This window comes from Pseudomonas sp. GM79, from assembly GCF_000282495.1.
Classification (GTDB): Bacteria; Pseudomonadota; Gammaproteobacteria; order Pseudomonadales; family Pseudomonadaceae; genus Aquipseudomonas.
In genome coordinates this window covers 57,180-114,850 of the sequence record NZ_AKJE01000029.1, presented here as the reverse complement: position 1 = coordinate 114,850, position 57,671 = coordinate 57,180, and the positions used below count along the sequence as shown (strand labels likewise).

General features: G+C 60.1%; 42 protein-coding genes (2 of these 42 cut by a window edge). 18 read left to right on the top strand and 24 right to left on the bottom strand.

Annotation, left to right across the window (positions count from 1 at the left end; all coding sequences use genetic code 11):
• The 4 genes from PMI36_RS21375 to PMI36_RS21390 all read right to left on the bottom strand — a co-directional run.
• Positions 1-1,069, bottom strand: the 5' portion of a protein-coding gene (locus PMI36_RS21375; protein WP_157214939.1) for a hypothetical protein. 3,248 nt of this gene lie to the left of the window's left edge; 1,069 of the gene's 4,317 nt are visible here — the first part of the coding sequence; its start codon is at positions 1,067-1,069; its stop codon lies beyond the left edge, outside the window.
• A gap of 4 nt (positions 1,070-1,073) precedes the next feature.
• Positions 1,074-5,231 (bottom strand): neuraminidase-like domain-containing protein, encoded by a 4,158-nt coding sequence (locus PMI36_RS21380; RefSeq protein WP_008069634.1) that lies wholly within the window; start codon positions 5,229-5,231, stop codon positions 1,074-1,076.
• Positions 5,232-5,299: 68 nt separating this feature from the next.
• The gene (locus PMI36_RS21385; protein ID WP_008069632.1) at positions 5,300-8,929 is read right to left on the bottom strand and encodes a Tc toxin subunit A; all 3,630 of its coding nucleotides are present in this window, start codon (positions 8,927-8,929) and stop codon (positions 5,300-5,302) included.
• A 151-nt stretch (positions 8,930-9,080) separates the two neighbouring features.
• Positions 9,081-11,453 carry a hypothetical protein gene (locus PMI36_RS21390; RefSeq protein WP_008069629.1) on the bottom strand — a complete coding sequence of 791 codons (2,373 nt, stop codon included), beginning with the start codon at positions 11,451-11,453 and terminating at the stop codon, positions 9,081-9,083.
• A gap of 1,215 nt (positions 11,454-12,668) precedes the next feature.
• Here PMI36_RS21390 and PMI36_RS21395 point away from each other — a divergent pair.
• Positions 12,669-13,040, top strand: coding sequence for a DUF6124 family protein (locus PMI36_RS21395; RefSeq protein WP_008069626.1), 372 nt, complete (start codon positions 12,669-12,671; stop codon positions 13,038-13,040).
• Positions 13,041-13,183: 143 nt separating this feature from the next.
• Here the strand turns inward: PMI36_RS21395 and PMI36_RS21400 are convergent, their stop codons facing one another.
• Positions 13,184-13,543 (bottom strand): PilZ domain-containing protein, encoded by a 360-nt coding sequence (locus PMI36_RS21400; RefSeq protein WP_032830192.1) that lies wholly within the window; start codon positions 13,541-13,543, stop codon positions 13,184-13,186.
• Between the two features lie 222 nt (positions 13,544-13,765).
• Positions 13,766-14,149, bottom strand: coding sequence for a tetratricopeptide repeat protein (locus PMI36_RS21405; protein ID WP_008069622.1), 384 nt, complete (start codon positions 14,147-14,149; stop codon positions 13,766-13,768).
• Between the two features lie 172 nt (positions 14,150-14,321).
• On the opposite strand from PMI36_RS21405, the gene pyk reads away from it, so the two are divergent.
• On the top strand, positions 14,322-15,773 hold the full coding sequence (gene pyk / locus PMI36_RS21410; protein WP_008069620.1) for a pyruvate kinase: 1,452 nt from the start codon (positions 14,322-14,324) through the stop codon (positions 15,771-15,773).
• A 206-nt stretch (positions 15,774-15,979) separates the two neighbouring features.
• Here the strand turns inward: pyk and PMI36_RS21415 are convergent, their stop codons facing one another.
• The 3 genes from PMI36_RS21415 to PMI36_RS21425 form a co-directional block, all read right to left on the bottom strand.
• Positions 15,980-16,729 (bottom strand): enoyl-CoA hydratase-related protein, encoded by a 750-nt coding sequence (locus PMI36_RS21415; protein ID WP_008069617.1) that lies wholly within the window; start codon positions 16,727-16,729, stop codon positions 15,980-15,982.
• A gap of 132 nt (positions 16,730-16,861) precedes the next feature.
• Complete coding sequence (locus PMI36_RS21420; RefSeq protein ID WP_008069610.1) at positions 16,862-17,797, bottom strand: iron-sulfur-binding ferredoxin reductase; 936 nt, start codon at positions 17,795-17,797, stop codon at positions 16,862-16,864.
• The gene (locus PMI36_RS21425; protein WP_032830190.1) at positions 17,790-18,896 is read right to left on the bottom strand and encodes a GGDEF domain-containing protein; all 1,107 of its coding nucleotides are present in this window, start codon (positions 18,894-18,896) and stop codon (positions 17,790-17,792) included. The genes PMI36_RS21420 and PMI36_RS21425 overlap by 8 nt, the downstream gene beginning before the upstream one ends.
• A gap of 611 nt (positions 18,897-19,507) precedes the next feature.
• Between PMI36_RS21425 and PMI36_RS21430 the strand changes: the two genes are divergently transcribed.
• From PMI36_RS21430 to PMI36_RS21460, 8 genes are all read left to right on the top strand, one after another.
• A complete protein-coding gene (locus tag PMI36_RS21430) occupies positions 19,508-21,031 on the top strand; it encodes a fumarate hydratase (protein ID WP_008069606.1) in 1,524 nt (507 codons plus the stop codon).
• Positions 21,032-21,372: 341 nt separating this feature from the next.
• Positions 21,373-25,899 (top strand): SpvB/TcaC N-terminal domain-containing protein, encoded by a 4,527-nt coding sequence (locus PMI36_RS21435; protein ID WP_008069605.1) that lies wholly within the window; start codon positions 21,373-21,375, stop codon positions 25,897-25,899.
• A gap of 2 nt (positions 25,900-25,901) precedes the next feature.
• Positions 25,902-28,682 (top strand): RHS repeat-associated core domain-containing protein, encoded by a 2,781-nt coding sequence (locus PMI36_RS21440; RefSeq protein WP_008069603.1) that lies wholly within the window; start codon positions 25,902-25,904, stop codon positions 28,680-28,682.
• A 164-nt stretch (positions 28,683-28,846) separates the two neighbouring features.
• On the top strand, positions 28,847-29,113 hold the full coding sequence (locus PMI36_RS31405; RefSeq protein WP_157214938.1) for a hypothetical protein: 267 nt from the start codon (positions 28,847-28,849) through the stop codon (positions 29,111-29,113).
• A 142-nt stretch (positions 29,114-29,255) separates the two neighbouring features.
• On the top strand, positions 29,256-31,016 hold the full coding sequence (locus tag PMI36_RS21445) for a sensor histidine kinase (protein ID WP_032830196.1): 1,761 nt from the start codon (positions 29,256-29,258) through the stop codon (positions 31,014-31,016).
• Positions 31,016-32,350, top strand: a complete 1,335-nt coding sequence (locus tag PMI36_RS21450) for a sigma-54-dependent transcriptional regulator (RefSeq protein ID WP_008069597.1) — start codon at positions 31,016-31,018, stop codon at positions 32,348-32,350. The genes PMI36_RS21445 and PMI36_RS21450 overlap by 1 nt, the downstream gene beginning before the upstream one ends.
• A 320-nt stretch (positions 32,351-32,670) precedes the next feature.
• A complete protein-coding gene (locus PMI36_RS21455; protein ID WP_008069594.1) occupies positions 32,671-33,990 on the top strand; it encodes an MFS transporter in 1,320 nt (439 codons plus the stop codon).
• 259 nt (positions 33,991-34,249) lie between these two features.
• Positions 34,250-34,879, top strand: a complete 630-nt coding sequence (locus tag PMI36_RS21460) for a flavin reductase family protein (RefSeq protein WP_008069593.1) — start codon at positions 34,250-34,252, stop codon at positions 34,877-34,879.
• Here PMI36_RS21460 and PMI36_RS21465 read toward each other — a convergent pair whose 3' ends face one another.
• Together PMI36_RS21465 and PMI36_RS21470 are read right to left on the bottom strand one after the other, a co-directional pair.
• Positions 34,880-35,110: a hypothetical protein gene (locus PMI36_RS21465; RefSeq protein WP_008010028.1), complete on the bottom strand. Its 231-nt coding sequence runs from the start codon at positions 35,108-35,110 to the stop codon at positions 34,880-34,882. It lies immediately after the preceding gene.
• 41 nt (positions 35,111-35,151) lie between these two features.
• Entirely contained in the window at positions 35,152-35,505 is a 354-nt protein-coding gene (locus PMI36_RS21470) for a putative quinol monooxygenase (RefSeq protein ID WP_008069590.1), read from the bottom strand.
• 427 nt (positions 35,506-35,932) lie between these two features.
• Here PMI36_RS21470 and PMI36_RS21475 point away from each other — a divergent pair, with 427 nt between their 5' ends.
• Positions 35,933-36,862, top strand: a complete 930-nt coding sequence (locus tag PMI36_RS21475; RefSeq protein WP_008069589.1) for an AraC family transcriptional regulator — start codon at positions 35,933-35,935, stop codon at positions 36,860-36,862.
• A 153-nt stretch (positions 36,863-37,015) separates the two neighbouring features.
• Here PMI36_RS21475 and PMI36_RS21480 read toward each other — a convergent pair whose 3' ends face one another.
• The 6 genes from PMI36_RS21480 to PMI36_RS21505 all read right to left on the bottom strand — a co-directional run bounded on the left by PMI36_RS21480 (position 37,016) and on the right by PMI36_RS21505 (position 44,580).
• Positions 37,016-38,071: an ABC transporter ATP-binding protein gene (locus tag PMI36_RS21480; RefSeq protein ID WP_008069588.1), complete on the bottom strand. Its 1,056-nt coding sequence runs from the start codon at positions 38,069-38,071 to the stop codon at positions 37,016-37,018.
• Between the two features lie 155 nt (positions 38,072-38,226).
• Positions 38,227-39,075, bottom strand: coding sequence for an ABC transporter permease (locus PMI36_RS21485; RefSeq protein WP_008069587.1), 849 nt, complete (start codon positions 39,073-39,075; stop codon positions 38,227-38,229).
• Positions 39,072-39,980: an ABC transporter permease gene (locus PMI36_RS21490; RefSeq protein ID WP_008069586.1), complete on the bottom strand. Its 909-nt coding sequence runs from the start codon at positions 39,978-39,980 to the stop codon at positions 39,072-39,074. Before PMI36_RS21490 ends, PMI36_RS21485 begins: the two co-directional genes overlap by 4 nt.
• Before the next feature lie 195 nt (positions 39,981-40,175).
• Positions 40,176-41,279, bottom strand: coding sequence for an ABC transporter substrate-binding protein (locus PMI36_RS21495; protein WP_008069577.1), 1,104 nt, complete (start codon positions 41,277-41,279; stop codon positions 40,176-40,178).
• A 218-nt stretch (positions 41,280-41,497) separates the two neighbouring features.
• Positions 41,498-42,946: an aldehyde dehydrogenase family protein gene (locus PMI36_RS21500; protein ID WP_008069575.1), complete on the bottom strand. Its 1,449-nt coding sequence runs from the start codon at positions 42,944-42,946 to the stop codon at positions 41,498-41,500.
• Positions 42,943-44,580, bottom strand: coding sequence for a 5-guanidino-2-oxopentanoate decarboxylase (locus PMI36_RS21505; protein ID WP_008069573.1), 1,638 nt, complete (start codon positions 44,578-44,580; stop codon positions 42,943-42,945). The genes PMI36_RS21500 and PMI36_RS21505 overlap by 4 nt, the downstream gene beginning before the upstream one ends.
• A 159-nt stretch (positions 44,581-44,739) precedes the next feature.
• Between PMI36_RS21505 and PMI36_RS21510 the strand changes: the two genes are divergently transcribed.
• Positions 44,740-45,621, top strand: coding sequence for a LysR substrate-binding domain-containing protein (locus PMI36_RS21510; protein ID WP_008069571.1), 882 nt, complete (start codon positions 44,740-44,742; stop codon positions 45,619-45,621).
• Between the two features lie 114 nt (positions 45,622-45,735).
• On the opposite strand, the gene PMI36_RS21515 is transcribed toward PMI36_RS21510, so the two are convergent.
• Both PMI36_RS21515 and PMI36_RS21520 read right to left on the bottom strand, forming a co-directional pair.
• A complete protein-coding gene (locus tag PMI36_RS21515; protein WP_008069570.1) occupies positions 45,736-46,350 on the bottom strand; it encodes an NAD(P)-dependent oxidoreductase in 615 nt (204 codons plus the stop codon).
• Positions 46,351-46,552: 202 nt separating this feature from the next.
• Positions 46,553-47,434, bottom strand: a complete 882-nt coding sequence (locus PMI36_RS21520) for an MBL fold metallo-hydrolase (protein WP_008069569.1) — start codon at positions 47,432-47,434, stop codon at positions 46,553-46,555.
• Positions 47,435-47,548: 114 nt separating this feature from the next.
• On the opposite strand from PMI36_RS21520, the gene PMI36_RS21525 reads away from it, so the two are divergent.
• Positions 47,549-48,454: a LysR family transcriptional regulator gene (locus tag PMI36_RS21525; protein WP_202949515.1), complete on the top strand. Its 906-nt coding sequence runs from the start codon at positions 47,549-47,551 to the stop codon at positions 48,452-48,454.
• Positions 48,455-48,708: 254 nt separating this feature from the next.
• Positions 48,709-48,885, top strand: a complete 177-nt coding sequence (locus tag PMI36_RS31675) for a hypothetical protein (protein WP_008069567.1) — start codon at positions 48,709-48,711, stop codon at positions 48,883-48,885.
• A gap of 9 nt (positions 48,886-48,894) precedes the next feature.
• Here the strand turns inward: PMI36_RS31675 and PMI36_RS21530 are convergent, their stop codons facing one another.
• Complete coding sequence (locus tag PMI36_RS21530) at positions 48,895-49,806, bottom strand: helix-turn-helix domain-containing protein (RefSeq protein WP_008069566.1); 912 nt, start codon at positions 49,804-49,806, stop codon at positions 48,895-48,897.
• Between the two features lie 188 nt (positions 49,807-49,994).
• Between PMI36_RS21530 and pobA the strand changes: the two genes are divergently transcribed.
• Both pobA and PMI36_RS21540 read left to right on the top strand, forming a co-directional pair.
• Positions 49,995-51,179 carry a 4-hydroxybenzoate 3-monooxygenase gene (gene pobA / locus PMI36_RS21535; RefSeq protein WP_443216685.1) on the top strand — a complete coding sequence of 395 codons (1,185 nt, stop codon included), beginning with the start codon at positions 49,995-49,997 and terminating at the stop codon, positions 51,177-51,179.
• Positions 51,180-51,257: 78 nt separating this feature from the next.
• Positions 51,258-52,775: an MDR family MFS transporter gene (locus PMI36_RS21540; RefSeq protein ID WP_008069564.1), complete on the top strand. Its 1,518-nt coding sequence runs from the start codon at positions 51,258-51,260 to the stop codon at positions 52,773-52,775.
• 128 nt (positions 52,776-52,903) lie between these two features.
• Here the strand turns inward: PMI36_RS21540 and PMI36_RS21545 are convergent, their stop codons facing one another.
• The 4 genes from PMI36_RS21545 to PMI36_RS21560 form a co-directional block, all read right to left on the bottom strand.
• Entirely contained in the window at positions 52,904-53,752 is an 849-nt protein-coding gene (locus tag PMI36_RS21545) for a cache domain-containing protein (protein ID WP_007898407.1), read from the bottom strand.
• Positions 53,753-54,000: 248 nt separating this feature from the next.
• Complete coding sequence (locus PMI36_RS21550; RefSeq protein ID WP_008069561.1) at positions 54,001-54,864, bottom strand: hypothetical protein; 864 nt, start codon at positions 54,862-54,864, stop codon at positions 54,001-54,003.
• Positions 54,865-54,980: 116 nt separating this feature from the next.
• Positions 54,981-55,973: an NAD-dependent epimerase/dehydratase family protein gene (locus PMI36_RS21555; RefSeq protein WP_007898415.1), complete on the bottom strand. Its 993-nt coding sequence runs from the start codon at positions 55,971-55,973 to the stop codon at positions 54,981-54,983.
• Between the two features lie 96 nt (positions 55,974-56,069).
• A complete protein-coding gene (locus PMI36_RS21560) occupies positions 56,070-56,969 on the bottom strand; it encodes a LysR family transcriptional regulator ArgP (protein WP_008069557.1) in 900 nt (299 codons plus the stop codon).
• Between the two features lie 95 nt (positions 56,970-57,064).
• Here PMI36_RS21560 and PMI36_RS21565 point away from each other — a divergent pair, with 95 nt between their 5' ends.
• Together PMI36_RS21565 and PMI36_RS21570 are read left to right on the top strand one after the other, a co-directional pair.
• A complete protein-coding gene (locus PMI36_RS21565; protein ID WP_008069555.1) occupies positions 57,065-57,466 on the top strand; it encodes an ACT domain-containing protein in 402 nt (133 codons plus the stop codon).
• A gap of 6 nt (positions 57,467-57,472) precedes the next feature.
• Positions 57,473-57,671: the 5' end (the start) of a LysE/ArgO family amino acid transporter gene (locus PMI36_RS21570; protein WP_008069553.1), read on the top strand. 404 nt of this gene lie beyond the right edge of the window; only the first 199 of its 603 coding nucleotides appear in the window; the start codon lies at positions 57,473-57,475; its stop codon lies beyond the right edge, outside the window.

Sequence of the window (57,671 nt, the reverse complement as noted above, 5' to 3'; positions counted from 1 at the left end):
CAAGGACAAACACACCTGCACCGACCAAGGTCGATTGAACCTCGAAATACGCCCACCCCTCGTCATCCGTGACCACAGCCGTGGTTCGTGACTGGCCACTTAATCCCCAGTTGACCGTCCTTCCACCAAGCGCCTGGCCGGTGTAATACGACGCCACCTGCACGCCCACGCGCACGCTTTGCCCGTACTCGAGCACCGGAAAATACGCCGGTTCCAGACGCTCACGAAACACCAGACGGTGATGCCCCAATGACGCCTGGATCGGATAGGTGTCGGCGGTGTAGCGGTTAATCAGGTTCAAGGTGAACAGATGGGGTTCATCACCTTCGATCAACGGGCAATCCAAGATCCATTGATCATCCAGGGGATGATTAACCCCCATTGCGGGCTGCGCGATAATCGCCCCTTGCGGGTTATCGTCACTGACCAGCGCCGCCTTGGTGTCCAGCCAGGGATTATCAGCCACTGGCGTGCAACTGAACCTGTGCGCCAGACTGGCCGAAGCCCCCAGGCACAGGTACAGCGGACGCGCGGCGGGCAGTTGTTGCTCATCCAGCATCAGACCTTGCAGCTCTAGCGGCCCCAGATGCAGGTCGATCCGGATGCGGGTGATCTTGATCCCCGACACTTCGTCGTTTGGAGGGTTTTCCGGACTGAAGATAGCGAGGCGAATCCGGTCAGCTTGCTCCAAAGGCAGTGTCAACCGGACATCATAGGATTCCGGAATGAAATCCAGCGGACTGTTCCGCTGTGCGGTCGGGGTCAATTCGATGGTTTGTTCCCGTCCGGTATCGCCTTCAACACTGACGCTCAAGGTGCCAACCAAGGCAGCGGTGTTTTCGCAAAGAAAACTCAAGGTGTAGTAAACATCCTCGCGCTGACTTTTCGCAACGTCGATAATCTGGCTGGCCGAGCCTTGGTGGACGGCCATCAAGTAACGGATCTGTTCACCTTCATAAGTATCCAGCTTGACACTCACCCCTCTTGGATTCTCCGCCCCCCTCGTCCATCCCCTCAGCGACTCACCAAAGTCGCCGTTGTACACCAGACTTTCGTTGGCCTGAATCACCGGCTTACTCATGATTGTCGGCTCCCTGTTCTGACCGAATGGCTTTCGGCGATACAGGCGCGGTCTGGCGCCCCGCGTCATCCGGATCGCCCCCCCGAACCAGTTCTTCAACTTTGCGGGCGAACGTCGGATCACCGACCCTGGCCGTGTAGCGCACGCGCAGCACGATGTCGGTCAACGATCGCAGCATCGATTCCTGCGGATCCCTGTCCGCCCACGGAAACGTCAGGCGCCAACTGGAGATCGCGCCCGTGCACTCAAACGGGAAGAGCAAACCTTCGTCCGGTTTAGCGCTGGTCATACCGGTGTCATTCACCCCCATCGACAGCGCCATCATCTGCCCGCTCAATAAGTTGAATCGCACATCTGGCGGCGGTACCGCGTTACTGGCGGTGCTGTGCAGATACTCCACCGACAGCGTCGTGGCCTTGGTGGCGGTCATGCTGCTGACTTGTGTCAACGTGGCCTTGACGTTTTCGTACGGCCCGACCAATACCGGCAGATCCACTTCGATGGAACTGATCTGTCGGCAGTAGTGGCCGGGGTGATCGCGGTCGAACAGTAACTGCGTGAGTCTGAATTCGAGACTGCCGGTGGTTTTCAGCTCACCCAGCGCCGCCTCCCAATCGGGCTGCCCAGGCTGCTCGCCCTTGTCAAACAACTGCCGCAACGAAACCGTTTTCACCAGCTCCAGACGCCGGGTATGGCGATGCAGGTATTCACGCTCCATGCGCAGCAGGTAGACCCGCAAGTGTTCACCGGCCGTCAGGCCGTGGCGCTCCTCTTGCCAAACCTGCGGCAGCGCAATCTGCGCATCGTAGTCACCGGTTTCAGCGCTCATGGACGCCTGTGTGCTCAGGCACAGCCCCACTACCGCATCGTAGGCCTGATAGTGCAAGGCTTTGAGCTGACCGAGCAGCCAATTGAACAGCTCGGCCCGGGTCGAGCGTTTTTTAAGGAAGTTGTACAGTTTCAACGCTTGGGCATTGGCGTGCAGGGTCTGGCTGAGGGTGGTGCGGGCCGCATCCACGGCGTGTCCCTGGGCGGTAATTTGCTCATCGAGCACCCGCACCTCGGCCAGCGCCTGATCACGTTGCAACGCCCATTCATTGCGTCGACGGCGATAGCCTTCGGTGGTGGCGTTTTTATCAGCGTCGATTTGCAGGGCCATGGAGGCAAGTTCAAGCCCATACACAATGGCGTCGGCCAACTTGTCCCCACGATGGCCGCCATTGGATAAGCCGAAGATGTTTGGCAACGAGGCAATAACAGCACCGCCGCCCTTGATCGCCTTGGAAGCCAAACCCATTTGTTTGGACGACAGCAGCTGATCCATCACATCGTATTCAACTGCCGACACGTTCTCATCAAAGCGCAGTGCGTAAGCGTTGGCCCGTTCCTGCGCCAGCGCCCGGCTCTGTGTCAGCGCCACCGCGCTGGCCTCCAATTGGGCGATCGTTTGCTCCTGTGTGCTCTTGGCGTAGTCTCCCGCCTCGACCAGATAACGTTGCTGGTCTTCTTCCATTTCCGCCCGGTCGCGTTGCTCCAGCAGGCGCAATACCTGGCCACCATATTCCTGCAGGGTCTGCACCGCACGCAGCGCGGCCTCGTACATCACGCGCCAGCGGAAGGCCACCACCTGCTGTTGTCCGCCCATCGGGCGTTGCGTGCCACTGCCACCGGCCGCCAAGTCACGCAGCAGTTGATTAGGGTCGGTCATCGGGCTGAAGAACGGCACCTCCATAGGCCGCCCATCGAGCGTCAGGTTGTGGCGCAAATTGAACAGGCGCTGGGCGGGCAGATCGTACATTTTCAGCAATTGGTCATTGATCGGTTGCGCAAAACCATCAACCGCCAACAAGCCGAGGGGCGGGATCGACTCGGCAGCCGCCGGCACCTCCCCCAAAGGCAGATCAAGCTCACGCTCGAAACGCTCCAGCGCTGGTCGGGACAGTGTCCTGTCCATGAGGTCGGCCACGCTGGCCGGCGCCCAGCGCGAGACGGTCCGGGCGCTGGGTGGCTTGCCCATCAGGAACTCGGCCTGGACGTAACACAACTTGGCAGCCACCAGACTGTCACGGGTGAGCTGGCGGTAATACCAGTCGCCCCAGGCCACGAGGTTTTTCACATAATCGATAAAAGCCACGATCCGAAAATGCCGGGGAGCGCCGTAACCAATCGCATCCGGATCGGTGGGATAGAGCACTTCATGGCCAGGGTTGCCCGCTGACATCAGGGGCCGGCATCGCCAGTACAGAGGTCGGTCCGGAACGTAATCCGGGTCTTCCGGCAAGCGCTTGGCCGGTGCCTGCGGATCGAACAGGTAGTGCAGCCATTGTTGCGCCTCCTGAAAACGGTTTTCCTCGCTCAGACGGGCGGCCACCAGGTGCGGCACATGGAAGAACAGCTCCCAGAAGAACAAACCATTGGCGCCGTCGAATGCGCCATTGGGCTCCTGGACGCCGATCAATACGGGTTCCGGCAGATGTTGGGTAGACCAATCCATGACGGCGTCGACGGAAACGTTGGCACGCTGTACCAGTTCGGGGCCAAACAATGAGTTCAGCCGTACAGAGATAAATCCCTTGTTGATTCCCGGCAGAGAGAGAAACTTGAGAAACTGCGCCCCCGCCGGGTCGGTCTTGTCGAGGGCCGGCGGGAGAAAGTCTTTGACCTCACCCACCGTTACCTCGAACTTTTTGCGGCCGTAGCTCATTTCCGTATTGTTTTCGCCGAACGTAAAGGTGAGGCGGCCAGTGAACCCACCCCTGTCCCGTTTAACCGCTATCCACGCGGTTGCCCACTGGCCCGCGCCGGGAAAATTATCTTCGACTGGGGCAGGATCATCTCCGGTGCCATCCAGAAGTTTCAAGTCAAAGGTGGATTCGCCACCATCTGTGACGGTTGTCTTTGCACAAACACCCCGCACAAACAGTACATCCTGCGTGCCCACAGTCAGCGCCAGTGCCTGCAACGAGTAGAACTCCGTCAGGCTGCCCGCGACCTCCACCGACTCGTTAATCGTCAGGCTCTCCAACTGCACGGGGTGCTGCACCACTTCAGAGCTGACAAAACGATTGTCGGCCAGGATATCCAGCCATCTCCCATCGTCATTCGCCACCGGACGCAACAGCACATCGTGCACCATGTACGCGCTGTACTCGTTGTCCTCGTTTTCCTCAGGTAAACGATTGGTCAACAAAACCCCCAGCCGGCCTTTGGTGTATTGCTGATCCACCCATACCGTCGCAATCAGCCGACAGCCGTCGGACACATCGTCGTATGGTTCATCGTGGAACAATGACAGCGGTGCCGACCACTGATCGTTTTGACCTTTGAACGCCAGGAAAACATCAAGCTTGTACGGCAGAAACGCCCCCTCGGTGCCCTCGACCTTGTCCTGCCACTCTGCCCAGACCAGGCACAAACGGCCATTCCAGAACACTGAACGCATGTCCAGAACTCTGGCGCCGACGGGGATGTCCACTGGTTGCCACTCGCTCCATGCGGCGGGGTTTATCGTCCTGCTCTGGCTGGTCAGCTCCACCTCAGCCTTGCGCCAGTAGTACTGAAAAGGCGCCACGAGCTGGCGCCCGACAAAGTAATAATCGGCATTGGCAGGCGTTGGGCCGTCCATAAAGCAACTGATAACATCCAGGCAACAGATCTGCTCGAACTCGTGCAGATAATCGCGTAATGCCGACAGCACCGAGTCCATGCTCAGCCGCGTTTGGTTCAGGTTGTTTTCCAGGGTCTTGAACAGGCTGGTCTTGCGTTGGCGCACAAAGGGGGTGATGAAATTTTCCGGGTAGGCGCCAATGATCTGCAGCGCCTGCCAGTCACCATAGTTGCCGTAGAGTTCCCACAGTTTCAGATGCTGTTTGTCGAACTCATGCGTTGCGTAGCCCGGCTCCAGCTTGCGGTAAGCGGCATGGATAAAGTTCTGCGCGCAGCTGATGGCCTCGGCCACACGGGTGTTTTGCACCTGATACCGATCCAGCGGATCCAGGCGCAACAGTTCAAACAAATCGCCGGGGGTCCTGACGAAGTTGAATCTGTCATCTGCATCCCCAGGCAAATTTTTTCGGACCTGCCCGATGGCAAAGCTGACCAAGGCATTACGGCGCTGTTCGAACAGTTCAGCCAGTTTGTTGTTATCCATGTTTCCCGCTCCCGGAATAAGTTTCCTCATTGACCACCGGACAGGTGCACCCCGGCCGGCTGCACGCCCTAACGGAGTAGAGGAGGGCCAGCGAAGGTGATGTATTCAAACAACGCGACTGTATTGTTGCCCGGCAGCTCAATATCGATCTTGACCTCGAAGGTGCCGCCCGTGGCAGAAGACACATCTACCTGCGTCAGCCCCTTATCATTGGTCAATGCATCGTCCGGGCGGATCGTCAGTTGCGGGTTGTCCCTGGCAATGCCCGACTCGTCGGGAATCGCTTCCCAGCCCCAGCGAACCGGAATGCCGATACCGAGATTGGTAAAACGATCCTTCATCACGGCGAACAACTCGATGCTCTGACCGAACGGCACCTCGCGATCGGGCACCTCGGACATGAGCATCGACGGGAACTCCAACGTTGCCGGATCAGGGCCGATGATGAGGGTCGCGGCCTGCAGTTTCTCCAGCAGATCCAGCCAGCAATACAGCGTGGCGGTGCCCATGATGTTGCCCGGTACGAACTCGGCGGTCGCGACACCACTGGGGTCGGTATCGGATTTGCTGATCACGCCAAGGCTGCTTTGCCAGTAAACGGTCACACCGCTCAGGGGGCTGAGGTTGGCGTCGGTGACGGTAACGGTGAAGACCGCCTTCTCTCCCGGCTTGTTGGCAATCAGTGTGGTTTTATCGACGATCCAGGTCATCCTGGCTACCTGCCCCAACGCCTCTTCCAGATCGGGTATCAGCTCCTCAGGGGTCTCGTTCAGGCTTTGCAATGCATGCTCGGCAGCGGTGGCGTAGGCTTCTCTGCCCAACGCCTGCGGAAGCAGCCCCATCAGGAAAATCGTCTCCGCGTCCATGTTGTTGGCGCTCGCCAACACCCGCACCCGGATCAGCAGATCCAGTTCCGTGAGGGTGCGGATCACCCCGATGGAGTTGCCGACCTGGCTGGCGCACTCGCGCACGTCCTGGACACTCCAGCCGAAAAACGCGGCCAGGCGGATCGCGGCGGCTTCTCGGGCAAGGCTCAACGCATCGCCAGTCAGCGGGTCTGGCAGGGCGTCGACCGCGCGCAAATACTCAAGCAATCTGCCGGGTGGCTGTTGGCTCAAGCCGAAGGCACGTACCAGAACCGTCAAGTAGTACAGGGTTCGCACGGTGAGTTCATGTTTATCGCTTGACCCCAGCCAGGCGTCGTAGCCATAGCTCAAATAGTCTTCAAGCAGCTCGACGCTCAGCTCCAGCCTGACCACCACCGCACTGCGGCGCCGAACCTCGGCCAGTCGGCCAAGGAACGGATCGATGACCGGTTCCAGTCTCCAGGACACGTCGGCACCAGCCTCTTCAACGTCAGCCAGCTCCTGTACGTAAAAAAGCAGCTGGTAAACCGTCATGTCAGCCCAGTCCAGTACGGCAGGCACCAATTCCGAATTCAGGCCGGCATACACCGCCACACATTCCTTGACCACCGATACCTGGCCGGCCCGCGCCTGCAGCAACACCGCCAGCATGGTGTCGACAATTGCCAGCCGAACCGACGGTTCCATCTCGCCCAAGCCGTCGCGCACTGCCAAGTCGAGTTCCGCACGGGCAAACGCCGGATAATCCAGCTCAATGGCCGGTGACTGGGCCAATACCAGGCCGCTGCGGCTCACCAGCGACGTCAACAAATCCAGCCAGTCGGCGCCACCGGTCAGCGGCGGAACACCGGCCATCAACAGCGCAGCATTGGACAGTAGCGCCGAGGGATAAAGGCTGCGCACTTGTGCGAACAACCGCAGCTCATTGGCCGAGGCCACCGGTGCGACAACCGGTGTGACCTGTTGCAGCATCCACAGTACCGGTAGTTCCCGTTCGCGGCACCAGCCGACACAGGATTCCAGCGCATGGATGACGTTCAATGTGTCGGGGAGGACGCCTTCCGGATCGACATACAGGCGAGGGACACCGGCCAACGCATTGACCCAGCTCACCCCTCCCAGCGTCGCCAGCATCAGCAAGCCTTCCACTGGGGTGATGCCCAACAACCGTGCAATTTTCACCAACCGGTAAAAACTGGAAAGAACAGGTGCGGTGCGTACCAAGGTTCCAAGGGTATGGGCACGAGCGATGGCCTGGGCCAGATGCCGATAGGTGTACAGATCAATACCCAGGCCACTGCAGATCTGTTTGACTGTCAACGTCTCCACCCCCGGTTCGGGGAACACCGGAAATTCACCGCCATCCAGTTGCAGTGGGGTGGAAAACAAGGCTTGAGCATTGAACGCCCGGTCGAACGATGACAGCGTCTCGCCACGGCCATAGACCGACAACTCACCGATGAACACGGCGAAGTCTTCCGCCAGACACCCGTAGCGTTCACGCAAGTCCTGAAACAGGCCAAGGGCTTGAAGGGTTTTGTCGGTGATCAGGTAAGGCGCACCAGGGTCTTCAGCTTTAATGGCTGCCACCAGCAGTGCATCGACGTGTTCGGTGGGCAGATTCAGCCATTGATCCAGGCGGATCTTGCGATTCATGCGGTCGTAACGGGCGGAGCTGGTGTGAGGATCCTGAGTGAATCGATGAAGGGAGATGGATCCTCTGAAATCAATTCCCAGGCTTGGCGGTAGCCCTCCATTGATATACACCGAGCCTGACTGGTAAGCCTCTGCTGCCAAAGGTACGTCAGGGGCATTGGGAGATCGCAACGGGACAAAACTGCGAATCGACAGTAACTGCTCGATATCCAGGGCCAGCCGATTGGTCCGTTCGCAAAAGTATTTGACCTGATTCAGGTTTTGCCAATGATCAAATCCGTGACTACCGAAATTCAGCCTGTAGAACGGCGCCAGCTCTTCGGTGTCAAGACTGTCCAACAACGGCTCAGTCAGCATTTCTCGCTGATAAGGCCCCAAGCGCGATCCATGCAGCAAAGCCCGCCCGCTCTCCTCGCTTTTAGCGTTGTGCTGAAGAAAATAGGGAAAGCTCAAATCGACCGTGCGCGCCATATTTCCCACGGACATCCCGTGGAGTCGGGCGACATGGTTGATGGTTGTCCAGTCCCGGTAGTACGGCAAGGTATTGGGATAGTGCGCAGTACTCATCGCCTCATCCACATCCGCCACGCTCGGCTTGTGTTCCTTGATGAAGGCCTCCAGCACCGACACGATGATGTCCACTGCGGATGCCGGCTGATACACCGCATTGGCGTCGACCATCAGGGATTTCAAATCATGCCGCCGCTCGTGCAGAGGGATCTCGTTTCCGTCTGCCTCGGTTTCGATTCTGTCCCTGATCCAGCGCAGCAGATCAATCAGGTACGCGGCCGGCGAAGTCCAGGACTCAAGAGCGTTCGGCGGGCACATCAGATCGAAATTCGGACGGAACAGCTCCTCGTAGCTGGGTCCCGCGACAATCGACAGCAACCCGCTGGAAGGCTGATAAGGGGTGGCCTCATCGAGACATGATGTGCGTTCGATGAACTGCCGACGCACCACAATCGCCAGTGCATTGGCCGCGCGGATGAACCGCTGCGCGTCTTGCGCGGACACATTGAAATCACGCTCCAGGCCCCGTGCGCCCTTCTCCACCAGCGAGAAAAATGCGCCGCCGTCGTCCAGATACTCCTTGAGTGCTGAATATTCCTTGCTGCGCTGCACATCGAACAGTTGATTGAACAGTTGCAACGAAGGGCGATTGGGGGAAGTCGTCATACGCAAGCTCCTTGCGACAGTGACACAACATCGAACCGTGAGGGACGAAGCGGATGCGGCTCAAACCGATGGCTGGATTTGATACTCGCCAGCGGAGGGCGTCTACTGTCATAAATGACAGTATTACCAACCGCCGGTCGGAAGTGGATCGTCAGTCGAGCGGGTCGTCCGCCCCTTCGATCTCGATGCGTCGGGTTTCAGCCCAGCAGGCGCGTACGTCGGCTCCGCCGGGGTCATTGGCAATGCTTTGCCAAAAGCGGAACCAGTGCCCGCCCGGGAGCAGTGCCCGGCCCGAGATGGCGCCCCAGTTGTCACTGGTGATGGGAAAGTCGGTTGCCTGGCGGGATTCTGGATTGAACCAGTCGACCACCTCACCGCGACCGATCTTTCCGGCGCCCTCCAGTTCGACTGGATGGCTGTGCCAGGTGCCTTCGGCGGGCGCAGTGATCTGTGGTTGATACGCAGCCAGCAGCACCGAGCGCTGCGTGGTGGCCGAATTGAAACGGTCTTGCCATTGCACGGCGATCAACGGTTGACGGCCGCCCGCTCGCTCAAGGGTGATCGCCATCGACCAGCTGCGATCCGACCGCACCACGGTTTGCCCCAAGGGAATCTGCGGCGCATCGGCGGCGGCCAGTATGACGGTGTGACCCGGATCGGCGAAGCCGGACACCACCATGTCCATGTCGACCCGCTCACCATCCGCCGGGCTTTCAATAAAAGGCGCCAATGGCACCACCCGAAACGCCTGGCGCGGGGTTTCGCGGGAAGCGTGTCCATCGAAGCGTTGAAGCGCCCATAGCTCGTGGTCGCCAACTTCCAGCTCAACCCGCGCTTGCCAGTCGCCATGCTCGTCAACCTCAAGATTTTCAATCAAGGGTTGCTCTTGTCCCGCCAGTCGCACCGTTACGTAGGCACCGGGCATACCAGTGCCGGAAACACTGCCGATACGCGGCAGATCGGCGCCCGGCGCTGGCACATCCACTTGGGGCGGCAGCACCACCACGGTGAATTCGCGTACTTCACTGGGCTCGGAATCGCGCCCAGCCAGTGTCTGGCGGGCATCAATGAAATACGGGCGAATGTCGAGCCTATCAATATCGATCGACCAGCCGCCATCGGCCGTCAGGGTCTTGGAATTCAACTCTCTGTCGTACTGCGCATCCCGAATTTTCAGGGTAGCGCCGTTCATCCCGTTGTCGCCCCTCACGGTCAGATCACGGCCAACTTCGGCGTCGGTAGCCGGCTCGTTGATCGTCGGTCGGGGCAGCGCGACAGTGAACGTTCTGGAGGCCGGCACAGACGTCTGCTGAGCGAATGCCTGGGTCACCGTAACGGTGTGCTCTGTGCCTGAGGCAAAGTCAGTCGTCCGCCGGAAGCTCCAGTTGCCACCGTTCACGGTCGCCGGATGCGTGGTCACGCTGTCGCTGAACGTGAGGGTGACAACGGCGTTGGGCCAACAGGTGCCGGTGATATCCGGCGAAAGTCCATTGTCGGTGATTTGCGTGATCTCGGGCGCTTGGGGGGGAATGGTGACCTTCAGGGAAAAGGGCTCGGACGTCTGCCCATCCCGCTCCTGCGTGATCAGCAGCTCGCGATCTTTCACCGGCCCCCACTGCTGCAGAACCGTGCTGGACCATTGCCCGTTCACCACCGTGGGAGGCGATGCAGCGTCCTGTCCGCCGGAAAACCTGATGATGACCTTGGCCCCATTAATCCCGTTCCCGGAAATCACCGGCGTATAAGCCGTCGTGAAGCGAACATCGGTCGGCGCCGGGATGCCGATGGTCACGTTGAATTCGTAGGCGATGGAAGGAATCCTGCCACCGGCATTGTCGGGAACGTCCTGAATGGCGGAGAAGCGGTAGGTACCGAACGGCCAGTCTGTAGCGATGATTTCCCAACGCGAGTTAATCACGAGGGCTGTCGGCAATACGAGCTCACCCGGCCCGGTGAGCTTGCTGATTCTTACGGTGGCCCCGGTGTGCGCGGTGGTACCGGAGAACGTCACAGTGTTGTTGGTTTGAGCCACGGTGGGTGCCGCTAACACAGGCGGACGGATTTTGAAGAGGCGAGCACCGCTGCGCTGCGATTCTTTGCCGCCCAATACCTGGCGTACGGTCAGCGACACGGGTCCCACAGAGACGATGACGGAACAGGTCCAGCCAGACCCAGTCAACACGCTGCTTTCACCGACCTTGTCGGTCCCCAGGTCCTTGAAGACTTCGACTTTGGAACCAGCCAGACCATTGTTGCCGGATAAGGTGAACTGCTGGTCTTGTACAGTATTAGCCGAGGGAGAAATGATCGCCGGGATGCCTAATACGCGAAAGGTGAGAGGGGGCGAATAACCGGATGGGATTTCCGGATATGTATATTGAGCCGCAACGGTCAGTGGACCACTCGACAATACGACGCTTGTTTTTAATGGGGCTTCCCAAGTGTTTGTTGTCAATTCAACTGGAGCCGTCAGACCAACCGAATAATTGTCTGCTCTTACTACGTGGAGGGAGGAGCCGGGCATACCATCCCCCTTAAAGACTACCTCATGGCTCGGCACTACAGCGTTCGCGACCGGCGAAGTGATAACGGTCGTATGCACTCGAAAATGACGATTCTCGGCACGAGCCCATCCTCCCCGCCCCGTTACCGTCTCCCAAACCGAGATAGTATGTTCTGTTCCCTCCAATGGACGAGTAAACCTTAGCGCCCATTCACCAGATGCAAGCACAGTGCCTTCCGCACTTAGCGCAACATTGTCACTGGCACGAATGAGTTTTACCTTGGCACCAGGCTCTCCCCTGCCCTTAATCAAGGGATCAGGAGAAGGCACCGCATTATAAGTTGCTGAGGGATAAGTAATAACCGGCGGTTGTATTACATAAAACCATCCCGTGTCGTACCACTCGGTCCACCAAGTATTGACCCGGAACCTGTAATGGATGGCGTTCCTGCCTAACCGCAGAGGTGGATCAAAGTTCGGCATGAATCGGAGAGGATTGTCAGGTGTTGAAGTTGTTAGTCGTAGATACATATAACTGTTCGCATCGTAGAAATGCACCTCTGCGAGATTAGCTCTTTGGGCAAATGTTCGCGCCACAAACTCCCTTCCAGTACGAGCAACAACATGCCCCTCACCAGGTGTAACAAAAGGCAAGTACTCAAGCCTCGGCTGATCTGGTTGCTCCATTTGATACAGTTGGTCTGCCTGGTCTTGGTCTTGGTCCTGGTCCTGGTCCTGGTCCTGGTCTTGGTCTTGGTCTGCCATGATTGAGCACTCCAGTGCGACTGTATTAGTTGCAAATCAATGGAGTTAATTAACGTCTGAAAAAAGATCGCCGGATACCTGTAAAAACTGACAGTTCAGACGAACGGTAACGCCCCACTCCGGCGTCTTCGCGCGCTTCCTACAAAGTTTGGCAAGTGACTACACGACCTTGCGCCGCTGCCTACAGATCCGCCAGAATCCGCCGGCTTGTGCACCTTGGTCATGCCCCGTAACTTGATCCGCGTCGCTGCTCATCAGCGATCGGGTTTAGTCGCCCGGGATCATGTGCATTGTGTATAAGCGTCATCCTGTCGGGTATTCCCTATCCCCGCACTCGATGGTGGCTGTTCGCAGGGCGCCCTAGGGCGCGCCGGTTCGTGCACTCCCGGTCGACTAACCTGCTTACAGCCGCCACCCTAATTTCGTTTAGTCGCGAACAGGTGAAGGCCCCAACTACGAGTGTGCAAAAACATGTTCAAACCAACACCAAATCCACCCGAAACCGACCCGGTTTCCCCCTACGCCTCCCTCGATTCAAAAAAACTCCACGCCGCCGCCGAAAAGGCCCTCGACCACTACCTCAAACCCGCCATCGAATCGCTGCGCCCATCCCAGGACCGTGCCATGAAAATGTTCACCGTCGTACCTGATGCAAACCCCGAAGCCCTCATCATCCAGACCTATGAAACCTTTTCTTCGGTGAGCCTTCTGCTGCTGGACCTGGCGGACAGCCTGGAAGACAAACAGCGGCATCTGGCGATGGCGATTTATCAGATGAGCGAGATGGGGTTGATGCTGGCGGAACGGTCGCTGGATATCGAGCGGGCGGTGGGCGCGACGTAGTGTTTATCTGCCAAATCTTTGTTGCCTGAGCGGGCGCTTTCGCGAGCAAGCCCGCTCCCACGGGGGATCTGCGTTGAACACAAAATCTGTGGCCTGCGCAGATCAAATGTGGGAGCGGGCTTGCTCGCGAAGCTTTTATCGGCTCAAGCAGAAGCCGGCAACGGCTGAAAACTGAAGTACTGCTTCAACGCCTCCACCAATTGCCCATATTCCGGCGGTGCCCGTTGCAGGCTGAAGCCAGCGTCATAGTGGTGGGGGGTGGCGTCTTCGTGGCACCACAGGCAGCAGGCATTGAGGTCGATCACCTGCTGACAATGGCCATCCATGGGGATTTTCAGGCGCAGATTAAAATCGGCGCCCACCATCATCGGCAACTGGCTGATCAACATCAGCCCGTCCTCGGACAGATTACCCAGAAAGCCGATGGGCTTGTCGGTGACGCAGTTGAACACTTTCAGAAAATACGGCAGTTGATGCCGCTCGATCCGGCGGTCAGTGAACATGCTGATTTCGCTACGCAAGGCCCTTAAGCAGGGCCGCACCAATACTTCGGAACGGGCCTGCTCTATTGTTTTATAGGCATCAGCCGCGCTCTCCCCGATCCTGGTGCGACAGTCCTTCCAACCGCTGTCGCTTACTGCTGCCGATCACAGGTGTTACCTCGAATTAGAGGCAAGGCTCTAAATCGATCCATTGGACTATAGCTCACCGCTGTCGCATGACAATCAGAACCGGGTTGGACGCACCGCCGCCGCGCTGCGGGTCGGGTAATGGCCCAGGCTCTGCAAGGTTTCCAGGCGGGCACGGGCGCGGTAGGCGTATTCGCTTTGCGGGTAAGAGGCAATGATGAACTGGTAAGTCTGCGCCGCATCGATAAACAGCTTTTGCCGTTCCAGGCACTGGCCGCGCATCATCGACACTTCCGGCCACACATAAGGCCGCGCATGGCTGGCACGCTCGACCTTGGACAGTTCGAGCATCACTTGCTCGCAGTTGCCGCGCTCATAGGCGCTGTAGGCATTATTCAAATGATGGTTCATCGACCAACGGGTGCAGCCCGTGACACTGAGGGCACTGATGGCAAGGGCGGCAATGAGCACGAATCGCATGGGGGATCTCCTGTCTTGAGCTCTGTATCGACCCTTGGGCGGAAATCTTCAGGACGGTTTGCTGCAAAGTTGTCGCGTTCAATAAAGAAACTAATAAGTAGTGCAAACGAACAATGACTACACCCAAAGACCATAGTAGCCTCTGCTAGCGCTTGAACTCAGGAGTCTTTGCATGTCCGTCCGTCGTACCAAAATCGTCGCTACCCTTGGCCCGGCCAGTAACTCGCCGGAAGTTCTCGAACAGCTGATTCTGGCTGGCCTGGACGTCGCCCGTCTGAACTTCTCCCACGGCACCCCCGACGAGCACAAGGCTCGCGCGAAGCTGGTGCGTGACCTCGCTGCCAAGCACGGCCGCTTCGTCGCCCTGCTGGGTGACCTGCAAGGCCCGAAAATTCGTATCGCCAAATTCGCCAACAAGAAGATCGAGCTGAAGATCGGTGATCAATTCACCTTCTCTACCAGCCATCCGTTGACCGAAGGCAACCAGCAAGTGGTCGGCATCGACTACCCGGACCTGGTAAAAGACTGCGGCGTGGGCGACGAGCTGCTGCTCGACGACGGCCGCGTGGTGATGCGCGTCGACACCGCCACCGCCACCGAGCTGCATTGCACCGTGACCATCGGCGGCCCGCTGTCGGACCACAAAGGCATCAACCGTCGCGGCGGCGGCCTGACTGCACCGGCCCTGACCGAAAAAGACAAGGCCGACATCAAGCTCGCAGCCGAAATGCAAGTCGACTACCTCGCGGTGTCCTTCCCGCGTGACGCCGCCGACATGGAATACGCCCGTCAACTGCGCGACGAAGCCGGCGGTACTGCCTGGCTGGTGGCGAAGATCGAACGCGCCGAAGCCGTGGCCGACGACGAAACCCTCGACGGCCTGATCAAAGCCTCCGACGCGGTGATGGTTGCCCGTGGTGACCTGGGTGTGGAAATCGGCGACGCCGAGCTGGTGGGCATTCAGAAGAAAATCATTCTGCATGCACGCCGCCACAACAAAGCGGTGATCGTTGCGACCCAGATGATGGAGTCGATGATCCAGAACCCGATGCCGACCCGTGCCGAAGTCTCCGACGTAGCCAACGCCGTGCTCGACTACACCGACGCCGTAATGCTCTCGGCCGAAAGTGCTGCCGGTTTGTACCCGCTGGAAGCCGTGCAAGCCATGGCGCGCATCTGCATCGGCGCTGAAAAGCACCCGACCAGCAAGACCTCCAGCCACCGTATTGGCAAGGTCTTCGAAAGCTGCGACCAGAGCATCGCGCTGGCGGCCATGTACACCGCCAACCACTTCCCGGGCGTGAAGGCGATTATCGCGTTGACCGAAAGTGGCTACACGCCGTTGATCATGTCGCGCATCCGTTCCTCGGTGCCGATCTACGCGTTCTCCCCGCACCGCGAAACCCAGGCCCGCGCGGCCATGTTCCGTGGCGTCTACACCGTACCGTTCGACCCGGCGTCCTTGCCGCCTGAGCAAGTCAGCCAGGCTGCGATCGACGAGTTGCTCAAGTTGGGTGTGGTCGAGAAAGGCGACTGGGTCATCCTGACCAAGGGCGACAGCTACCACACCACCGGCGGCACCAACGGGATGAAAATCCTGCACGTTGGCGACCCGATGGTCTGAGTGATCAGCTGAAAAACAAAAGCCCCGCCATGTGAATGGCGGGGCTTTTTGCATTCTGATCCAACAGGTGTTTTGTCTGGTCTGGCCTCTTCGCGAGCAAGCCCGCTCCCACAGGGGATTTGTGGGTGACACAAAACCTGTAAACACTGCAGATCCAATGTGGGAGCGGGCTTGCTCGCGAAGAGGCCCGCCCGGCCACCGCGGGTTTAATGCCTGTTGATAAACCCGGTCAACGCCGCCATCGCTTCCGGCGAACGCAGCCGCTGGGTGAACAACGCGCCCTCTTCTTCTATCACTTTGCGTATCTGTTGCCGATCCGGCGCTTTCATCAATTGCTTGCTGATGCGCACCGCCTCCGCCGGCAACGACTCAAATCGCAACGCCATCTCCCGCGCCTTGGCCAACACCGCTTCGCCACTGCCCAAGGCTTCAGTCGCTATCCCCCACGCCGCAGCCTGTTCACCACTGAAACCCTCGCCCAGCAACAACAGCTCCGCCGCTTTGGCATGCCCGAGCATTCGCGGCAGGATCAGGCTGGAGCCGAACTCCGGGCATAACCCGAGGTTGACGAACGGCATGCGCAGCCGCGCGTCGGTGCTGACGTAAACCAGATCGCAATGCAGCAGCATCGTCGTACCGATCCCCACCGCCGCGCCGGCCACGGCGGCGATGACCGGTTTGCGGCACTCGAGCAAATTGAGCATGAAGTGATACACCGGGCTGTCGAGGATGCTCGGGGGTTGCTGGAGGAAATCAAGGATGTCGTTGCCGGCGGTGAAGCACTCAGCGCTACCGGTGATCAGCACCGCATTGATTTCGGGGTCGCTGTCGGCAAGACGCAAACCCTCCGCCAGTTGGCTGTACATGGCGCGAGTCAGGGCGTTTTTCTTCTCGGGGCGATTGATGCGCAGGGTCAGCAGGCCGCGCTCGCGTTCAAACTGGATGGTATCGGGCATGGTGAGTCCTGATCTGAGAGGATCAACTGTGGCGAGCGAGCTTGCTCGCGCTTGAGTGCGCAGCGCTCACAAACTTTTGGGGCCGCTGCGCAGCCCAGCGCGAGCAAGCTCGCTCGCCACAAAAATCAGCGCTCAACCACGGGGTAGAAAGACATCCGCCAGCAGTTGATTGCGCGGCAAACCCGCCAGGTACAGGCGCCGGGCAAAGGCGTCGACGCTGTCGGGGGCCCCGCAGACTAAGGCCAGGGTTTGCCGCGAAACAAGGCGCAGTTGTGCCAAAGCCGCGGGCAACTCGGCCGCCGTCCACAGCTCGACGCTAAGGTTTTCACGGCTGGCGGCCATGGCTTGCAGGGGTTTGGCCAGATAATGTTCACCCGCATCATGGGCCAGGTGAATGACACGGATGGCGCCCTGGTGATCCTGACGCAATGCTTCGCGCAAGATACCGAACAACGGCCCCAGACCGGTGCCGGCCGCCAATAGCCACAGAGGTCGGGTGTGCCAGTCCGGGTCGTAATGCAACGCCCCGCCGCGCAACTCGCCGAGGCGGACCGGATCGCCGATTTTCAAGCGACGCGCCGCATCACTGAATGCCCCCGGTTGGCGGCAATCGAGGTGGAACTCCAGAAAGCGGTCTTCTTGCGGCAGACTGGCCAGGGAATACGGCCGCGCAATCTGGCCCGCCCACAACACCAGATGCTGCCCCGCCTGATAGCGCAACGGTCGCTCACTCGTCAGGCGTAAACGCAAAACGCTGGGGCTCAGCCAATCGCTGGCGGCCACTTGAGCGGCAAGCCCATCACGCAGCGGGTCAAAGGTTTCGATTTGCAGATCGTCGACCACCTGGCATTGACAGGCCAGCCGCCAACCCTGCTGACGCTGCTCATGGCTCAAGGCATCGGGACGGCTGTCGCTGGGCAAGCCCTCGACACATTTAACCAGGCACGCATGGCAACTGCCGGCGCGGCAGCTATAGGGCACCGACACGCCATTCTGATTCAAGGCATCGAGCAGGTTGCTGCCCGCCGCCACCGTCCATTGGCGTTCGCCGACCCGCAGCTCAGGCATCGACATTCTCCCAAGCCGCCGCGCAACGGTTACGGCCATCGCGCTTGGCGCGGTACAGCGCCTGATCGGCGCGGTGCAGGGCGTCATCCAGATCGTCGCCGAGCGCCAACAAAGTCATGCCCACCGACAGGCTGAGGTTGCGCACATCCAGGCCGACCAATTCGACATCCATGAAAGCTATGCGCAACCGCTCACAACACGCCGTCAGGCGCTCGGCATCGCAATCGGGCAACAGCACCACAAACTCTTCACCGCCATAGCGGGCCAGAATGTCGCCATCGCGCAGGCAGGCGGTGGCCACTCCGGCAAACGCTTGCAGCACCTGATCGCCGGCGGCATGGCCGTGAACATCGTTGATGCGTTTGAAGTGATCGAGGTCGATCAACGCCAGGCCGTGCACCACATCGGTTTCCATGGCGTTCAACTCGCGGGAGGCCAGGCGCAGGAAATGCCGGCGGTTGAACAGCCCGGTGAGTTCATCGGTCGCCACCAAACCTTCAAGCTGGCGCATCATCCCGCGCAGGGTGTCTTGATGCGCCTGCAAGGCAAACCGCCGCTGACGCATACGCTGGCGCGACAGCTGGACGTAGCGGGCGTAAAGCACCAGCCAGCCGAGCACCACGAATAGCACGCACACCTGCAACAGGGCCAGCGTCGGGTCGGGCAGCTGAAAGTGGTAGCCCTCCCACAAGGTGATGGCGCTGAAACTGAAAAACACCAGAAACGCGCAACGGGCGAAAGCCATGCGCGAAAGATGAAACAACCCGAACAAAAGAATCAGGGGGTAAAACACCAGAAACGCGCCGCGAGCCTCGTCCAGATGAGCGATCAGCCAGGTTTGCCAACCCAGCCCCAGCAGTATTTGCACTTCGGTCAGGCTCGGGTCGGAAAAACGCAGGTTGCGACCGCTCGAGAACACCGCGAACAACACCGCCTGGCTGAGCACCACCAACGCGCTGCCGATCGCCATTCCGGCGATGGATTCATCGTAATGGCCGGTGAAAAACGCCAGCCACAGCAGCAGCAAAGCCAGGGCGTAGGTGCCAGCTGCGAGGGCAAAGCGTTTGAGCAAAAGCCGCTGGATGGCGTTATGGGTCAATCGTTGATTCACCGTGGGAAAGGAGGCTGATCGAGTGTCCTACTCTACAGGCCGGATGCCACTTTAGTGGCGAGTCTGATAAATGACCATTCAATTTTCGGGGCAGAAAACTGGCGTCAAAGCCATGACCCGCGTTCCATGTGAGCCGAGCCTTGCTGCATTCCTTATAGCAGCGACCGAAGGCTGCGTTCGCTGTAGCAGCTGTCGAGCTTGCGAGGCTGCGTTCGGCTGCGAAGCAGTCGTGAATCCGGCTGACGCAGTCTGCCTGACATACCGCAATCTCTGATTTTGCGACTGCTTCGCAGTCGAACGCTGCCTTCGGCAGCTGCTACAGGTTCTGCATTGGGGCGGGTTCATCAATATGGGCGGTATGCGACCAACGTTTGACTGTCAACGGATGTGCCCGCCATCGAGGCGCGGTATACTGCCGCGCCTTTTTAGCGTCGCGCCAGCATGCCCGGCGTGCCTTGTGACCCTGAGGGTCAGCTTCAAGCCTCAAGCTTAAAGCGACAAGTTCAGAGCAGACCGCGTACTGCTTCAGCTTGCCGCTTGCCGCTTATCGCTTGAAGCTGCCCTATAGAATGTTCCCGTCTTTTAGAGGAGCGCGACTCATGACCGTGATCAAGCAAGACGACCTGATTCAGAGCGTTGCCGACGCCCTGCAATTCATTTCCTACTACCACCCCGTGGATTTCATCCAGGCGATGCACGAGGCCTACCTGCGTGAAGAATCGCCGGCAGCCCGCGACTCCATGGCGCAGATCCTGATCAACTCGCGCATGTGCGCTACCGGCCACCGCCCGATCTGCCAGGACACCGGTATCGTTACCGTGTTCGTGCGCGTGGGCATGGACGTGCGTTGGGATGGCGCCACCATGGGCCTGGACGACATGATCAACGAAGGCGTGCGCCGGGCTTACAACCTGCCGGAAAACGTCCTGCGTGCCTCGATCCTCGCTGACCCGGCGGGCGCTCGCAAAAACACCAAGGACAACACCCCGGCCGTTATCCACTACTCCATCGTTCCGGGTAACACCGTAGAAGTGGACGTGGCGGCCAAGGGCGGCGGCTCCGAGAACAAGTCGAAAATGGCCATGCTCAACCCGTCCGACTCGATCGTTGACTGGGTACTGAAGACCGTTCCGGAAATGGGCGCCGGCTGGTGCCCACCGGGCATGCTCGGCATTGGCATCGGCGGCACCGCCGAGAAAGCCGCGGTAATGGCCAAGGAAGTGTTGATGGAATCCATCGACATTCATGAGCTGAAGAAGCGCGGCCCGTCCAACCGTATCGAAGAGATGCGTCTGGAGCTGTTCGAGAAGGTCAACCAACTGGGCATCGGCGCCCAGGGCCTGGGTGGCCTGACCACCGTGCTCGACGTGAAGATCATGGATTACCCGACCCACGCTGCGTCCCTGCCGGTGTGCATGATCCCGAACTGCGCCGCCACCCGTCACGCACACTTCGTGCTCGACGGTTCCGGCCCGGCCTCGCTGGAAGCGCCACCGCTGGACGCCTACCCGGAAATCGTCTGGGAAGCCGGCCCATCGGCCCGTCGCGTCAACCTCGATACCCTGACGCCGGAAGAAGTGCAGAGCTGGAAGCCGGGCGAAACCGTCCTGCTCAACGGCAAAATGCTCACCGGTCGCGACGCGGCGCACAAGCGCATGGTCGAGATGCTGAACAAGGGTGAAACCCTGCCGGTGGACCTGAAAGGTCGCTTCATCTACTACGTTGGCCCGGTTGATCCGGTACGCGAAGAAGTGGTTGGCCCTGCCGGCCCGACCACCGCGACGCGGATGGACAAGTTCACCCGTCAGATCCTCGAGCAAACCGGCCTGTTGGGCATGATCGGTAAATCCGAGCGCGGCCCTACCGCGATCGAAGCGATCAAGGACCACAAAGCCGTTTACCTGATGGCTGTCGGCGGTGCGGCTTACCTGGTGGCGCAAGCCATCAAGAAATCCCGCGTGGTGGCTTTCGCCGAACTGGGCATGGAAGCGATCTACGAGTTCGACGTCAAAGACATGCCTGTGACCGTTGCGGTCGACAGCAAGGGCGAGTCGGTACACATCACCGGTCCTGCCATCTGGCAGCAAAAGATCAGTGAAAGCCTGGCGGTGGAAGTGCAGTAAGCACAACCCTCTCCAACCACGGCCGGGTCGTCTCCCCAGATGACCCGGCCGTTTTTTTATCGATCGACCCAACACCAAAAAACCCATTGTGGGAGCGGGCTTGCTCGCGAAAGCGGTATACCAGCCGCAAAATATTTATCGGATGTACCGGCTTCTTCGCGAGCAAGCCCGCTCCCACAGGGATTGTGGTGTGTCCTGCAATCGCGATAAAAAGCCACGCCTTGCAAACCAATCATTCTAAAAAAACCACCTTCACCTGTCAGATCTGACAGGTTACGCCGCGCCTCTGCCTTGATAGCGTTGACTTCACCCACGCCACCGCGTGCGCACGGGATGAAACCATGGCAGATCAAGACCTCAGCATCACGACGCCGTCCATCGCAAAAAGCGCATCGATCGCCACCATCGGCAAAAGTTGGGTCGCCGTGGGCCCGACCGGGGCGGCATCCTTCGAGCTGCCGATACCGGCGTCCCCCGGGCGGGGCTGGGATCCGCAACTGTCCCTGAGTTACAGCAGCCAGGCGGGTAACGGGCCGTTCGGCATCGGCTGGAGCCTGGGGGTCGGCCAGATCAGCCGCCGCACCCACAAAGGTGTGCCGCGCTACACCGACCATGACGAGATCATTGGTGACGACGGCGAAGTCTGGATGCCCGAACTCAACGACGACAGGACACTCAAGTCCCGCCTCGAAAGTCGCTACAACGGCGTCGACGTCGGCCCGCACACCGTGGTGCGTTACTGGCCACGGGTCGAAAGCGGCTTTGCCCTCAGAGAACGCTGGCAACCAGTGACCTCGCCCTCTGAGCCGGAACAACCTTCGTTCTGGCTGATGCACGGTGCCGATGGCTCACTGCACGTGTACGGCAAAACCACGTCTTCGCGCCGGGCCGATCCCGACGATCCGCTACGCGTGGGCACCTGGCTGCTGTGCGAAAGCATGAACGCCCACGGCGAACATATTTGCTTCGATTACAAAGCCGATGATCAAGACACCGACCCCGTCCATGACTACCGCGCCCAGCGTTACCTGCATCGGGTGTTCTACGGCAACTTCACGGCCAGCAAGGATTTGTATGCCTGGACGATAGAAAACCCGGCCGATCTGGACTGGCATTTTCATCTGCTGTTCGACTACGGCGAGCGCAGCACGTCGCTGACCGAAAAACCCGTATATGACGGCGACACACTGCAACCCTGGCTGACGCGCGCGGACGCCTTCTCGACCTATGGGCAGGGCTTTGAAACGGGCACGCGCCGACTCTGCCGGCAAGTGTTGATGTTTCACTACTTCCCTGCCGAACTGGGCGTCGAGCCGGTGCTGGTGCGGCGTCTGTTGCTGGAGTACCCAAAAAACACACCGGCATGGACCTTCAGCCAGATAACCGCAGCCCACTATCAGGCCTACGACGTCAGCGGTGCCGTGGAAAACAGCCCTCCGGTGGAGTTCGACTACTCGCCATTCGAGATCAATCAAACGCCCACACGGTGGCTTGAAGCGGACAACATGCCAGGCATCGAGGATGGCCAGTACTACCAGAGTGTCGACTTGTACGGTGAAGGCGTGCCGGGCGTTCTCTGCCGCTATGACCAGAGCTGGTACTACCGAGAACCGCTGCGCGCCCCGTCGGGGCCCGATGACATCGGCTACGGACCCTGGACAGCGCTGGACAAAATCCCCGTCGCGAACCGCAACCAACCCGTGCATCAGGTACTCACCGACCTGACTGGGGATGGCCGCCTCGACTGGATCAGTGCCCAACCGGGCATGAGCGTTTTCCGCACGCTGAAGGCCGATCGCAACTGGGCAGAATCCATTGCCTTTGGTGCGTTTCCGCTGGAGTTTTTCAACACCCTTTCCCACTTGGGTGATTTTTCGGGAGACGGGCTCAATTCCCTGGGGCTGATCGGTCCACAATGCGTGCGCCTGTACGCCAATCGTCGCGAGCAAGGATTTGCACCGGCTGAAGAAACACCGCATGAGCCACTGGATGACCGGCTCCCTCTGTTCAGCAATTCCTCCAGCGAACTGGTGCTGCTGGGCAACCTGCTGGGCAGCGACATGACCGAACTGTGCCGCATTCGACATGACCAAATCGAATGTTGGCCAAATCTGGGGCACGGCAAATTCGGCCAGGGACGGGTGATCAGCGCCTTGCCGTTCGAGTACGGCGAATTCGATTCCGCACGGGTGCGAATCGCCGACCTCAATGGCTCCGGCGCACCGGCACTGATCTATCTGAAATCCGCTGCGTTCGAGATTTACCGGAACCATGGCGGCAACGGGCTGGAGCAGACGCCGATCGTTGTGCCCTGGCCGCAGGACGTGCGTTACGACCCTCTGTGCCAGGTCACCTTCGCCGACCTGCAAGGCCTGGGCTGTGCCAGCCTGATCCTGACGGTGCCGCACATGAAACCGCAGCATTGGCGCTACGACTTTGTCGCGGCCAAACCGTACCTGCTGACGGCCAGCAACAACAACATGGGCTGCAGCGCCCGTGCGGTGTATCGCAGCAGCGCGCAGGAATGGCTGGACGAAAAGCAAGAACGACTCGTGGCCAACCCGACAGAGGTCCCGGCGTGCTTTTTACCCTTCCCCGTCCAGGTCGTGCATCAACAGCGCCAGTTGGATGAAGTCACGGGGAATTGCCTGACCCAATCGTTTGCCTATCGCCAGGGTGTTTACGACGGCAAGGAGCGCGAGTTCCGCGGCTTCGGCCAACTGCGACAAACCGACAGCGAGACCGCCACGGGCGACGACGATATTGGCTTCACGGCACCGGTAAGGGTGTGCACCTGGTTCCATACCGGGCAGTCCATGGACAGGCCACGCAATGGTTATTTCGATCGCGACACCGAGGCCTTGCCCTTGGGCGACACGCTGTTCAGCCGTTATCACGCCAATGATGAGTGTGATGAACCCGTGACGCCCCCCGACGATACCACCCGCTACGAAATCGCCCGGGCGCTGGTCGGCTCGGTCGCCAGAATCGAAACCTATGCCGACCAGGATGACCCGGCCACGGCGCGACCTTATTCGGTGGAAGAACACCGCTACCTGGTTCGCGAGGTACGGCCCCGCGGTGAACTGTATACCGCGGCGGTGCTGCTGCCCCTGGCGCTGGAGACGATCCGCTACCAGTACGAACGCTGTGTCGACGACCCGCTGTGCCGCCATGATGTGACCCTGCGGTGGAATGCCTACGGCCTGCCCACGCACGCGCTGACCGTCAGCTATGCGCGGCGCCGGACCGCTGCCGATACGCCGCCCTTTACCGATCCCGATGAACAGCAGTGGTGGCGGGACGCTCATGACGACGCTCAGCAGAACTGGTACGTGGACGAAACCCGCGCCCGGTTCATCGATCTGGATGAGGACCCGCAGCACTGGCGGCTAGGGTTAGCCTGGGAGCAACGCGGCAATGCGCTGGTGTTGCCCAAAGGCCCGCTCCCCAGCGGCCTGGAACCGGCTCAAGTGTCGTATGAGGAACTGACCCGGCATCAGGCTTCGCCGCAATGGAATGCCTTGCGTGTGCTGACCCGACAGTCGGTGCAGCGGTATCTCACCACGGCCGATCAGTTGCCGCTGCCCGATGGCCGGGCGGAGTTCGAAGCCCTGGCTGGCCCTCTTGAAGTGGCGCAAATGGACAAGACCGCGCTCGACGCTTATGGCGACCTGCCGCCGCCCTTCGACATCCGCGACGAACTGGCCAACATCGGTTATACGCCTATGCCGCTTCTGTTCGAGCCGTCGCTCCCGGCAGACAACGAAGAGAATCTGTGGTCCGCCCACTACGGTTTCGCCAGCTACGACGACCTCGCCGATTTTTACAGCGTGCGCAAATACCGCGAAACCCTCAGCCACGGCGAGACGAAGGCCGAGTACGACGACTACAGCCTGACGATTAAAAGCGTCGAGCTGCCGGACGGCTGTACGACCCGGATCGAATACGACTACCACGCGTTGCAACCCCTGCGCATCATCGATGCCAACGACAATGTTCAGGAAGCCATTTACGAACCTTCCGGACAGCCGCTGGCCATCAGTTTTTACGGCACCGAGAATGGCAGTACCGCCGGCTTCGATCCGCTGAGCGATTACGATCGACCAGAGGATCATCGGCCGGACCCGGCCATCGAGAACCCGGTGGATGCCATACAAAAAGCTGCCAGTACGTTGCGTAAGGATTTGTTCAGCTGGATGGGACAGCTTCCTCCTTTCGCCAGCGAGACCGTCCAATGGCGCGACGCCTGGATCGCGGACGGTTATGTCCTGCCCAGCGGGCACATCCGCGTCAGCGCGCGCCAGCGGTTGCGGCAACACAGCCCGCTGACGACGTCGGAACAGGCGTTGAGCCGACTCATCGACACGGTTCACCGCGAGCCGGTGCACAGCGTCATCCTCAGCGCCGACCGTTATCCCAGCGACAGGGAACCTGCACAGATTCAAATCGTTAAAGCCTGCGTGGACGGTTTTGGCCGGGCGCTGCAAACCCAACAACGGGTCGAGCCCGGCCTGGCGTATGCGGTGGCTGCCGACGGTTCATTGATTGTCGACCGTGGCGAGTTGCGCGAGGAATTCGCCGACCCGCGCTGGCGCATCAGCGAACGGGTGGACTACAACAACAAAGGTCAGGCCGTCCGGAAGTATCGGCCGTTTTTTGCCAACACCCATCACTACGTCAACGACCAGTCCCTGCGCGAGCTCGGCTATTTCGATCAACTGTTCTATGACGTACAGGGCCGGCCGATCAAACTGATCAACGCCAAAGGCTATTTTTCCCGCGAGACCTATCATCCCTGGTACCACGTCAGCGAAGACTTCAACGACACCGATGAGACGCTGTCGACTCAAACGCCGGAGTCATAGTCATGACGGCCAGTGTCCATCGGCGTACGCCCGTGCTCACGGTGAGTGACGGCCGTGGCCTGCCGGTCCGCCAGGTCGCCTATCTGCGTACAGTTGCCAGTGACACGGCAACTGCCCTGGTGACCCGCCAGCATTACGATGCGGCCGGCCGCCTGGTGGCGCAATGGGATCCGCGCTTGTTCGGCGCCCCCAAACCCAACCTTGCCCGCGTCTACGGTCTTGCGGGCGAGTCGCTCAGCGTCGACAGCGTCGATGCCGGCTGGCGCCTGAGCCTGCCAGGGCTGGCAGGGGAAGCACTGCACCGTTGGGACGCGCGCGGCAATCACTGGCGCACCACTTACGATAACCAGTTGCGGGTGATGGCTGTGGAGGAAAACGCCCAGCCGGACGTCGAAACCTTCACCTATGCCACAGCCGCGGCCGACGCCGGCCACAACCTGCGCGGGCAGTTGCTCGAGCAGGTGGATCCGTCGGGCAGCGTGCGCCTCGACAGCTACGGTCTGAGCGGTGAGCCGCTGCGCGAAACCCGCACCTTCCACGACCCCCAGACGTTTGTCAGCCGCCGCACCTACAGCCCCTTGGGCACCGTGCTCGAGCTGGTTGATGCCGGCGATCATCGGCAGCAATCGCGTTACGACCTCGCCGGGCAGCTCAAACAGGTGCAGTTGCAGCTCAACGGGCAAACGGGCTGGCAACCGGTGTTGCTGGACGCGCAGTACAACGCCGCCGGACAAATCATTGAGCAACACGCGGGTAACGGGGTGATCAGCCGTTGGCGCTACGACTCGGCCGACGCGCGCCTGCTGCGACACTATTCACAGAAAAACCAGGCGCCGGCCTTTCAGGACTTCGGGTATGCCTACGACCCGGCAGGCCACCTCACGCGCCTGCTCGACCATGTTTTCACGCCCCGGCATTTCGCCAACCAGCGCATCGATGGCCACCGCGAGTTCAGCTATGACTCGTTGTATCGACTGCACAGCGCCAGCGGTTACGACGACGGCCCGCCCTCGGACATTCCGGGCCGCCCACAACCCACCGACCCGGCCAACCGGCTCAACTACACGCAGACTTACCAGTACGACGACGGCGGCAACCTGATCAAACTCAGCCATGTGCGCGAGGGTGCCAGCTATACCCGCCAGATGTTCATCGACCCCGCCAGCAACCGTGGCGTGCGCTGGGTTACGGGCGATCCCGCGCCGGTGTTCGACCGCCTGTTCGACCGCCACGGCAACCTCCAGGCCTTGCAGCCCGGGCAAAACCTGCAGTGGAACGCGCGCGATCAATTGGCATCGGTGACTCTGGTCGATCGCGACAATGGCCCCGACGACGTGGAGCTTTACCGCTACAGCCAAGGGGTGCGGGTCCACAAACGCCACGAAACCCATACTGCCACGATCAGCCATTTTCACGACGTGCGCTACCTGCCGGGACTGGAGATCCGCACCCGGGACAACGGTGAAGAACTGCACGTCATCACCCTCGCCATCGGGCTCGGCAACGTACGATGCCTGCATTGGGTGACCGGTAAACCGCCGGGTATCGACGCCGATCAACTGCGCTACACCCTGGATGACCACTTGGGTTCATGCCTGATGGAGCTGGATCAACAGGCCCGGCTGATCAGCCACGAAGGTTACTACCCATTCGGCGCCACCGCATGGATGGCGGCATCGTCGGCGGTGGAGGCCGATTACAAGACCGTGCGCTATTCGGGCAAGGAAATGGATGTCAGCGGGCTGTACTACTACGGCGCCCGGTACTACGCACCGTGGCTTCAGCGCTGGGTGAGTGCCGATCCGGCGGGGGATGTGGACGGGCTGAATCTGTATGGGTTTGTGGGAAACAACCCGCTGCGCTATGTGGATCCTGACGGGGCAAACAAAGCAGAAAGCGTGATTTTCAATTACTCGAAATTTATTTCCGTTCTCGGTGGTTATGCCGATCAGACACTCCAGCAACTGGACAACGTCATCCATCAAAAGAACAACCTGCCCGAACTGGGCAAGAACCTGCTGGGCGAGACTATCAATGGGATCATCGGCTATGAGGGCGGAGTTTTTGGTAGTTCACAAGCCAGCACATTCCTTCCGCAATTCTCTCATTACGCCGCCTTTAAACCGCAGACGGCAGTGCCTTTCCTCGAAGGATTAACCGGCGGCAACGCCGGCGGAGACATGGCCGGAGGAATGAACGCTCCCTTTACCAATAACTTGGGCCTGATCCGCCCACTGATACCGCAAACCTCGACCATTTCAGTTGCAGCAATTGATAAAAAATTAGGTCTCGCTAAAGATGAAGGCATTAACTGGCGAGAGCTTCCCGGTAAGGTGCTCAACCCTGATTTTTTAATGAACAGGGTGATCGCCACGGTCGTATCAATCACCGGTGGTGCTCTTGATATGGGCTCTCGGGTTCAGGAAGCCGAGGACATCAACAACCGGCTCGACCCGGTCAAGATCAATAAAATCGAGACGATGCTCAGCGACTGGAAAGCCGCTACCGAGCAACGTTGGGCGCACGCCGAATCCGCCTTCAATGCGTTGGGTGCCAACGTTATCGACCCGGCCAACCAGCTTTCTAACGTCAACCACATGACACCCAAAGAAATGCTCGCACCAATTCACCGCTCGGTATTGCAACAGCAAACCAGAACCACCCTTGTCTACATAGATCGCGCTCAAAAAGGAATGGCTTACTACAAAGAGATGGGCACCACAGACAATCAGTTTTCATTGCGCCAAGCGCGAACCGCCTCACGAAAGTCCTCTAGACGATGACCGACTCTCGGAGTGCCAACGCGTGAACGATCACTGCATTTGCATACGCCTACCCTGCTTGTCCAAGACCCTCGAACGCTAACGGTGAGGCAAGTGGACTATTTGCGCACGACAACCACTATTGAAGTCTTGTCACTCGCCAACACCACGACTCCGCCGGACGATTGATCGCACAATGGGATCCGCGCTTGTCCGGCACCGCGCCCAAGGCCAATCTGGCCAAGGTCTACAACCTGACCGGCGGGCCGCTGAAAGTCGACAGCGTCGATGCCGGCTGGCTTGAGCCTGCCGGGGTTGGCGGGCGAAGTGCTGCTGCGTTGAGATCAGCGCGGCCATCACTGGCAGACCCGCTACGACGACCAGTTACGGCCGGTCGCCATCGAAGAACATACGCAACCGGACGTCGAACGCTTCAGCTATGCCGACAGTAACGCGGACCCAGGCTATAACCTGCGCGGCCAACCGATAGAACAGCGCGATATCGCCGGCCCCCTGAGTTTCAGCAGCTATGAACGGGCCACGCCCGGCAACATGTTATGGTGCGCGCCCGTATTGCTGACTGTTTTCAACGCCATGCTTGCGACTTCCCGAACGTTACGCCTGACGCTGTACACCCTGCTGATCGCCGCCGGTGCGGTTCTGGCTGCCACCTTTGCCATCCGCCACGCCGAGCGCCAGGCGCTGGAAGAAGACGCCGCCCGCGCCAGTCAGCAATTGGCGTTGTACGCCAACTCCCTGCACACCCTGATTGAACGCTATCGCGCCCTGCCCGCCGTACTGGCGCTGGACCCGCAATTGCGCGCCGCGCTAAACGGTGAAGTGAGCCCCGAAGAGCAGCTTGCATTGAATCGCAAACTGGAGAAAATCAACGGCGCCGCGCAGTCCTCGACCCTGGAACTGCTCGACCGTACCGGCCTCGCCGTGGCCGCCAGCAACTGGCGCCTGCCCAGCAGTTACGTCGGCCACAATTACGGTTTTCGCCCCTACTTCAGCCAGACCCGCACTCAGGGCACCGGGCGCTTTTATGCGGTGGGCGTCACCAGTGGCATTCCCGGTTACTTCCTGTCCAGTGCAGTGACTGGTGACGACGGCGAGTTCCTCGGCGCAATGGTGGTCAAACTCGAATTCCCGGAACTGGAGCGCGAATGGCGTCAGGGCAGCGACACGTTGCTGGTGAGCGATGCGCGCGGGATCATCTTCATCGCCAATCAGCCGGGCTGGCGTTATCGCCTGCTGCGACCGCTGAGCGCCAGCGATCACACCGAACTCAAGGCCACGCGCCAATACGACAAACAACCGCTGACCCCGCTTGAGTATCGTTCGGTGCGGCGCTTCGACGACAACAGTGATTTGACCCGGGTCAATGGCCCCGAGGGGACGGCGGACTACCTCTGGGAATCCCTGCCGCTGGCCACCGAAGGCTGGACGCTGCACTTGCTGCGCCGCCCGCAGGTAGCCTTCGAAGACCTGCGCAACGCCGGGCTCGCGGCCGCCGGGGTGTGGCTGGCCGTGGTGTTTCTGTTGCTGTTCCTCAATCAGCGTTGGCGGCTGGCGAAATTGCGCCAGCGCAGCCGCGAAGAACTCGAACGACTGGTAGAAGAACGCACCCGCGATTTGCGCACAGCCCAGGACGGCTTGGTGCAATCGGCCAAACTCGCGGCACTGGGGCAAATGTCGGCGGCGCTGGCCCATGAAATCAACCAGCCGCTGACTGCCCAGCGCATGCAACTGGCGACCTTGCGCCTGCTGCTCGATCATGGTCGGGTTGAGGACGCTTACAAGGCGCTGAAACCGGTGGACGATATGCTCACCCGCATGGCCGCGCTCACCGGCCACCTGAAAACCTTCGCCCGCAAAAGCCCCAGCGGCCTGCGCGAACGGCTGGACCTGGCGACGGTGGTCGATCAATCCTTGCAGTTGCTGGATACGCGCTTGCGGGACGAAAACGTCAGTCTCGTGCTGCACCTGACGCGCCCGGCCTGGGTGCGTGGCGATGCGATTCGCCTGGAACAGGTGCTGATCAACCTGCTGCGCAATGCCCTGGATGCGATGCACGACAAACCCTGCAAGCGGCTGGAAATCCGCCTCGAAGCCGATGAGCAATTGTGGCGCCTGACCGTCGCCGATAACGGTGGCGGCATTGCCGAAGAGAATCTGGCACAAGTCTTCGATCCGTTCTTCACCACCAAAGCGGTGGGCGATGGCCTGGGTCTGGGGCTGGCCGTATCCTTCGCTATCGTTCACGAAGCGGGCGGACGTTTGAGTGCTGACAATGGCGAAAACGGCGCGGTATTCACCTTGACGTTACCTATTGATCTGGAGGTCCCTGCCTGATGCTCAATTCGGTGATGGTGGTCGATGACGAAAGCAGCATCCGCAGTGCTGTCGAGCAATGGTTGAGCCTGTCGGGGTTCGAGGTGCAGCTGTTCAGCCGCGCCGACGAATGCCTGGCGCAACTGCCCAGACATTTCCCCGGGGTGATTCTCAGCGATGTGCGCATGCCCGGCATGACGGGGCTGGAGCTGCTGGCTGAAGTCCAGCGCCGCGATGCCGATTTGCCGGTGATTCTGCTGACCGGTCACGGCGATGTGCCGATGGCCGTCGAAGCCATGCGCGATGGCGCCTACGATTTCCTTGAGAAACCCTTCAGCCCGGAAGCCCTGATGAGCAGTCTGCGTCGGGCGCTGGACAAGCGTCGACTGGTGCTGGAAAACCGAGCGCTGCATGAGCAGGCGGACAATCGCGCCAAACTCGATGCCACGCTGCTGGGGGTGTCCCGTGGCTTGCAGACCCTGCGCCGGCAAGTGCTGGACCTGGCGACGTTGCCGGTCAACGTGCTGATCCGTGGCGAAACCGGCAGCGGCAAGGAATTGGTTGCCCGTTGCCTGCACGACTTCGGTCCGCGCGCCGACAAAGCCTTCGTGGCGCTGAATTGCGCGGCGATTCCCGAGCAGTTGTTCGAGGCCGAATTGTTCGGTCATGAGAGCGGCGCGTTCACGGGCGCCCAGGGCAAACGCATCGGCAAGCTCGAATACGCCGACGGGGGCACGTTGTTTCTCGATGAAATCGAAAGCATGCCGCTGGCCCAGCAGGTGAAACTGCTGCGGGTGTTGCAGGAGCAGAAACTTGAGCGATTGGGTTCCAACCAGAGCATCCACGTGGACTTGCGGATCATCGCCGCGACCAAACCCGATTTGCTGGATGAAGCCCGGGCCGGACGTTTTCGCGAGGATCTGGCCTATCGATTGAACGTCGCCGAGTTGCGTCTGCCGCCATTGCGCGATCGGCGTGAAGACATTCCACTGTTGTTCGAGTTCTTCGCGCGAAGTGCCGCCGAACGTTTGGGGCGCACCTTTGCGCCCTTGAGCGGGCCGCAACTGAGCCATCTGCTGAGCCACGACTGGCCGGGCAATGTGCGTGAACTGGCGAACGTCGCCGAACGACAAGTGCTGGGCCTCGGCGAACCGGAACCGGCAGGGATCGACCCCGGCCAGTCACTGGCGGCGCAGCAAGAAGCCTTCGAAGCCCATTGCCTGCGCGCGGCACTGACCCGGCATAAAGGCGATGTGAAAGCGGTGCTGGAAGAGCTACAACTGCCGCGCCGTACCTTTAATGAAAAGATGCAGCGGCATGGGCTGACGCGCGAGATGTTTTTGCAGGACAGCTGAACTTTGCGGTGCCTGAACTGGCCCCTTCGCGAGCAAGCCCGCTCCCACATTGGATCTATGGCGAATACAAAATTTGCCTACACCACAAATCAACTGTGGGAGCGGGCTTGCTCGCGAAGGGGTCATCACTGACGAAGCAATACCACGCCTAAATAAGCGGTTTTCCGCTCGCGCCCGCCCCTGAATAAGCGGATTTCCGCTCAGTAAAACCCGCTACCCCCTCTAAACCGGCCCTCCTCCCCTTGGCACAGCTCCTGCTATAGCTCCAGCAGGCTGCGTTAACTCGCGCTCCACAAAAACAATTAAACGAGGATCCTTCAATGGATAACTCCAACACCCTGCCCCTTGGGTCGGCTGCCCTGCCGGTCAAAGAAAAAACCACTGCCAGCCGGATCAAATCGATCTTCAGCGGCTCTGTCGGCAACATGGTCGAGTGGTACGACTGGTACGTCTATGCCGCCTTCTCCCTGTACTTCGCCAAAACCTTCTTCCCCGCCGGTTCCTCCACCGCACAGCTGATGAACACCGCTGCGATCTTCGCCGTGGGCTTCCTGATGCGTCCGATCGGTGGCTGGCTGATGGGCCTCTACGCGGACCGCGCCGGTCGTAAACGTGCGTTGATGGCCTCGGTGTATCTGATGTGTTTCGGCTCGCTGCTGATCGCCTTGAGCCCCAATTATGAAACCATCGGTATCGGTGCGCCGATCCTGCTGGTGTTTGCTCGCCTGCTGCAGGGTTTGTCGGTTGGGGGTGAGTACGGCACCTCGGCGACGTATCTCAGCGAGATGGCGACCAAGGAGCGTCGCGGCTTCTATTCCAGCTTCCAGTACGTGACCCTGATCTCCGGCCAACTCATCGCCCTGGCGGTGCTGATTGTGCTGCAACAGACCCTGACCACCGAGCAACTCTACGCCTGGGGCTGGCGCATCCCGTTCGCCATCGGTGCGCTGTGTGCCGTGGTCGCGCTGTACCTGCGTCGTGGCATGGAAGAAACCGAGTCGTTCACCAAGAAAGAGAAGGCCAAGGAAAGCGCGATGCGCACCTTGATGCGCCACCCGAAGGAACTGATGACCGTGGTCGGCCTGACCATGGGCGGCACCCTGGCGTTCTACACCTACACCACCTACATGCAGAAATACCTGGTGAACACCGTCGGCATGAGCATCACCGACTCCACCAGCATCTCGGCAGCCACGCTGTTTCTGTTCATGTGCCTGCAACCGATCGTTGGCGGGCTGTCGGATAAAGTCGGTCGCCGGCCGATCCTGATTGCCTTCGGTATCCTCGGGACGTTGTTCACCGTGCCGATCCTGACCACCCTGCACACTGTCCAGACCTGGTGGGGCGCATTCTTCCTGATCATGGCGGCGCTAATCATCGTCAGCGGCTATACCTCGATCAACGCGGTGGTTAAAGCTGAACTGTTCCCCACCGAGATCCGTGCGCTGGGCGTCGGTTTGCCGTACGCGCTGACCGTGTCGATCTTCGGCGGTACCGCTGAATACATCGCGCTGTGGTTCAAGAGCATCGGCATGGAAACCGGTTACTACTGGTATGTCACGGCGTGCATCGCGGTGTCGTTGCTGGTGTACATCACCATGAAAGACACCCGCAAACATTCGCGGATCGAGACGGACTGACCGTTACATTGATGGAGGCTGTTATGGCCTCTTCGCGGGCAAGCCCGCTCCCACATTCGACCGCATTTTCTTCTGAAAGAACTCGGTCAACCTGTGGGAGCGGGCTTGCTCGCGAAAGCGTTTAACATTCAACAAGGATGCTGACTGATACACCGCTTTCGCGAGCAAGCCCGCTCCCACATTAGATCTCATCGCTGGAAATAACCCGCTCGTCCTTGCACTATGATCGATTCCGAATCAACGCCTCAGGGACCCGTTCATGCCCGACGACATCCACTTCTACGAACCCGCCAACGGCCACGGCCTGCCGCATGATCCGTTCAACGCCATCGTCGGCCCGCGCCCTATCGGCTGGATTTCTTCCCAGGACGCCAATGGCTGCTTGAATCTGGCGCCCTATAGCTTCTTCAACGCCTTCAACTACATCCCGCCAATCATTGGGTTTTCCAGTGTCGGGCGCAAAGACAGCCTGAACAACATCGAGCAGACCGGCGAATTCGCCTGGAACCTGGCGACTCGTCCGCTGGCCGAGCAGATGAACCAGAGCTGCGCCATGGTCGGGCCGCAGGTCAATGAATTCGAACTGTCCGGGCTGACCACCGTGGCGTCGAAAATCATTCAGGTGCCACGGGTCGCCGAAAGCCCGGTGTCCTTTGAGTGCAAGGTCACGCAGATCATTCAGTTGCAGCGCGCCAACAAGGAGGTGGTGCCGAGCTGGCTGATTCTCGGCGAAGTGGTTGCCGTGCACATCGCCAAATGGCTGTTGAAGGATGGGGTGTACGACACCGCCGCGGCAGAACCGATTCTGCGCGGCGGCGGGCCGGCGGATTACTTTCAGCTGGGGCCAGAGGCATTGTTCAAGATGTTCCGCCCCGGGGCGGTCAAGTAATTACCAGAGCAGGTCGGCGTCTTCTTTAACGTCTTTGAGGCGGGTCAGCTCTTTGGCCGCAGCCTCGTCCGCTTCATGAGCGGTCTTGAAAGTCTGGCCTTCCAGCACTTTGTGAAAAGTCGGGGCACCGGAACCGCCGAGGGCTTTGACGGCAATTGCGGCGTGGTAACCGCCCTCGCCCGGTACTACTGCTGAAACGGCTTCGAAGTGTTCAAAGGCTTTGCGTGCCATGTCGCGGATCCTGGCTAATGGAGAGTTGCGCCATTAAACCCTCAACCGGCGAGTTTGTGTACCGCTGCCTGGGACTGGCCAAGGGCCTGGACCGCCGAGACATCCTTGAAGGTATGAAAATCCAGGCTATTGACCAGCAGCTCCTGCACCAGCTCGGCAAAAATCTGCATCGCCGGGCTGCCGAAGTAAGCGGTCATGGCCTGTTGGTTGTCCCAGAAACCGGACACCAGCCACAGCTCGGGATCGCATTGCGAGTGCTGCAGGGCAAAGCTCAGGCAACCCGGCGCGTTGCGCGACGGCTCGATCAGGGCGCTCAGGCGCGCACCGAGTTCTGCCGAACGCCCGGCGCGGGCGCGGACGAAGGCCATATGACTGACGGGGATTTGCGTAGACATGTTCAACCCTCCCAGGTCATCCAGGGGCAGCCGGGGACGGGCTGCGACAGGATCCAAGATTAGGCGGCGTGTCGCAGTCGCCGTTAGTCGATTCCTGCCGACGCATTGCACAATCCTGCGAGACTTGGCTCAACACCTGTAACAACCGGTAAAACCCGTCACATCACTGTCACACGAGCTTTGTGTAGGCGCTGCCGAAGGCTGCGATCTTTTGACTTCTGTTTTCAAGATCTAGAGATCGCAGCCTTCGGCAGCTCCTACAGGGGGAGTTTGCGTCAGCCGTTACCCATCTGCGTCACGCCATGACGGGGCGGCACACGAAGCCCCGTGCAGAATCAGGCAAGCTTTTGGCAGGATGTGGCTACCGCTGTCCCTTGCACAAATTTAAGCTCAGCCCATTACCAACGCGTCACCGAGGATGCCCAGCATGTCGTCGCTCGATCATTTTCAAGCCCCGCTTGCCGCCGACATGGAAAAACAGCGCGCGGAACTGGCCACCCTCATCCGTCGTAACACGATGGAGGATGGCACTTATGCCACTGCCGTCGGTTCGCTGTTCATGTCGCGTCACAGTCAAAACCATGACTTCGCCCCAGTGCTGGCGCAACCGGCCCTGTGCATCATGGCCCAAGGGCGCAAGGAAGTGCGGCTGGCGGATGAATACTTCAATTACGACCCGCTGAATTACCTGGTGGTGTCGGTCTCGATGCCGTTGAGCGGGCGGGTGGTGAATGTCTCGCCTGAGGAACCGATCCTCGCCGTGCGGCTGGACATCGATCCCGCAGAAATCACCGCGCTGATTGCCGACGCCGGCCCCATCGGCGTACCCACACGGCCCACTGGCCGCGGCCTGTATGTGGAGCAGATCGACACGGCAATGCTCGATGCCGTGCTGCGTCTGGCGCGTTTGCTGGACACACCCAAAGACATCGCCATGCTGGCGCCGCTGATTCGTCGGGAGATTCTGTATCGGCTGTTACGCAGCCAGCAGGGGCATCGGCTGTATGAGATTGCCATCGCCAACAGCCAGAGCCATCGCATCAGCCAGGCGATCAAATGGCTCAACGGCAATTATGAGCAACCGTTGCGCATTGATGATCTGGCGCGGGAAGTGAACCTGAGCGTGTCGACATTGCATCACCGGTTCAAGGCGATGACGGCGATGAGTCCGCTGCAATATCAGAAGCAGTTGCGCCTGCAAGAGGCGCGGCGGTTGATGCTGGCCGAAGGGCTGGAAGCTTCGGCGGCGGGTTATCGGGTGGGGTATGAAAGCCCTTCGCAGTTCAGCCGGGAGTACAGCCGATTGTTCGGGGCGCCGCCGCTCCGGGATTTGGCGCGGTTGCGGTTGTCGGTTTGATCTGACGTTTTCGGTGTGGCTGATGGCCCCTTCGCGAGCAAGCCCGCTCCCACATTGGATTTGTGGTGGACACAAAATAAGTGAACACCGCAGATCCAATGTGGGAGCGGGCTTGCTCGCGAAGGGGCCGGCAAAGGCGCCCCACCTCTAAAGTCAGGCGCTGAGTACCCGGCAAGCCTCAGCCGGCAACGTCACCGACACCGGATTGCCAATGCTCAACCCAACCCCCTGACACGGCGTGCTCAACGCGGTAAACGACACCCCGGAACACTCGACGGTGGTTTCAATCGTCGCCCCGATATCGCGCACAAACGTCACCTTCCCCAGCAAGCGATTGCCCGCCGTGGCCTGGGGTTGTGACAGTTGCAGGTCTTCCGGGCGAATCAGCATCTTCACCTTCTCCCCCACCACAATACTGCTGCAGATCGGCACTTGCAGCGCATCGCCACCGGGCAAGCTGACTTTGCCGTTGCCCAGCGCCGTGGCCGGGAAAATGTTCCCCGAACCAATAAAGTCCGCGACGAATTCATTGGCCGGATGCCGGTAGATTTCAATCGGCGAGCCCACCTGCTGCACCCGATGTTCACCCAGCACCACCACGATGTCGGCCATGGTCATGGCTTCGCGCTGGTCGTGGGTGACCATGATGGTGGTGATGTTCAAGCGCTGTTGCAGCTGACGGATTTCCACCTGCATCGACTCGCGCAGCTTGGCGTCCAGCGCCGACAGCGGCTCATCGAGCAGGAGGATTTTCGGCCGCGAGGCAATCGCCCGGGCAATTGCCACGCGCTGACGTTGTCCGCCAGAGAGTTTCGCCACCGGGCGATCAATCATTTCCTGCAGCTGAATCAGCTCCAGCAACTCCACCACCCGCGCCTGTTGATCCGCCTTGCTGACGCCGCGCAGTTTCAGCGGATAGGCAATGTTCTCCCCCACCGTCATGTGCGGAAACAGCGCCAGCGATTGAAACACCATGCCGAAATTACGCTGATGCGCCGGCGTATGGCCGATGTCTTCACCGTCCAGGCGAATCTCGCCACCGGTCAGGGTTTCCAGCCCGGCGATCATCCGCAGCAAGGTGGTTTTACCGCAGCCCGAAGGGCCGAGGAAACACACCAGTTTGCCCTCGGGCAAATGCAGGTTCACATCCTTTACCGCGCAGGCCGAGCCGTAATGTTTCTCGACGTTTTCCAGAATCAGACCAGTCATGTTGCACCTCAAGAATAAGGTTCTGGCTGGAGGTCGCCGAGCGAAGATCAGGCAAGGCAAAAGTCTGCGAAGAAGCGGAGTTGACTTTAGTCAATGAGCATTCTGAGCGGACTTTTAACGCAGCATGATCGAGCGCAGGCACCTCCAGGCAGAAGCTAGAACGAAACGCCACCTTCACCGACTAGCTTCTCCAACGCCCAGATCAGGACGAAGTCGATCAGCACGATCAGCACGGCAAACGAGAAAACGGTAGGGTCGAGCGAGGACACGGTGCGGCTGTACATCCAGATCGGCACGGTCATGACGTCGATGGTGTAGAGGAAATAGGTCACGGTGAATTCGTTGAACGAGACGATGAACGCCAGCAGCATGCCCGCCAGAATCCCCGACTTCATCAGCGGCACCACCACATCGACAATCGCCCGCAGCGGCGAAGCACCGAGCATCTGCGCGGCCTCTTCAACTTCGCTGCCGATGGAGAGCATCGCCGCGGTGCAGTTTTTCACCACGAACGGCAGCGCCAGGATCACGTGGGCAATCACCAGCCGCGAGGTGGTGATGTGGAACGGCAGGCTGTCGAACACCAGCAGCAAGGCCAGGCCCAACACCACCATCGGGAACACCAGTGGCAACGACATCAATTGCAGCGCCACGGCCTTGCCGCGGAACTCACAACGGGTCAGGGCATAGGCTGCCGGCACCGCGATAATCGTGGCGAAAATCATGGTCAGGCAGGCCACCATCAGGCTGGTGGTCATGGCTTTGCCAAGGCTCAGCACATCGCTGGAATCCGGCGACACGAAGGTGTTCCAGGCGGCTTTGTACCATTGCAGGCTATAGCTGCTGGGTGGGAAGTCGAGGTTCGATGCACCGCTGAACGACATGACGATCATGGTCAGGATCGGCAGCACTGCCAGCAGCAAAATGAAGCCTGACAGGATGCCGGCGAACTTGCCGGTATCGCCTGGCAGCAGCGAATGGCGCTTCTTGATCAAGGTGCTCATTGGGAAGCCTCCAGCATGCGCCGACGACGGCCAGTGATGTATTCGGACAAGGTCATGATCGCCAGGGTGGTAACGATCAGCACCACACCGGCAGCGGACGCGGCGGGCCAGTTCATCAGCGGGGCGATCTGGTCATGCACCATCACCGCCAGCATCGGCACGCGCCGACCACCGAGCAGCAACGGCACCACGAAGCTACTGGCGTTGTAGGCAAACACCAGCGTCGCGCCGGTGATGATCCCCGGCAAACTCATCGGCAACACCACTTGACGGAACACCTGCAAGCGACTGGCGCCTAGGGTGGCGGCTGCTTCTTCGTAAGTGCGGGCGACGCCGCGCATGGCGCTGGCAATCGGCAGCACGGCCAACGGGAACGCGGTTTGCACCAGGCCCATCAACACGCCGTTCTGGTTGTACAGCAGCATGATTGGCCGCTTGATCAGGCCCAGGCCCATCAGCGCCTGATTGAGCATGCCGCCGGGGCCGAGAATCACCAGCCAGCCGTAGCTTTGCAGCAGCAGGTTGACCAGCAAGGGCAGCAGCACCGCGGCGAGGAAGATCCGCCGCACAAACGGTGAGGTCAGTCGCGACATGGTGTAGGCCACCGGGATCGCCAGCAGCACCGCAATCACCGCACTGATCAGCGCCAGGCGCAACGTCAGCAGCAACGATTTGAGGTAATAGGGTTCCAGCAATTGGGCGTAACTGGCCAGGCTGAAGCCGGACCACTCCGCGCCTTTGGTACCGACGCTCATGCGCAGTACCAAGAGGCTCGCGGCAATCAGCACGCCGAGAAACAGCATCGACGGCGAGAGGAAAAGCCAGGCGCGCGCCGTCGGTGAGACACCCCGGTTGACGCGCACGGGTGCGGCGCTTACCGGATGGGTCAGAGGTTGGTGTTCCATAGCAAGGGTCTCGTCAATGGAAAGCAGCTGAACGAACACAAGACTTGAAACCACGTTGAACCCTGTGGGAGCGGGCTTGCTCGCGAAGAGGCCGTGTCAGTCGACATCAATGTTGAATGTCACACCGCATTCGCGAGCAAGCCCGCTCCCACATTGGATTTGTGGTGTCCCAGAAGGCTTGCGTACGCCACTCGATCAGGAAGAAAAGATTTCCGTGTAACGACGAATCCATTGGTCATGCACGGTGGCCAGGAAGGCGTTGTCGTGCATGATCGCCTTCTCGGCAATCTGCTCCGGCGTGAGGATGTACGGGCTCTTGCGCGCTTCGGCGGAGATGATCGCCTTGGCGTTGACCGGGCCGTTGTAGATATCCTCGGCCATCTTGCCCTGCACCAGCGGGTCCAGAGAGTGGTTGATGAAGGCGTAGGCCAGGTCAATATCGCCCGGACGATTCTTCGGCATCACCGACAGCATCAGGTCGGTGTAGAAGCCTTCCTTCATGCCGAACGTGGCGCCCAGACCGTAGGCCGGATCGCGAATCTGTTTCGGAAAGAACGCCGGCGCATACAAGCCGCCCATGTCCAGGGAACCTGTGCGGAACAGCTCGGCGATCTGGTTCGGGTTTTCGCCCAAGGTCACGACGCGATCTTTCAGCTCGGCGAGTTTCTTGAAGCCTGGCTCGATGTTGTGTTCGTCACCGCCGGCCAGTTTGGCGGCGATGATGATCAGGTCCATGGCCTCGGTCCAGTTCGGCGGCGGCAGGAAGATGTTCGGCGACAGTTCCGCGTCCCACAGGGCGGCATAGCTGTCCGGCGCTTCTTTGATGGTGCGGGTGCTGTAGACCAGGCTGTTGCACCACAGCAGGTAACCGATGCCGTGACCGTTGGCGCCAGTACGGTATTTCTCCGGCACGTCGATCAGGTTAGGGATACGGTTGAGATCGGGTTTTTCCAGCAGGTTGGCGGCGGCCAGACCTTCGGCGCCGACGCCGGCCAGCGTGATGATGTCGTACTGCGGACGATCACCGCCGGCCTTGAGTTTGGCGACCATTTCCGAGGTGCTGCCGGTGCGGTCAGCAATGACCTTGCAGCCGTACTTGGCTTCGAAGGTTGCCGCGATATTGCGCAATGCTGCAAGGCCGGTGTCGTCGGACCAGGTCAGCAGGCGCAGGGTCTTGCCCTGGAAACGTGTGTCGCTGGCATTGGCCTTGATGAATGGCATGCTCATGGCCGCCGCAGCCACGGACGCCACGCCCACGGTTTTGATGAATTGACGTCTGTTCAGATCGTGCTCGCCCATGAAGGACTCCCTTTGTTTTTTTAAGTATGAGGTTGGTCGCAACCGTTGCATCCGCGCGGCCAGATCGGCTTACAGTCCCCGGTTTCAAAGGACTTGAGCTGCACCGGCGGGTTCATCCTGAGGTCGTGCAAAACACCTGACTATCGATAAAAACTCATTGAAGCCATGACGCTGGCGCATGCCTCATCACGAGGCATGCGCTCACCTTTTTCGTGCTGTCAGACGGCCCGAATCACGTGTTTTATTTCCTGGAAAGCCTGCAAGCCCCACGGTCCCAATTCGCGGCCGATGCTGCTCTGTTTGTAGCCACCCCAGGCGGTCTGCGGGAAGATCACTTGCGGCGCGTTGATCCAAACAAGCCCCGCCTGCAAGGCGTTGGCGACCCGATCGGCCGCTTCCGCGTCGCGCGTGACCACGCTGGCTACCAGGCCAAACTGGCTGTCGTTGGCCAGGGCAATGGCCTCGGTTTCAGAGGTGAAACTGCGCACGCAGATCACCGGGCCGAAAATCTCTTCGCACCACAGCGCACTGTCGAGGGGCACGTCGATGAAAAGGGTCGGCTGCAAAAAATAGCCGCGAGGCAGGTCCGCCGGGCGATTACCGCCGCAGATCAGCTTCGCCCCTGCGCTCAAACCGCGATCGATGTGGCCCAGCACACGTTGGTATTGCGCCTGATTGACCAGTGCGCCCATTTCCACGTTCGGGTCGAACGGGTCGGCCACGCGAATGGCTTCGGCGCGCACCTTCAATCGCGCTACAAATTCTTCCGCCAGCTCATCGGCAACCAGCACGCGGCTGGTGGCGGAACACATTTGCCCGGCGTTGAAGAAACCACCGCCACAGGCCACTTCCACGGCCAGTTCGATGTCGGCATCGGCGAGTACCAGCAGCGAAGATTTGCCGCCCAATTCCAGGCTCACACCCTTCACGGTTTCTGCCGCTCGCTGCATCACCTGCACGCCCACCGCGTTGCTGCCGGTGAAGGAAATCTTGGCGATGCGCGGATCAGCCGACAGCGGCGCACCAACAGCCAGGCCGGTGCCGCAGACCAGATTGAACACACCGTTTGGCAGACCGGCTTCGGCAATGATCGTCGCCAGTTCCAGCTCCGGCAGCGGCGTCACTTCCGACGGTTTAAGCACTACGCAGCAACCGGCGGCCAGGGCCGGGGCGAGTTTCCAGGCAGTGGTGACCATCGGGAAATTCCACGGCACGATCAGCCCCACCACACCGCACGGTTCGCGGCGCAAACGGGCGCTGAAATCATCGCTCGGCAACGCCACGGCGCTGTCTTGCTTCGCGTCCAGGCCTTCGGCCAGCTCGGCGTAATACTCGAAGGTGGCAATCACGTCGTCGACGTCGATGGCCGCTTCGAACAGTGGTTTGCCGTTGTTGCTCGACTGCAACTTCATCAACTGCTCGCGACCGGCCTGCACGCCCGCGGCGATTCTGCGCAGGATCGCCCCGCGCTCGGCGCCGGTGGTTTTCGACCATTCCTTGAAAGCATGGGTCGCGGCTGTGACGGCCTGATCGACAGCGTGTGCATCGCCACCATTAACGGTGGTCAGCAGCGCTTCGGTCGCCGGGTTGATCACGCGCAGATGTTCGTTGCCGGCGGCCCATTGGCCGTTGATATACAGGCCATCCAAAGTAGTTGGAAAACTCATTGCGACACCGCCTTCATCCACTGGGTCTGATCAATTTCAATCAGGGTCGGGCCCTGGCGATCGGTGGCAAGGCGCAATGCATCACGCAATCCGTCAACACTGCTGACCGCCTCGGCCGCACAGCCCAGGGCCTTGGCCACTCCGATGAAATCGGGGGTGTAGATGTCCACGCCCACCGGTTCGATGGCGCGGTTGACCATGTATTTCTTGATCTCTTCGTAGCCCTGGTTATTCCACAGCAGGACGATCACCGGGGTGCGTGCTTCTACCGCACTGGCCAATTCCGGCAGGGTGAATTGCAGGCCACCGTCGCCGATCAGGCACAACACCGGAGGGCGTGCGCCGCCTTCGACGCGGCCACCGAGGCAGGCGCCAATCGCCGCCGGCAAGGCGTAACCGAGGGTGCCGTAACCCGTGGACGAGTTGAACCAGCGACGCGGGCGCTCCGGGTTGAAGGTCAGGTTGCCGGTGTACACCGGTTGGGTCGAATCGCCGACGAACACCGCGTTCGGCAATTCATGCAAAACAGTTTCCAGGAAGCGAGTCTGGGCCAGCGTCGGGGCGTCCCAGGATGCGGCCAACTCATCGCGCAAATGCGTGGCACGCACCTGGCCCCAATCGTTGCGACGCTCGGCCAGCGACTTGTGGGACAGCGCACTCAGCAAGGCCTGAGCGGCGTTGCGCGAGTCGGCCACCAACGCGACTTTCGGCGGATAATTACGCACGGTCTGGTCAGGGTCGATGTCCACGCGCAGCAGCACGCCAGGAATTTCGAAGCCACCGGCGAAGGTGATGTCGTAATCGGTTTCGGCCAGTTCGGTGCCGATGGCCAGCACCACGTCGGCCTCAGCGACCAGCGCGCGAGTGGCTACCAGGCTTTGGGTCGAACCGATCAGCAGCGGGTGGCGGGATTCGAGCATGCCCTTGGCATTGATGGTCAGGGCCACTGGCGCGTCCAGCAGTTCGGCCAGTTCAGTCAGCTCGGCCGCGGCATCGATGGCGCCGCCACCGGCGAGAATCAACGGGCGCTTGGCACCGGCCAGCCAGTCGGTCATGCGGCTGATCGCGCTGGGCGAAGCACCGGCGCGGTCGATGTTCACCGGCACGCTGGCGAGCAAGTCATCGGCCTCTTCGACCAATACGTCCAACGGGATTTCGATGTGTACCGGGCGCGGACGGCCAGCCTGGAACAACGCGAAGGCGCGGGCCAACACGCCCGGCAATTCAGCCGCCGACATCAAGGTATGGGAGAACGCTGCCACGCCGCCGACCAGTGCGCTTTGGTTCGGCAGCTCATGCAACTTGCCGCGACCGCCGCCCAATTGGCTGCGCGATTGCACGCTGGAAATCACCAGCATCGGGATCGAGTCGGCGTAAGCCTGGCCCATGGCGGTGGTGATGTTGGTCATGCCAGGGCCGGTGATGATGAAGCACACGCCCGGTTTGCCGCTGGTGCGAGCGTAACCGTCGGCCATAAAGCCGGCGCCCTGTTCGTGACGCGGAGTGACGTGGTTGATGCTCGAACGGGCCAGCCCGCGATACAGCTCCACGGTGTGCACCCCGGGAATGCCGAACACCTGCTCGACCCCGTAATCTTCGAGTAACTTGACCAATACTTCGCCGCACGTCGCCATGTGTTTGCCCTTTTTGTTCGTTTGAGACGCCGGGCCTGCGCAGTGTTTATGATGGGTTGGCAGGTCCAGGGATGGCCTCATTGGAACGGGCGACACGTAGCCGCAACAATGGATAAAAAGTCATACTAGCCATGTCCTCACGTCATACCTTGGATCCCAATGAAACGATTGCCTCCCCTGCCGGCGCTGCACACTTTTCTGATCACCGCGCAGTGCTGCAACTTCACCCGGGCCGCCGAACAACTGCACATCACCCAAGGCGCGGTGAGCCGGCAGATCGCCGGGCTGGAAGATCATCTGGGTTATGAGCTGTTCATTCGCCAGGCGCGAGGCTTGAGCCTGACCGCCGAAGGACGGGAGTGGCTGCCACGGGTGCAGCAGATTTTCGGGCTGATCGACGAGGCGGTGGAGCAGATCGGCGAGAAGCGCGAAACCCTGCAACTCAAGGCCCCGACCTGTGTGATGCGCTGGCTGTTGCCACGCCTGTTGCAGTGGCAAAAGGAGCGCCCGGATGTACCGGTGGAATTGACCACCACGGTCAAACACGGCGTGGATTTCCATCGCGAGCAGTTCGATGCGGCGGTGATGTATGGCGCGCCGCCGGACAACTCCCTGGCCTCCCAGCATCTGTTCGATGAACAACTGACGCCTGTATGTTCCCGACCAATGCTTGAAGGGCCGATGGCCTTGCAGACACCCGCCGATCTGCAACAGCACTTGTTGCTGCACCCCACCCGCGATGAACGGGACTGGAACGCCTGGCTGAAGGCTGCAGATATTCGGCTGAGCAATGTCGGCAAAGGGCAGCATTTCGAAACCCTGGACCTGGCGATGTCGATGGCGTCCCAGGGGACGGGCGTGGCGATTGGCGATTGGTCGTTGATCGGCGATGACCTGAGTGCCGGACGGCTGGTCATGCCTTTTGATTTGAAGGTGAAAACCGGGTTGGCGTATTACCTGGTGTTCCCCGAGAAACCGGCTCCTTCGCCGAAGTTGCGCGAATTGATGGGGTGGTTGGTGGAGCAGGCTCAATCGCGGTGAGCCCTTCGCGAGCAAGCCCGCTCCCACATTAAGTCTGCAGTGAACACAGTATTTGTGTACGGCGTAGATCAAATGTGGGAGCGGGCTTGCTCGCGAATGATTTAAGCAGCGCCATCAATACCCGACAGTAAACCGCTGGCGGGAATACTTCGGCGTTTGCACTTCATCAAGCAACGCAATGGCGAAGTCTGCAAAGGTAATCCAGCTGCGCCCCTCTGCACTCACCAGCAAGTCATCCTTGCCGATTCGAAACGTACCCGTGCGCTCACCTTCGACAAACTCTGCCGACGGCGACAGGAAGGTCCAGTCCAGGTCCTGTTCCTGACGCAAGGTATTCAGGAATTCGGCACCGGCGCTGGCCTCGGCCTTGTATTCCTCCGGGAAGCCTTCGCTGTCGATCACCCTGGAACCGCCCGGCAACAACAGCGAACCGGCACCGCCGACCACCAGCAGACGCTTGACCCCGGCCTTCTTCACCGGCTCGATGACGGCGCTGGCGGGGATGGTGGAGAAGTGCGCGGCGCTGATCACCGCATCATGCCCGGCCACGGCGGCCTGCAATGCAGCGGCGTCGAGCACGTCGACACTTTTGCTCACGACACCGGCTCGCGGGGCGATTTTCGAGGTGTCGCGGGCAATGGCCGTGACGCTGTGACCGCGACGCAGGGCTTCTTCCAACAGTTGACTACCGGCACGACCGGTGGCACCGATGATTGCGATGTTGCTCATGACGTTTCTCCAGTTGCGGTGATGTAGTTGTAGTGATGTGGCAATGCTCATTGTGGCGAGGGAGCTTGCTCCCGCTGGAGTGCGAAGCGCTCCCCTGCATTTCTTCAGGCTCACCGCATGCTCAGGTTTTACGACTGCTTCGCAGCCGAGCGGGAGCAAGCTCCCTCGCCACAAAGGCTTATTCAGTTTCAGGTGCGGCGGATTACCACTTCATCTCGCCCTTGGCGACTTTGGCGCTCAGCTCGAGTGAGCTTTCTTCGCCCAGGGTCGGGTAGCGTTTTTTTATCGCAGCGATCAGTTCGGCAGCGTCTTTCGCCTTGGCGGTTTCTTCGTCGAAAGCCTTGATGTAATCGGCGGTGAACTGCACCGCCGCCAGAGAGCGAGCGCTCTCACCGAGGTAGTGACCCGGCACGATGGTGTTCGGCTTCAGTGCTTCGATCGCCTGCAGCGTCGTCAGCCAATCGGCATGGGATTGCGGGGTCTGGGTGTCAGCCATCCACACGTGAATGTTTTCGGCGACAACCACGCCACCGACCACAGCCTTGATCGACGGAATCCACACAAAGCTGCGATCCGGCTGCTTGCCGTCCAGGCCGATCACCTGCAATTTCTGCCCTTCCAGCATCAGGCTGTCGCCCTTGAGCACCTGCGGCACGATGGTTTTGTTCGGTACGTCGGCGCCCATTTTCGGGCCCCAGAACGCCAATTTGCCGTCGACGGTTTTTTTGATGTGATCGACGGTTGGTTGCGAAGCCAGCACTTTGGCTTTCGGGAACGCCTGGGTAACGGTGTCGAGGCCGAAGTAGTAATCCGGGTCACCGTGGCTGATGTAGATGGTGGTCAGTTGCTTGCCGCTGGCGCGGATTTTTTCCACCACCTGTTCGGCCTGGGCTTTGCCGAATTGCGCGTCCACCAGAATCGCTTCCTTCTCGCCGCTGACCAGCACCGAGGTCACCGGGAAGATCGCGTTGGTGCCAGGGTTATAGACGTCCAGCGTCAAGGTGGACGCCGCCGCGGCATGGGCCGCGAAGCCGAGCGTGGCGGTTGCCAGAAGAATGCGTTTGATTGAAGTGAAGCCGATCATCTGTTGCTCCGTTGTCCGAATGCCGTGTTTGGCGATGGGACAGAGCTTAGTTGCCCGACTCGATACAAAAAATGCGATGCTTGAACATAGTTTGTTTCTGAAAGCGGGCAAATCATGGATCGTCTACAAGCAATGCGGGTGTTCGTTACGGTGGTGGACCTGGGCAGCCAATCGGCCGCCGCCGATCACCTGGACCTGTCACGGCCGGTGGTTTCACGCTATCTGGCGGAGCTGGAAGATTGGGTCGGCGCGCGCCTGATGCACCGCACCACGCGCAAATTGAGCCTGACCGCCGCCGGGACGGAAATGCTGCCTCGCTGTCGGCAGATGCTCGAGTTGTCCAGCGACATGCAAGCCGCCGTCAGCGAACCGGACGACGCACCGCGAGGCCTGCTGCGGATCAGCGTCAGCACCTCGTTCGGCCAGGCGCAACTGGCGGACGCCATGGCGGCTTACGTCAAACGTTACCCCGGCGTCAGCATCGATATGCAAATGCTCGACCGCACGGTGAACCTGGTGGATGAACGCATCGACCTCGCCATCCGCACCAGCAATGAGCTGGACCCGAACCTGATCGCCCGGCGCCTGACGGTCTGCCGCTCGGTGATCTGCGCCTCCCCCGCTTACCTGAGCGAACACCCAATGCCGCAACGGGTCGAGGACCTGAGCCTGCACAACTGCCTGACCCACTCCTACTTCGGCAAGAGCCTGTGGCATTTCGAACAGGACGGCGAGCCCGTCTCGGTGCCAGTGCAGGGCAACATCAGCGCCAACGAAGCCAGCACGCTGTTGCGCGCGACGATGGCCGGGGCCGGCGTGGCAATGCTGCCCAGTTACCAGGCCGGTGTGCATATCCACAGCGGCGAACTGATCCGCCTGCTGCCCCGGGCCGAGCCTCGGCAGATGAACATCTATGCGGTGTATGCCTCACGCAAACACATGCCGGCGGCGTTGCGCAGCATGCTGGATTTTTTGGTGCTTAGATTTCCGGAAGAGCCGGAGTGGGATCTAGGCCTGTAACCGGATCAATGGAGGGAATACTTTCCACTTCAACACGCAGATCCCCTGTGGGAGCGGGCTTGCTCGCGAAAGCGGTGAATCAGTCGACATCATTGTTGAATGTCACACCGCATTCGCGAGCAAGCCCGCTCCCACAAGGGGGCATCAATGTTCTGAATATCGCGTTAAACGCGAGGGCCGCTTTGCTGGCAACTCATCACCGCTGACCTATGCTCAAAGCAGTACCGAAAGGTATTCGTTCAGAGGTCAACGCCATGAACATCAAAACAAAAAGATACCTCGCCATTTTTGTCACTTGCGCGGCGACGCTGGCGCTATATGGCACAGCCGCCTGGCGTGTCGAGCAGTTGCGACAACAGCCCCGTGACTTTGCGAGCTGCAACTTCGAGCGCTGCATTCCCCACAACGCGACCCTCAACGCCCTCCGGTAACGAAGGGGTTCAGGCCTCGTTGTCCTGATCGGCATGGTCCTGATCGGCCTTCAAGCGGTCGCGAAAGGCCTTGGGCGAAATCCCCACGCGACGTCGGAACAGGCGTGTGAAATTGGTCGGATCGGAAAACCCCAACACGTCGGACATTTCGTAAATGGTCATGCTGGTGTAGGTCAGCAAGCGCTTGGCCTCCAGCAATTGACGCTCGTGCATGATCTGCAACGCCGGTTGCCCCGCCAGTTCACGGCACGTGCCATTGAGGTGAGACACGGAAATCCCCAGCCGATGAGCCAGGTCCTCGACCTTGACGTGCTGGCGATAGGTTTCTTCCACCAGCTGAATAAAGCCGTTGAGGTATTCCCGAGCCCGCTGCGGACGCTGGGTGGCGGTTTGGCGCTGAATCACCTGGCGACTGATCCACACCATAATCACGCTGACCAGCGAATGCATGAGCATTTCCCGCGCCGGTTGATGGCCGGTGTACTCGCTTTGCAGCGCTGAAAACAGGCTGTTGAGGTACTCGCTGTCCTTGCCCGCCGGGTAGCTTTCGGCCTGTGCCAGAGCGTTCACCGAATTGCCCAGTTGTGCTTGCAGGTGGGCGATCAGCGGCGCGGCCAGCGTGACGACAAAACCTTCGACATCCTCGGAAAATCGATAACCATGCACCGATAATGGCGGCAGAATCAGGATTGCCGGTTCAGTCAATTGTGAGCGTTTGCCTTCGATCTCAAGCTCTGCCTGACCTTTGAAAACGAAGAGTAACTGACACAAATCGGCGTGGCGGTGGGGTTTGATTTCCCATTGATGTTCGCGGCTGCGTTTGGAAATGGTTTCACAGTGCAATAAGTCAGGGGTCGGCCAGTCCAGGCTTTCACCATAGAGTTTGAACACCGGAATCGATGGCAGGTCAGGCTTGTTCATCACTTCAATCCAGGCCTCGAGGGTAACGGGGCGATAATCGCACCGATTGGCAGAATGTACAGGTATCGGCTCAGTTTTCCCCTTCAATTGACAGACTCGCAAGTGAAAAATGCAAGTACTCGATCCATAAAAATCATTCACCGGCCTTGGTCGTGTGGAGCTTGCGAGTCATAAAAACAATGAAAACACTGAAAACCCAAGTCGCGATCATCGGTGCCGGCCCCTCTGGCTTGCTACTCGGCCAATTGCTGCATAACGCCGGCATCGACACCCTGATCCTGGAACGCCAGACCCCGGACTATGTGCTCGGACGCATCCGCGCCGGTGTCCTCGAACAAGGCATGGTAGAGCTGTTGCGTCAGGCCGGGGTGGGTCAGCGCATGGACGCCGAAGGGCTCGTGCATGCAGGCTTCGAACTGGCCCTCGACGGGCGCCGGGTACACATCGATTTGCAGGCGCTGACCGGCGGCAAAACCGTGACGATCTATGGCCAGACCGAGGTCACCCGCGATTTGATGGCCGCTCGTCGGGACGCCGGTGCGCAGACGATCTATGCAGCCAGCAATGTCGTCCCCCACGGCATGAAAACCGCCGAACCCTTTGTCACCTTCGACAAGGACGGCGAAACGTATCGACTCGATTGTGACTACATCGCCGGTTGCGACGGTTTTCATGGCGTGGCGCGGCAGTCGATTCCTGCCGACTGCCTGAAGGTGTTCGAGCGGGTTTATCCGTTCGGCTGGCTGGGGATTCTCGCTGACACACCGCCGGTGCACGAAGAGTTGGTCTACGCGCGGCATGAACGGGGTTTTGCGCTGTGCAGCATGCGTTCGCCGACCCGTACCCGTTACTACCTCCAGGTACCGGCCCAGGACAACGTCGAGGATTGGTCTGACCAACGCTTCTGGGATGAGCTCAAATCCCGTCTGCCAGCCGCCCTCGCCGACACGCTGGTGACCGGCCCGTCGATCGAAAAAAGCATCGCGCCGCTGCGCAGTTTCGTGGTCGAACCGATGCAGTACGGGCGGATGTTCCTGGTCGGTGACGCCGCCCACATCGTCCCGCCCACCGGTGCCAAGGGCCTGAACCTGGCGGCCAGCGACGTCAGTACGTTGTTCAATATTCTGCTGAAGGTTTACCGCGAAGGCCGTGTGGATTTGCTGGAGAAGTATTCCGAGGTCTGCTTGCGGCGGGTGTGGAAAGCCGAGCGGTTTTCCTGGTGGATGACCTCAATGCTGCATCGCTTCGACGAGCACGACGCGTTCAGCCAGCGCATTAGCGAATCGGAGCTGGCCTATTTCGTGGACTCCGAGGCGGGCCGAAAAACCATCGCTGAAAATTACGTTGGCCTTCCATACGAGGCTATCGAATAGCCTCCTATCGATCTACACTGGCGAGCATCCCGCTCGCCTTGCCCGCTGCGGGCCCATTACTGCCCGCAGGTTTTACCCGTGACCAATCTCAACCAGCCTGAAACACCCAAACCGGCCATTCGCAGCGTGCTGATCGCCCTGATGCTGGCGATTTTTCTGGGCGCGCTGGACCAGACCATCGTCGCCGTGTCGATGCCGGCCATTTCCGCGCAATTCAAGGATGTCAGCCTGCTGGCCTGGGTGATTTCCGGGTACATGGTGGCGATGACCGTGGCGGTGCCGATCTACGGCAAACTCGGCGACCTGTATGGGCGCCGCAAGTTGATGCTGTTCGGCATGGGCGTGTTCACCCTGGCGTCGTTGTTCTGCGGCATGGCGCAAAGCATGGAGCAACTGGTGCTGGCGCGGATTCTTCAGGGCATCGGCGCCGGCGGGATGATTTCGGTGAGCCAGGCAATCATCGGCGACATCGTTCCACCCCGCGAACGCGGTCGCTATCAGGGTTACTTCAGCAGCATGTACGCGGTGGCCAGCGTGGCCGGCCCGGTACTCGGTGGCTACATGACCGAATACCTGTCCTGGCGCTGGGTATTCCTGATCAACCTTCCATTGGGCCTGGGTGCCTTGTTGGTGGCCCACCGTACGCTGGTGGGTTTGCCAGTGCCGCAGCGCAAGCCGATCATCGATTACTTGGGCACCTTGCTGATGATCATCGGCCTGACGGCGTTACTGCTGGGCATTACTCAGGTTGGCCAAGGACATTCGTGGCGCAGCACTGAAGTGTCGGGTTTGCTCGGTTGTGCGGTGGTGGTGCTGGCCGTATTCGTCTGGCATGAACGGCGGGCGCGGGAACCGTTGCTGCCGATGCACTTGTTCGCCAACCGCAGTGCGATTCTTTGCTGGTGCACGATTTTCTTCACCAGTTTCCAGGCGATTTCCTTGATCGTGCTGATGCCGCTGCGCTTCCAGAGCGTCACCGGCGCCGGGGCTGACAGCGCCGCGCTGCACCTGTTGCCACTGGCCATGGGTTTGCCGATAGGCGCGTACTTTGCCGGACGCCAGACCTCGGTGAGCGGTCGTTATAAACCGATGATCCTGACTGGCGCCCTGCTGATGCCGTTCTCGATTCTCGGCATGGCGTTCAGTGCGCCTCAGGCGTTTGTGCTGAGCAGCCTGTTCATGTTGCTCAGCGGCATCGCTAGTGGCATGCAGTTCCCCACATCGTTGGTGGGCACGCAAAACTCGGTGGAACAACGGGACATCGGCGTCGCCACCAGCACCACCAATCTGTTCCGTTCTCTGGGCGGCGCAGCGGGTGTGGCGTTGATGTCGGCGCTGCTGCTGGCGTTGTTGCAGGATTCGAGTTTTGCGCACCTGGCCGGCTCGTCGCTGATGGCCGAGGGCAGTTCGGGAAATGTTTTACTGGACGGTTTGAACGCCGCGCCGGGGGATGCGCAGGACGCCTTGCGCGCAGAATTGCTGCTGACCTTCCGGCATTTGCTGATGGTCAGCGCGGCGGTGTCATTGCTGGGGCTGGCGGCGGCGATTGCCATGCCGAATAGAATGTTGCGGGGGCGGGAGGACAAGGTCCGCTAACCCCTCCGACCGATCGTTCCCACGCTCTGCGTGGGAATACAGCCCGGGACGCTCTGCGTCCCATTGGAACGCGGAGCGTCCCTTGAGGCATTCCCACGCAGAGCGTGGGAACGATCAATGTCTACCCTTCAAGGGCTGTAATACCCCACCGCCACCAGAAAATGCCCGACCTTTTTCAGGTAGGCATGCTTGTCTTCGACCTTGCCGGTCACCGGGTTTTTCCAGCGGTATTCGTATTCGCCGTCATCCTGTTTGGCCATCAGCGCCAGAATCGGCTCGCCCACCGGTTTGCCTTCCGGGTCCTTGATCTTGCCGAAGTCGGTATTGATCAATCGCAGGTTGGTGCCGTGGGCGACATAGCGCTGGGTATCCTGGTCGACGACAAACACGTACAGGTCATCCTGCAAGTAACCGCCCTTGAGGGAGTTGATCGCTGTGAGTGTGCCCTTCTCGTTTTTGGCCAGATCGACCGCTGCTTTATCGAGCAACGCTTGCGCCTGTTGCGGCGAGGCCCGTGGCAGGTAATAACCGACCGCCAGAATCCGCTGGCCGATGCGCTGATAGAACACATGCTTGCGTTCAACCTTACCGTCGGCCCAGTTCTGCCAGCGGTATTCGGCCTGCTGAATGCCGTTGCCCTCCGGCACTTTCAAGGCGTCCTTGAAGGCTTTCTGTACATCCGGCCCGAGTACCTCGGACACATCGCGACCGATCAACGCCGAAGATGGCCCGCCGCTGGCGAGCATCACGCCCTTGGTATCGACCACGAAGACATAACGATCCTTGTCGACAAACTCGCCCTGACGGCTGAACGCCGCAAAAGCCTTGTCACCCTGCTCGTGGTAATAGGCCAGGGCTTTTTCCAGCAAGGCTTTGGCGGCCTGGCTGTCAGCCTTTTCCGTCGTGGCGGCATGAACCGGCCCCAGGCACAGCAAAAGCATCCCGCCCAGCCAGGCCAGCTTGTGAAGAACCCCCATGGTGCATTCCCCGTTCTTGTTAGTGTTTCAAGAGCGTAGACGGCTTGGGGCTATGTATGAATATTCAGGAAACGGTGGCGTAGAGGCTTGCCCTAATACCAGTTGGTTAAGATACAAAACCTGTGGGAGCGGGCTTGCCCGCGAAAGCGGTGTGTCAGACGACATCAATGTTGGCTGTGCCGCCGCCTTCGCGGGCAAGCCCGCTCCCACATGGATTGCGTTTAACTGACTGACTCGCCTTCGGGGTATCAAGGCCGGGTGCGCAGTTGCTGCTGCAGATTCTGAATCTGCGCCTGCAGGGTGTTGATGTTGCGGGTGACCTGGCCGCGGAAGGCGTCGAACTCGGCGGTGTTGGTGCCACCTTGTGCGGCGGCCGGGCGGTTGTCCTGTTGGCTTTTGAGCACGATCATGTCTTGCTCCAGGCGCTCGATGGCGGCGCTTGGGTTGCCTTGCCTCTTCAGCGCGGTAATGTCGGCACCCAGGCTTTTGAGTTGGGCGTCGAATTTGCTGGTATCGTCCGACGCGTTCTTCAACGCGGCCAGTTCGCCGCTCAAGGCTTTGACCTGGGCCTGCAACTGAGCATTGGCGGTTTGTTGTTCGGTGGCTTGCGCGGTCATTTGCGCCAGGCGCTTGTCCAGATCGGAGGTCTGGCCGAGTACGCCTTGCTGCTGTTTGCTCTGGTCCTGAAGCTTGCTTTCCAGCTGCTTGCTCTGGTCCTGGAGTTTGCCTTCAAGCTGTTTGATTTGCAGCTTCAACGCTTCACTGCCGGTGTTGACGTTGGACTGGCTGGCCACGACCTTGCCGGAAATGTCCTGCAAGCGCCCCGCCGCTTCCTCACTGATGCGCGCGAAACTTTCCTGGGTCGCCACCAGTTGCTGTTCCATCAGCGAAATCTGCTGAAAACTCCACCAGGCAAGGCCGGCGAAGGCAAAGAACAACGCGCCGACCAATGCCCACAGAGGGCCGGTGCTCGGGCCTTTGACCTTGACCACTGGTGTGCGCGAATGCACGGAAGTGCGAGCGGTGGTCGGAAAATCATCGTCATCGAGGCTGCTGGCGCGCAGGCTCGGGACATCGTCGAAGTCGTCGTTGGCATCGTTACGCATGGGCATTAGGGTCAACCTTTGTGGAACGCGGTGATGGCTTGATGCGGCGAAGTATAACCCCCGCTGCCGCACCGGTTGACCCTGAACCCTGAACTCGGTTCAGTCAGGGCCACCCTTGTGTGTCAGCGAATGTCCTGAGCCTTCCACCAGCCGCAGAATTCATCAAGGGCGGTCCAGAGGCTGACTTTCGGATCGTAGTCCAGATAATGGCGTGCGCGGCTGATGTCCAGGGTGAAGTTTTTGTTCATGACCTGCATGCCCAGCCGCGACAGGGTCGGCTCGGGACGACCGGGCCACAGCTTGCACACCCCCTCGTTGAGCGCGGCAAGGCTGTAGGCCAAACCGTAGGAACGGTAGCGGGTCACCTGTGGGACATCCATTTGGCGCATCACGTAATTGACCACATCCCACAACGGAACCGGCGCTCCGTTGCTGATGTTGTAGGCCTTGCCCAAGGCCGAGCCGCTGGCCAGCAAGCTGCTGAGCAACGCTTCATTGAGGTTTTGCACGCTGGTGAAATCGACCTTGTTCAGGCCATTTCCGATAATCGCCAACCGCCCTTTGCGCTGCATTTTCAGCAATCTCGGGAAAATGCTCATATCGCCGGCGCCCGTGACGAAACGCGGGCGCAGGGCCAGGGTTTCGAGGCCGAACTCCTGCGCACCGAAGACTTTTTGCTCGGCCAGGTATTTGGTCGCGGCGTAGGGATGCTTGAAGCGCTTGGGCACCTGCTCTTCGGTCAACCCCAGATGATCACGACCATCGAAATAGATCGACGGTGACGACAAGTGCACCAAGCGCCGAACCCGCTGTTTCAGACAGGCCTCGACCACGTTCTCGGTGACTTCGACGTTGCCTTGATGAAAGTCCTGATAGCGCCCCCACAAACCCACCGCGCCGGCGCAATGGACCACGGCTTCAACGTCTGAACACAGGTCGCGCGCCAGTTGCGGGTCGCTCAAATCGCCCTGAATGAACTCGGCGCCACGGCGCACCAGATGCTCGACGCTCTCGGCCCGGCGACCGTTGACCCGCACGTCCAGGCCCTGCTCCAGGGCGAAACGCGCAAAGCGCCCGCCAATGAAGCCGCTTGCGCCGGTGACCAGAATCTTCATGAATTGCTCCTACAGATGCAGCTACAAGCTTCAAGCTACGAGCTGCAAGTTAAAACCGGTGGGCAAGCTCTTCACTTGCCGCTCGCAGCTTGACGCTTACCGCTGCTCTAAGGGCACCAGCCATTGCTTCGACGAGTGCACCAATTGGTCGGTGAGTAACCCCAGCAACTGACCGCCATTGCGCCAATGATGCCAGTACAGCGGCACATCGATCGGCTTATCTGGCAAAAGCTCCTGCAATTGGCCGCGTTCCAGTTGCTCGCGCACCTGCAATTCAGGCACCAGGCCCCAGCCAAGCCCCGCTTCCGTAAGGCGAAGAAACCCTTCGGACGATGGGCATAAATGGTGTTCGAAACCGCCATCCACACCGAGGGAGGCGAGGTAGCGATGCTGTAGGAAATCATCCGGGCCAAACACCAGGGCCGGGGTTTTGGCCAACTGATCGGCGCGCACACCTTCGGGAAAATGCCGGGCAATGAACGCCGGGCTCGCCATCGCGCGGTAACGCATCGCCCCCAACAGCACGCTACGCGCGCCGGCCACCGGCCGTTCACTGGCGCAGACACACGCCGCCACTTCGCCTGCGCGCATGCGTTTGAGACCGACGGTCTGGTCTTCCACCACCAAGTCGAGCAATAGATGTTGTTCCGCGCAAAAGTCCCCCACCGCCTCGGCCCACCAGGTGGCAAGGCTGTCGGCATTCAGGGCGATACGCAGGCGTTCCGGCAGGCCTTCTTCGTCCAGCGCCGGGACCAACGTCTGGAGATCGCGCTCAAGCAATCGCACTTGCTGCACATGGTTGAGCAATCGCCGGCCAATCTCCGTCGGGGCCGGAGGCGTGACCCGCACCAGCACCGGTTGGCCGACTCGTGCCTCCAGCAGTTTGATCCGCTGGGAGATCGCCGATTGGGACAAGCCCAACACCTGCGCGGCGCGTTCGAATCCGGCCTGCTCGATGACGGCTGCGAGCGCGGAAAGTAATTTGTAGTCGAACATCAGTTTTCCTAATGGGCGATCAGTACTATTGGTTTTTCTTATACAGCCTTCAACCGGAGAATGGCCAGCAAGAACTCTGAACAAGGATCACCGACATGGCTGGCGAAACGTCATTGGCAACCCTGCTGCGCAGCATGAGCCCGCAACTCAACGACGGCGAATATGTGTTCTGCACGTTGCCCGACGGCAAGTTGCCCGCCGGCCTTGAGATCATCGGCAGTTTTCGTGAACGGGAAGGCCTGACGGTGATTCTGGAACGTTCCCACGCCGAGAAGGCCGGTTTCAGCTTCGACTACGTCGCCGCCTGGATCACCTTGAACGTGCACTCGGCCCTCGAAGCCGTCGGCCTGACCGCCGCGTTCGCCACGGCGCTGGGCCAGGCCGGCATCAGTTGCAACGTGATCGCCGGGTATTACCACGATCATTTGTTCGTCGGCCAAGCCGATGCCGAACGCGCCCTGCAGGTACTGCGGGACCTGGCGACCAACGCGGAGTAAAAACGTATGTGGCAAAGCTATGTGAACGGCCTGTTGGTGGCCGCTGGGCTGATCATGGCGATCGGCACCCAGAATGCGTTTGTGCTGGCGCAGAGCCTTCGGCGTGAACATCACCTGCCGGTGGCGGCGCTCTGCGTCACCTGTGATGCGTTGCTGGTGGCTGCCGGGGTGTTCGGCCTGGCGACGGTGCTGGCGCAAAACCCGA

Bases quoted from the DNA above. Each gene is read 5' to 3' on its own strand.
- PMI36_RS21380 (WP_008069634.1), bottom strand. From the start codon at position 5,231: ATGGATAACAACAAACTGGCTGAACTGTTCGAACAGCGCCGTAATGCC.
- PMI36_RS21385 (WP_008069632.1), bottom strand. From the start codon at position 8,929: ATGACGACTTCCCCCAATCGCCCTTCGTTGCAACTGTTCAATCAACTG.
- PMI36_RS21390 (WP_008069629.1), bottom strand. From the start codon at position 11,453: ATGCCCGGCTCCTCCCTCCACGTAGTAAGAGCAGACAATTATTCGGTT.
- PMI36_RS21395 (WP_008069626.1), top strand. From the start codon at position 12,669: ATGTTCAAACCAACACCAAATCCACCCGAAACCGACCCGGTTTCCCCC.
- PMI36_RS21400 (WP_032830192.1), bottom strand. From the start codon at position 13,543: ATGTTCACTGACCGCCGGATCGAGCGGCATCAACTGCCGTATTTTCTG.
- PMI36_RS21405 (WP_008069622.1), bottom strand. From the start codon at position 14,149: ATGCGATTCGTGCTCATTGCCGCCCTTGCCATCAGTGCCCTCAGTGTC.
- pyk (WP_008069620.1), top strand. From the start codon at position 14,322: ATGTCCGTCCGTCGTACCAAAATCGTCGCTACCCTTGGCCCGGCCAGT.
- PMI36_RS21415 (WP_008069617.1), bottom strand. From the start codon at position 16,729: ATGCCCGATACCATCCAGTTTGAACGCGAGCGCGGCCTGCTGACCCTG.
- PMI36_RS21420 (WP_008069610.1), bottom strand. From the start codon at position 17,797: ATGCCTGAGCTGCGGGTCGGCGAACGCCAATGGACGGTGGCGGCGGGC.
- PMI36_RS21430 (WP_008069606.1), top strand. From the start codon at position 19,508: ATGACCGTGATCAAGCAAGACGACCTGATTCAGAGCGTTGCCGACGCC.
- PMI36_RS21435 (WP_008069605.1), top strand. From the start codon at position 21,373: ATGGCAGATCAAGACCTCAGCATCACGACGCCGTCCATCGCAAAAAGC.
- PMI36_RS21440 (WP_008069603.1), top strand. From the start codon at position 25,902: ATGACGGCCAGTGTCCATCGGCGTACGCCCGTGCTCACGGTGAGTGAC.
- PMI36_RS21445 (WP_032830196.1), top strand. From the start codon at position 29,256: ATGCTTGCGACTTCCCGAACGTTACGCCTGACGCTGTACACCCTGCTG.
- PMI36_RS21450 (WP_008069597.1), top strand. From the start codon at position 31,016: ATGCTCAATTCGGTGATGGTGGTCGATGACGAAAGCAGCATCCGCAGT.
- PMI36_RS21455 (WP_008069594.1), top strand. From the start codon at position 32,671: ATGGATAACTCCAACACCCTGCCCCTTGGGTCGGCTGCCCTGCCGGTC.
- PMI36_RS21460 (WP_008069593.1), top strand. From the start codon at position 34,250: ATGCCCGACGACATCCACTTCTACGAACCCGCCAACGGCCACGGCCTG.
- PMI36_RS21465 (WP_008010028.1), bottom strand. From the start codon at position 35,110: ATGGCACGCAAAGCCTTTGAACACTTCGAAGCCGTTTCAGCAGTAGTA.
- PMI36_RS21470 (WP_008069590.1), bottom strand. From the start codon at position 35,505: ATGTCTACGCAAATCCCCGTCAGTCATATGGCCTTCGTCCGCGCCCGC.
- PMI36_RS21475 (WP_008069589.1), top strand. From the start codon at position 35,933: ATGTCGTCGCTCGATCATTTTCAAGCCCCGCTTGCCGCCGACATGGAA.
- PMI36_RS21480 (WP_008069588.1), bottom strand. From the start codon at position 38,071: ATGACTGGTCTGATTCTGGAAAACGTCGAGAAACATTACGGCTCGGCC.
- PMI36_RS21485 (WP_008069587.1), bottom strand. From the start codon at position 39,075: ATGAGCACCTTGATCAAGAAGCGCCATTCGCTGCTGCCAGGCGATACC.
- PMI36_RS21490 (WP_008069586.1), bottom strand. From the start codon at position 39,980: ATGGAACACCAACCTCTGACCCATCCGGTAAGCGCCGCACCCGTGCGC.
- PMI36_RS21495 (WP_008069577.1), bottom strand. From the start codon at position 41,279: ATGGGCGAGCACGATCTGAACAGACGTCAATTCATCAAAACCGTGGGC.
- PMI36_RS21500 (WP_008069575.1), bottom strand. From the start codon at position 42,946: ATGAGTTTTCCAACTACTTTGGATGGCCTGTATATCAACGGCCAATGG.
- PMI36_RS21505 (WP_008069573.1), bottom strand. From the start codon at position 44,580: ATGGCGACGTGCGGCGAAGTATTGGTCAAGTTACTCGAAGATTACGGG.
- PMI36_RS21510 (WP_008069571.1), top strand. From the start codon at position 44,740: ATGAAACGATTGCCTCCCCTGCCGGCGCTGCACACTTTTCTGATCACC.
- PMI36_RS21515 (WP_008069570.1), bottom strand. From the start codon at position 46,350: ATGAGCAACATCGCAATCATCGGTGCCACCGGTCGTGCCGGTAGTCAA.
- PMI36_RS21520 (WP_008069569.1), bottom strand. From the start codon at position 47,434: ATGATCGGCTTCACTTCAATCAAACGCATTCTTCTGGCAACCGCCACG.
- PMI36_RS21525 (WP_202949515.1), top strand. From the start codon at position 47,549: ATGGATCGTCTACAAGCAATGCGGGTGTTCGTTACGGTGGTGGACCTG.
- PMI36_RS31675 (WP_008069567.1), top strand. From the start codon at position 48,709: ATGAACATCAAAACAAAAAGATACCTCGCCATTTTTGTCACTTGCGCG.
- PMI36_RS21530 (WP_008069566.1), bottom strand. From the start codon at position 49,806: ATGAACAAGCCTGACCTGCCATCGATTCCGGTGTTCAAACTCTATGGT.
- PMI36_RS21545 (WP_007898407.1), bottom strand. From the start codon at position 53,752: ATGGGGGTTCTTCACAAGCTGGCCTGGCTGGGCGGGATGCTTTTGCTG.
- PMI36_RS21550 (WP_008069561.1), bottom strand. From the start codon at position 54,864: ATGCCCATGCGTAACGATGCCAACGACGACTTCGACGATGTCCCGAGC.
- PMI36_RS21555 (WP_007898415.1), bottom strand. From the start codon at position 55,973: ATGAAGATTCTGGTCACCGGCGCAAGCGGCTTCATTGGCGGGCGCTTT.
- PMI36_RS21560 (WP_008069557.1), bottom strand. From the start codon at position 56,969: ATGTTCGACTACAAATTACTTTCCGCGCTCGCAGCCGTCATCGAGCAG.
- PMI36_RS21565 (WP_008069555.1), top strand. From the start codon at position 57,065: ATGGCTGGCGAAACGTCATTGGCAACCCTGCTGCGCAGCATGAGCCCG.